A 57,671-nucleotide genomic window follows, 5' to 3' on the forward strand; every position below is an offset into this window, starting at 1 on the left:
AACGTTCATTTTCATCATCCCAAGCACAGGTTTTCATCATACAGCGTGGCTGTTTCTCATAATTGCCCAGATAATACGGGCAGAACGTACAGCCTCTTTCTTTAACAATTGCCCCCGGAATCACTGGCATCTGACTTTTGATTTCCTTTGTTACATGCTTACTTTCAATTCGCTCTCTCATCTTAAAAATCCTCCAAGAATATATATATTTGCAAAAGGGAATTCCCCTGAATTGCCTGTTTTTAAGCACAAAAAAAGAGGCAGACTTACGATTTTTATTTTCGCAAGCCTGCCTCTTATCAATCTAATATTCTATTTTCCAATGACATACCGTATAAACACGTATATCGCTCTGATCACATACACTGGAATCATGATGCTTCCAATCAATGCTCCAATAATGACACTTAATGCAGCCATCCCAAGTGTTGCTGTGGTATCCATTCCTCTCGGAATTAGAATCAACCGCATTTTATGTATTCCAAATGGAAGTCCGGCAATAAATACCCACCAGAACCAATCCGTCTGCCCACTGACCTTCATAATTGTTTTTGTCATCCAAAACCAGAATACCATAAATGCCAGTGGCAGAATTGATTTTTTAATTACATCTCCAATCGTCATTTCTTTCGTCCTCTTATCTAATCTGTTTATCTTCTGTACTTTAGAAAGATATGCCTGATATCTTTGCATCTGTCTATCATTATATCTTATTTGCTTTTCATATTCCACTTTATCATCCCCTTTGCTCTGTTTGTGCTTTCCACGAATCTAATAACTGGAAAATTATTTTTTCGATTTGCTCTTTCTTGTAATCTGGTGGAAAATATTTTTGCAGTTGCTTTTCTGAAAAACTGATTTTCTGATAATTCACTTTTGCTTCTCCTCTAAGAATTTTCTCTATATCTTCTCCAGTCAATTCTTTTTGCTGGCTAAGTTCTTTCAGTTTTTTTGCCTGAGATCCATTTGGCATTTTCTTTGTTGTTCCTATAAACGCCAGTAACAATGACTGCTCATTACTTTTCAAATAAGATAAATCAACTGCAACAGTAAATGGCAATTCATTTTTATCTACAAACTCCAGCAAGTAATTCGACAAGTAGGTCAAGCGTATATATCGTTTGATCGTACTCATTGTCTCTCCGACTTCTGTGCCAACCATCTCAGCTGCCCATCTTTTTTTCAACTTTGGTTCAACTTGGACCAAAGTTAAATCAGTCCGTCTACCCTGACGTTTCAATGCTTCATACTTCATGCGGTATGCAAATGCCTTCTCACTATATAGCAGATTTTCTCTTTGAATGTTGGAATCGACCATAACCACAGTTGCTTCATCATCAGACATATCTCTGATAATGACCGGCATTGTTTTCAGTCCTAATTCCCTGCAAGCATATTTTCTTCTGTGTCCCACAACTAATTCATAATCCTTTTCCCCTGAATTTGAAGGTCTTGCAATTCCTGGCACAAGAACTCCATATTCTGAAATACTTTCAATCATTTCCTCCATTTTATCATCCCTAAACACTTTAAACGGATGATTCTTGAATGTATCCAACTCGTCCAGCGGAATTTCTCGCACACACTCCTGCTCCTCTGACAATCCGAATAATGCATCTACCCCTTTGAATTTTATCTTTGAAGCACTACTTTCTTTCACTGCCATCACCAATCACCTCCTCTACCAGTTTTTTATAAGCTTCGGCAACACGACCTTTCGGATCGTGTTTATAAATACTTACTCCCTCAGCACTCGTCTCTGCTGCCCTTATCGAAAACGGGATTGCAGTCTTGAAAATATTGATATATTCGCCATAATTATCATGAAGCAACTCTATAATCTCTTTTGAAAAATTCGTTCTTCGATCTACCATGGTAAGTAAGATTCCGTCAATCTGAAGCTTTCGATTTATCTGCTTTCTAACTTTATATATGGTCTGCATCAACTGTTCCAATCCTTTAACAGGAAGATAATGTGCCATAACCGGAATGATAACCGAATCAGCTGCTGCAAGAGCATTTACAGTAAGCATTCCTAGCGATGGCATATTATCAATCAGGATATAATCATATTCTGGCGAAATTGTCTTGATAAACTGTTTTAACACATATTCTCTGCTCATAACATTTACCAGACTAACTTCTACCCCAGACAGTTCAATATTTGCCGGAAGAATGTCCATTCCCTCTTCATGGTGAAGAATTCCATATCCTTCTGATAATTCAAGACCATTCATTTCACAATGAAGAATTGTCGCTACTGTTATTTCTAATTCATCTGGATTCTGATATCCAAGACTTTCTGTTAAACTTCCCTGTGGATCAAAATCTATTGCCAGAACTTTATATCCTTTTTTTACCAATCCGATTCCTAAATTCACACAGGAAGTTGACTTTGCGACACCACCTTTTTGATTGACTATTGCTATAACTTTTGCCATCTCTATTTCCTCCCGATTCGTAATGTATGTTTTGAAACTGCTTTTTCTGCCTTTTTCTGATTTTCAGCCTGCAATGTTAAATCATGCGTCTTTATCAGCAATGCCTCAAATCTTTCTTTTTCTTCCTGCTGTTCGTGTGCTGTCAAATCCGTTTCCAAATTCGTTTTTTGTGAAACGCTCAACTTATTTCTAATATTATATGTGTCATATCTTCTTCTAATGCAATTCGCTTCTACACCGGACAGTGTAACCAGCTCTGACCAGGAAGACACTTTACATCTTCTTGCAATCGTTCCCCATGATGGTGTTTCTGGATTTCTACAAGCATCATATATTTTTGACGTTGCCGGTTGTATCCGTTCAAATTCATTTTTAAATATTTCCAGAAAATCATATTGATCATCCACACACCTTGTTCCATGACGTCCAATCCTTACGTATTCCATCTCACCATAATAATCATTTAGAAATTCTCTGGCTGTTTTTCCAAAAAGCTTTTCAAAGACCATATGGCTTGGTAGCTCTTTATGGCTGTCACACTCTTTTATTCTCGGTGGTATACCATTATGAGATTCTGTCCATTCATCTAATGCTTCATATACACTGGCTGCATCCCATCTATCCAATGGCGTGGAAGAATATTTTTTTAGTGCCTGTATCACTTCCACAACTTCCTCCGTCTGTGGCAGACATTGCAGTAATTCGATTGCCTTGGGTATGGCTTTTCTTCTTGTCATAATTCTTGCCATAAAAAAACCTCCTTTGAATGGTCATCATCTCATTCAAGAAGGTTCCTATCAGAAACAATTCCGAATTGTTTTCAATATCTTATCTATACTGTTATTTCAACATAAGATATCGAAATGTACATCTGACAGCACTGTTTTTTTATCCAATGCCTTTATCAGAAATCCCTTATTTTAAGGCTTTTCCGGTCGTTTCCTTTATCTTACTCTATTGGTACTGCGTAAGTGGAAAACCGCACATCAAAAGAAAGATCAAATTTGTCCACTGCCTTTATAAGCCCGATACTGCCAATCTGGATCAGATCCTCCATGTCCACGCCCCGCCCCACAAAACGCTTTGCCACACTATAAACAAGTCCTGCATTTTCCTCAACTAATGTATCTCTTGCCACTTTATCACCCTGGTGTGCACGCCCGATCAGGGCAAGAGTATGGTCCATGTTACCTCCCTATGATTTTTTTCATGTGCACGATCGTGCCTTTTCCAACCTCTGATTCCACAGTTACCTGATCCATAAAGGCTTCCATGAATGTAAATCCCATACCGGATCTGTCCTTGTCCGGCCGTGTAGTGTACAAAGGCTCCATGGCCTTTTCAATATTTTCGATCCCTGCTCCTTCATCGGCAATATCAATCTGGATCTCCTGTCCCTGCCTTCTACAGGTCATATGGATCTTATGTATTTCCCCTTCATAACCATGTATGATACAGTTGGTAACAGCTTCTGAAACTGCAGTTTTCAGATCTGACACCTCTTCCAGCGTAGGATTCAACTGTGTGCAAAATGCTGCTGCAGCTATCCTTGCCAACCCTTCATTTACAGGACGGCTTTCAAAGATCATTGTCATTTCATTGGTATCCTCCATAATATGCTCCCTTCCCTTAACAGATAAATTTATGGACTCCAGACAGATGAAGCAGTTTTTCCACATAACTGCTTACATTCACTGCCTTTATACACCCTTTTCCCATTCCAAGCGCCCGATATCGTCCCATGATCAGTCCGATTCCGGAACTATCCATAAATGTGGTCTCTTCAAAATCAAAGATAATGGTCTTAATATATGTCTGTCCCATAATCCGGTCTGTTTCTTTCCGGATCAGATCCGATGCAGGATGATCCAGTTCTTCTGGCAGTCTCACTGTCAGACTGGTACCCTGAATATAAATTGCAGCTCCCATCACCACTCCCCCTTATATTCAATATTCCCCCTCAATGTTACAAAAAAAGAGGGGCTGCTGTCATAGACAACAACTCCCCCTGCTTCGAGGTTTCTCTGTTAAAAAGTCCCATCTTCACTACTGCCGGATCCGTTTTCGTCACTGCTTGCAGATCCGTTTTCGTCACTGCTTGCAAATCCGCTTTCGCTATTGCCATCCTCTTGACTTTCGGAAGTACCTCCGGTCACACCAAGGCTTCCACACATAGCACTGTAAACATTCTTCATGTCATCTGTCAGATACTCCTCATACACATTCTGAAGATTCTCTGCGGCTACATCATAGCTCTCCTGCACATATGCAGTATATGCTTTGAAAAGAGCTTCATAGGTCTGGCTCTTTTTCTTTTCTTCCTCCATCTGCTGAGTGATCTGCAGAGCTGTATCGTCAGATTCCTTTGCTTCACCCTGGGCTTTAGAAAGCTCGGCCCCTTGACTGGATAAAGATTCGCTGTAATTGATCAGCTGCTGGTTGGCTTCCCGATATATTCCCTGTTTGATAGCAGGTACGGCCAAAAGCCAGAATGCCAGTGCACCGGCCCCAATGCCAAGCATCAAAGTAAAAAACAGGGAAATCCTTGAATTTTCACGATATGCAGGCGGCTGTACCACCATGCCTTCTATACCGTTATCTTCACCCTGTTCAGATTTAGTTCTGCCAAACAGTCCCTTTTTCTGCTTTTCCAGCCTGGTAGTAACGCCAGTCTGCTCATCCACTTCCCTCAGAAAACGAAGTGTGGTAGTATTGGTTTTATCGATCCTGGCCGCCTTTCGTAAGATCCGTCTTGCCTTTCCCCATTCATGATTCTTCATCTGGATCAGTGCAAGCAAATGATACCCCTTGATCAGCTTGGAATTCTGTGCAAGGATCTTTCGAAGCTGTATTGCAGCCATATCTTCATGCCCTTCCCTGCAAAGTGCTAGGGCATTGTTGTATTTACGGATCGTTTCATTAATGGCATCCAGCTTGTTGGAATTGGCCTGAAGACGGTTAATGTACTCATTAGCCAGATTCTTGGTAGGCTTCAGATTCTTGCTGATCACCCATTCACTTAATGCAGCAACAACCTCGCCGGTTTCAAAATAAACAAGTCCAAGAAGATTTCTTGCCTGAATATTTCTTTTGTCATAAGTAAGACTTTGTTTCAAACAATTAATGGCTCCTGACAGATCCCGGATACTGGCTTTTTCAAGTCCCTGATTATAGTAGAATTTTGACAGATAGTCCACCTTCTTCTGTATCAGAACATTGCACCCACAATTAGGACAGTAATCCAGATCCTTGTCTGCCAGAAATGCGCCGCAATTCATGCAGTTCATCAGTATCTCCTTACGGTTATTTCATGCGGCGGCCGCTTTTTGCTTCCCGCAGCATCTCCTGTAAAATGTCCAGGATATCAGTGAGTTCTCTGTCATATATGGCACTTTCTGCATCTGTTACATCCAGACACGGTTCAAACTTCTTCAGTTCTTCTTCGTAATCGATCATGCTTTTCTCCTTGCGATTGCTGCTTTAATCTCTCCTACAAGATATAAAGATCCTACACAGAACAGCATTCCGTCTTCTCCCTTTGCCTTTAAGGCAAGTTCCAGAGCCTTTGCCACTTCTGGATCAGCCTCTACAGAGGCACAGCCCTCCCGTGTGAAGATCTCTTTTAATTCCTCTTCCGGAACTTCCCGATAACCACCTACCTGGGTAACAACCACATGTCTGAAACGGATCTGACTGCAGATGGTATGGATCATATCTTTGTAATCTTTATCATTTACTGCTGAAAACAGAAGTGTAAGCGGATATTCCTGCTGAAAATGCGCTGCAGTCTCCACAAACTTGGCTACTCCGTCTTCGTTATGTGCTCCATCAACGATCACTCCTGGCAAGATCGTCTCCATCCTGCCCTGCCATCTGGTGGCGCTCATTCCTTTTCGCACATGCTCAATAGCTACCGGAATCTGATCCTGTAAAACCTCCATAGTTTTTAATGCCAGCATGGCATTCATAACCTGATACTTTGCAATAAAAGGAATATGAAATTCCTGATGATCCTTACCATAATACTGATTTTTCAAAGAAAAATCAATCCCTGAAGCTGTATTGGAAAGAATCTGCGCATCCTCCTTTTTTACTTCGTAAAAGGGACTGTGAAGCTCTCTGGCATGTGCACGAATCACCTCTGCTGCTGATGGATCATTGCCATCAAAGATCACCGGCACTCCCGGGACAATGATCCCAGCCTTTTCCCCTGCGATCTTAGCTACTGTATCCCCAAGGTACTGCATATGATCCAGACTGATGGATGTGATCACACATGCTGCCGGATCTTCAATGGCTGTGGTAGCATCCAGCCTGCCTCCAAGGCCAGTCTCCAAAGTCACATAATCTACTCCAGCCTGCGCAAAGATCACCATGCCCATAAGGAATAGCATCTCAAAGTAAGTAGGATGATAGCTGCCCTCTGCCACCAGTTCATCTGCCAGTGCTTTCACCTTCTGGAAAGCAGCCAGAAACGTGTCGTTATCAATATTTACTTCATTAATCTGAAACCGTTCATTAATCTCTACCAAATGAGGAGAAGTAAATAATCCACAGGAATATCCGGCTTCCCGGAGAATGGATGTAAGAAATGCACAGGTACTGCCTTTTCCATTGGTACCTGCTACATGAATCACTTTAAAATGATTCTGTGGATTTCCCAGCCTTGCAAGGCATTCCTTGGTATGATCCAGACTGTTCTTTTTTGTAAACTTAGGTGTTTCTTCAATATAGGCCACTGCTTGTTCGTAATTCATAAAAAAATTCACCACTTTTATCTAATGTATTCGCAACCCTTTTGGTTACTCTACCATTATATAATAGTGGTGAAAGATGTCCATACCCAATCGTAACAATTTATCCGACAAGATGTTACGATTGGATAAAACACTATTCGTAGCTGTTCAGTACCCTGGCGAGATATTGCCTTCTGAACAGTTAACATTATTCCTCTTTTTCAAGTTTCCACGGATTCTTGTCATACAGTGCATAAACCGCACGGTCATAACTCTTGCTTAATGCCTTTCTTGTGGAGCTGTTGCTTCGCTGTACAACAGAAAGCCGGTCAAAGTCCTTCATCTCCGTACCTGTGATCACCAGAGTAGTAGGACTTACATAAACCGTATCATACCATTCTCCATTTAGTTTTACCTGGCTGGAAGGTGTGAAATTGGTTCCCTGGATATAATAGGTATAATCCGAATCTGATACAAAACGGATGGAATCCAGTGTTGCATCATAGAGTCCCATACGCATCTTTGTTCTCTGGAAAGGATTCTCTCCCTGGTATGCGTAACGATCTCCATAAAGCAGATCATATTGCAGGGTTTCCAAATCTACCTGATAATTCTTTGTATTTCTTCTTGCCTGATGATAACGGAAAATCGTTCCATCATGGATACCTACCCGATCCATCACCTCTGCTGCGATCTGATAAGATGCCAGGTTTTCATTCTTTTTCTGAAGCCCCATATTATCCCAGATCACATATTCTGTCTGAAACAGATATTTGTTTTTCAAATCTTCCACTGTCAGTCCCATGGTAGGAAGATGATCCCCATACATTACAAGTACCACGTCTTCCGGATAGTCAGCCAGTGTATCCACCAGATCTTTTACAAAATTATCCATCTCATGGATCTCATTTACATAGTATTCCCATTTACAATTCAATTCTTCTGTAGGTGCACCGGAAACTGTAATCTGTGGATCCTCCAATATCGGTTCATCCGGATAGTCTCCATGTCCCTGCACCGAAATGGTATATACATAATCCGGTTCTTCTGTAGAATCCAGACATTTCACGATTTCATCGGTCAGAACACTGTCCTTTACCCATCCCAGAGGATTTTTCAAATTCTCACCAGCCATATATTCTTCTGAGGTAAACGTATCGAACCCAAGGTTGGGGAAAATAGTCCTTCTTCCATAAAAATTGGCTTCATTGTTATGGACAGCATGGGTGGAATATCCAAGATTTTTCAGCACATAGGGCGCACTCTCGCAAGTGGTTTCCTTCAGGATACTCTTATATGGATACTCCCCTGGGCCGAAATAATGAAGGCTCATCCCTGTAATTGTCTCAAACTCTGTATTGGCAGTACCTGCACCAACAGACGGCACCTTGTAATACCCGGAAGAATAGTTTTTCATCAGCTTTCGGAACGTAGGAATAGGATCCTCAGAAATATCCAGATAATTTACAAGTGTAGGATCAAAAAATGATTCCAGTTGCAAAAAAAGGATATTCGGTTTTTTATCTTCCTTTGTTGCCGGAAGGTTCTCCTCTGTCTTTTCGATCCTTTTGATCTCAGACTCAGAGTAATCTCGCGGACTTTTAATACCTGTATTAAAGATTGTAGTCGCAAGACAATATGGATATCCATAATCCTCATATGCAAATGCTATATTTCCAAAATAATTGGAAAGTATCCTTTTCTCAAGGGCAAGCTGTGTAATACCTCCAAAAGCAACAATTCCTGCCAGGATCAGCGGGATCACATATCTGTATCGAATCTTCTTTTTGTATTTCGGGCCCTTGATAAACAGGATCAACAACCCGATCAGCACAAGTCCGATCAGGATGCAGCCCAGGATCACTCCATAAGCAGGCAGATACTTCTGCATAATGGATAATCCATCGGTAAGCATATGCAGATCCGGCCCTGTAAATGGCGTAACCCTGTTCATCAGCAGGATCCCATTTACAAGTCCAAGGAACAGCCAGAATGCCGATACCAATACACGCCAGAAAAATCTTCTGTGAAACAGATACACGATCAGCATTGTTGTGAAAATAAAAGCTGTATTGTATGCAAAAACCAGTGGCTTGCCTGTCATATACTGCCATGCTTCTGCAATAGAATGGCGGCTGATGGCTTCAATAATAAAATAAAGCACCGCACACCACAGTGCCTGCAAAACAGGCGATATCTTATTACACACATCACTTATTTTCATCTTTGTGCAAAATTTGCCCGTTTTCATGAAAACGCTCCTTTTTATTTCTTTAACTGTTCAAGCTGTGTGATTACTTTTTCTTTCATTTCTTTATATTTTGCCAGTTTTGCTTTTTCAGCATCAACCTTGTCAGCTGGTGCTTTATTTACAAAATTAGGATTGCTGAGCATTCCATCACAGCGGGCGATCTCTTTGGTAAGACGATCCTGCTCTTTTGTAAGGCGTTCAATTTCTTTTTCCCTGTCGATCAGATCTTCCAGTGGCAGATATACAACTGCATTGGATACGACTACCGAAACTGCATCCTCACCAATACCATCTTTGTTGTCCTGTACATGGATCTGACTTGCATAGGCAAGATTAATAAAGGATCTGCTGCTCTTTTCATACATCTGGCAGATCTTCTCATCCTTACCCACGATGTACAGATGCGTCTTACGGTTCTGAGGAACATTCATGCTGTTTCTGGTATTACGGATACCTTTCACTACTTCTTTGAAGCTTTCCACAGCAAGCTCTGCTTCCGGGAAATTCCATTCGTCTTTATATACCGGCCAGTCTGAGATCATGATGGATTCTTCTTCCGGAAGAAGTGTACAGTAAATCTCTTCTGTAATAAATGGCATAAACGGATGAAGCAGCTTCAAGCCCTGGGTCAATGCGGTACGCAGGGTCCACAATGCTTCACCTGCTGCCTTGGGATCTTCCTGGGCTTTCCAGAGGCGTACCTTTGCAATTTCAATATACCAGTCACAAAGTTCATCCCACAGAAAATCATAAACTTTCTGTACTGCAATTCCCAGTTCATACTTATCCATATTCTCTGTTACATCTTTGATCACTGTATTCAGCTTGGAGAGGATCCACTTGTCTTCTGCACAAAGACCATTCAAATCTTCTGGCTCAGTAACAGTCTTGCCTTCCAGGTTCATCATAATGAAACGGGAAGCATTCCAAATCTTATTGGCAAAATTACGGCTGGATTCTACACGTTCCCAGTAGAAACGCATATCATTTCCAGGTGCATTTCCTGTGATCAGAGTAAGACGCAGGGCGTCTGCACCGTATTTGTCGATCACTTCCAGAGGATCGATACCATTGCCAAGAGATTTACTCATCTTACGTCCCTGGGAATCCCTTACCAGCCCATGGATCAGCACATGATGGAAAGGTGCCTTTCCTGTCTGCTCAAGAGCAGAAAATACCATACGGATCACCCAGAAGAAAATAATATCATAACCTGTTACAAGTACATCTGTAGGATAGAAATATTCCAGTTCCGGTGTTTTTTCCGGCCATCCAAGTGTGGAGAAAGGCCACAGTGCAGAACTGAACCATGTATCCAGTGTATCCTCATCCTGATGGAAATGAGTACCGCCACATTTAGGGCAGATTTTTGGCATTTCCCTTGCTACAACCGTTTCCTTACAGTCATCACAGTAATAAGCAGGAATCCTGTGTCCCCACCAGAGCTGTCTGGAAATACACCAGTCTCTGATATTCTCCAGCCAATGGAGGTAAGTTTTGTCAAAACGTGCAGGTACAAATTCCAGATCTCCGTCATCCAGGGCTTTGATCGCAGCCTTTGCCATCTCATCCATCTTAACAAACCACTGGGGTTTGATCATAGGCTCTACAGTAGTGCCGCACCGGTCATGGGTACCAACACTGTGATTATGAGGAACCACCTTCACCAGAAGACCCAGCTTATCCAGATCTTCAACCATAGCCTTTCTCGCCTCATAACGATCCATGCCGGCATATTTGCCTCCAAGCTCATTGATGGTAGCGTCATCATTCAGGATATTGATCTCCTGAAGATTGTGACGGCGCCCCACCTCAAAATCGTTAGGGTCATGAGCCGGTGTGATCTTCACACATCCTGTACCAAATTCTTTATCTACGTATTCATCTGCGATCACCGGGATCTGTCTGCCTGTAAGGGGAAGCTCCAGCATTTTCCCAACCAGGTCCTTATATCTCTCGTCTTCCGGATTCACTGCCACTGCTGTATCTCCCAGAAGTGTTTCCGGACGGGTAGTAGCGATCTCTACAAATCTTCCTTCTTCTCCAACGATAGGATAATTGATATGCCAGAAAAATCCATCCTGATCCTCATGCTCTACCTCTGCGTCTGAAATAGAAGTCTGGCAGACAGGACACCAGTTGATGATCCTGGAGCCTTTGTAAATATACCCTTTCTCATACAGCTTGATAAAGACTTCCTGTACTGCTCTGGAGCAGCCTTCATCCATGGTAAAGCGCTCACGCTCCCAATCAGCTGAAGCGCCAAGCTTCTTTAACTGATTAATGATCTTTCCGCCGTACTCTTCTTTCCATTCCCATGCATATTTCAGGAATTCTTCACGGCCGATAGCATTTTTGTCAATGCCTTCTTTTTTCAGCTTTTCTGTTACCTTAACCTCTGTAGCAATAGCCGCATGATCAGTACCTGGCTGCCATAATGCTTCGTAACCTTCCATCCTCTTGAAGCGGATCAGGATATCTTGCATGGTTTCATCCAGGGCATGTCCCATGTGCAGCTGTCCGGTTACATTTGGCGGCGGCATCACAATAGTAAACGGCTTCTTGTCCGGATTTACTTTTGCGTGGAAATATCCGTTATCCATCCATTTCTTATACAGACGATCCTCAATACCTTTTGGATCATATGTTTTTGCAAGCTCTTTGCTCATTTCATTTTCCTCCAAAATTTACGCCCCCCACACAGATGTGTGAAGGGCGATGTCATGCAGTACCACCTTTTATCGGTTGATACGGCCCTTTTCTTTGCCTTTACTATGAAAACTACTATAATTGTAAATCCATTTCTTGTCAAGATTTTTATAGGATATTACCTGTTACGATTCACAGGTAATATTCCGCGAGGTGTTTTGCCATGTATATGGCAAAATCCCGAGACATACAGGGCAAAATCCCATCACCGAAGGTGATATGGAATGGATTTTGACCAAGTTGCTGTGAACGGAGTGAACAGTAACTATTACCTGTTACGATTCACAGTCAGCTGCAAGCAGGATAAACAGTGATCTGCGTCCTTTTAAGCAGCAGCCCACCTTTATATTCCTTTATATTCCTTTTTATTCCACACTTTTCAAAGATTCCACCATATTGATCTTCTTCAGCTTGAAATGCATGGTAAAATTTACAAACAGGGAAAATCCACAGGTGATAAGCCCGCTGTAAAGGAAGCTTATCGGATTGATATTCCTGCCAAACATGACTGCATCTACCTCCACAGTGGTAATCACATACCTGTGCAGGAAAATCCCGAAAAGTACTCCCACCAGCACTCCTGCCACTGTCAGCAGGATATTCTCTCTGAATACATATTGAGACACCTCCTGATCATAGAATCCCAGCACCTTTAAGGTAGCAAGTTCCCTTTGCCTCTCTGTAATGTTAATATTATTCAGATTGTAAAGAACAACAAATGCAAGCATACCGGCTGAAATGATCAACACAAGGATCACTGAATCCAAGGACGTAAGCATTCTTTCCAGCTGTCCTGCCAGACTGCTTGTATAGCTGATACTTAAAACACCAGGCAGTGTAAGCAGCTGCTGGCCTATAGCTTCCAGATCATCCTTATATTCTTCTTTCATAGTAAAAAACAAATTTTTGTAATCTGGTTTCTGTTGAAATACTGACTCATATAAAGAGGGTGAAATATATACATAATGAGCCATATAATTCTCTGTGATGATCTCCACTGGAACCTGATACTCCTGTCCAGCCATTTTCAAAGTGATGGCATCTCCTGCCTTCAGGCCTAGCAGATCCGCTGTTTTCTCACAGATTGCTGCACCTTTATCAGAAAACAAATACTTCTCCTTTGTGATCCGGTTCTGCAAGGTCACATCCTTCTTAAAGCTCTCCATATCCTCAGGTACGATAACGTAAACACTCAGATTGGAAGAGCCTCTTGGTACATTCATTTTGGTAAACTGAACAGACGTACAATGATCTACCTTCTGATTATCCTTAAGGAATTGTACCACTTCTTTTCTCTGTTCCTCGTCTGCATCCTCATCCTCAATCACATTGCCCTCATAATGCTGCAGGTCCCGGTACTGGATCACCGCAATATTCATAATGGAATCCCGTAATCCAAATCCTACCAGCATCAGACCCATACTTCCTGCAATTCCAAAAACCGTCATAAAAAGGCGTTTCTTATATCGGAATAGATTCCGAAGTGTGGATTTCCAAGTAAAGCTTAAATGCTTCCATAGAAATGTGATCCGCTCTGCCAAAATACGTTTGCCTTCCTTGGGAGCAGGAGGACGCATCAATGAGGCCGGTGTTTCCCGCAGTTCCCGTACACAGGCAAACATTGTGGCTCCTACTGTACATATAATAGAAGCCCCTGATGCGATCAGTGTATATTTCATTTCATAATTAATACACAGAGTATCAGAAACATTGTGATACATAATCCCATAAGAAGTGATCACAACATATGGAATGATTTTTTCTCCTACCAGAAAGCCCAGGATACTTCCTCCGATCGTAGCCAAGAGTGCATAACAGATATATTTGGCTGCAACGGCTGCTTTTCCGTATCCTAAAGCCTTCATGGTCCCGATCTGGGTCCTTTGCTCCTCTACCATCCTGGTCATAGTAGTAAGGCTGATCAAAGCTGCTACCAGGAAAAAGATCACAGGGAACACCTTGCCGATATTCCGGATACGCTCTGCATTATCTCCGTAATCCGAATACTCTGGCAGGTCATTTCTGTCTGTAACCGTCCATGTAGGAACCTTCAGATCTGCCAACTTTTTTTTGGCATCTTCCAGCTTCTGCTGGTTGTCGGCCAGCTCCTTTTTTACCTTTTCCTCTGACTCCTGATACTCCTTTTCACCGTCTGACAGATCTTTTTCTCCATCCTCCAGCTCCTGTTTGGAATCTTTCAGCTTCTGTTCATTTTCCTGGAGTTCTTTTTGTCCATCTATCAGCTTCTGACGGTTTTCTTCCAGTTCCTGTTCTCCACTTTGCAGCTTTTCTGTATTTTGGGAAATCTGGATCCTGGCCTGGGCAAGTTTTCCTGCATTTGCATCTATCTCTTGCTGTCCCTTTTGTGTCTGCTCCTGTCCTTTTTGAATCTGTTCTTTTCCTTTATCCAGTTCTTTCTGAGCTTTATCCAGCTGTTTTTTTGCATCTGCCAACTTTTTTTCTTGCTGCTTTAGTTCTTTCCTGCCCTGATTGATCTGCTCCTGTCCTTTTTGAATCTGTTCCTGGGCATCATTTAACTGGCCTTCTTTTTCGTCCAGCTGCGCAAGACCTCCGTTTATCTGTCCCACAGAGCTTTCCAGCTGTGTCCTGGTTGCAGCCAGCTGCTGTCCTTGTCCTGTCAATTCTGTTTCTGACTGTTGGATCTGTGCAGTAAGGCCCTGGATCTGTGCAGTAAAACCTGCGATCTGTGCCTGCAGCCCAGCCAGTTCCTCCTGGGATACCTCTCCTGAAGCAATGCCTGCATCATAGCTTGCCTGAAGGGAATCTCTTTCCGTGATCAGTGCTGTCAGCTGCCCCTTTGCCAGATCCAGTGCAGCCTTTCCCTGGGCAAGCTGCTGCTCTCCTGTTTCTACTTGAGAAAGCCCTTCCTGGCACTGCAAAAGTTGTTCCTGCAGTTGCTGTCTTTGCTGTTGGATCTGTTCTTTTCCCTGGCTTACCTGCCCTGCCCTTGTATCCAGATCACTTTGGCTTTGTTCCAATTTCTGTCTGGCTTCTGTAAGTTTTAACACACCGGCCTCATATTCCTGTCTGGAAGCCTGTAGTTTTTCCAGTCCATCCTCCAGCTTCTGCTGGTTCTTTTCAATCTCTTTATTGCCATTATCCAGCTGCTGCTGTGCCTGGGAAAGCTGCTGCTCGCCCTGTTGTACCTGCTGGGTTGCCTGGGAAAGCTGTTGTCTGGCATCTTCCAGCTTTTCTGTTCCTTCTTCCAGCTGCTTCTGTCCATCCTTTAACTGTCCCTTTGCATCTTCAATAGCTTTTACACCATCTTCATATTCTTTCTGTCCATCTGTTAGCTTTTTCCTGCCATCGATCAGCTGCTGCCTGGCATCTGCCAGTTTTTCTTCTGCTTCTCGCCTGCCATCTGCCAGTTCCTGCTCACCGTCAGTGATTTCTTTTTGTGCATCTGCAGTTACCTGCTGATAACGTGCTTCACATCTTACATCCTGTATCCCTTCCACCTTGCTTTTGATCTTACGGATCAGGATATCATAAGCATCTGTATAGCTGACCACATCTTTGGCACCGTGTACCAGAAGATAGATCTGCGTATATACTTCCTGGTCAAAATCCTCAGGCAATATAAATGCAAATCCGTTCACCTCTCCTGTACCAAGAGTTGTATTACCACGGTTAAAAGAAATATAAAGGGGACTTTTCCCTATAGCTGTCACAGTATAGCTGTGCCTTCCAAGAAACGAACTGTCTTCCTGCTCCCGAAGAACGATCTGATCTCCTGGCTTATACCCATGAGCATTGGCATAAGTATCATCAAGAAACAGTTCTCCAGATTTCTGCGGCAATCTTCCCTCTGTAACTGTCAGCTGGTTCACCCGTTTGGTCAATGACTCAATATGTAATACCGTCTGTTTTTCATTCTCGCCACAGGTAACATCTGTAAAATAAGCACCTTCCGCATCCTCAATGCCATCGATCTCCCTTAATGCATCTTCATCCTCACTGGTAAGCCCAAGTGTGCTTACTACCTTCAGGTCCATCAGGCTGTTTTCATCATAATATGCATCTCCTGAATATCGCATGTCCGGTGAAGAAGCCTGTATCCCGGAAAAGAAAGCTACCCCAAGGGCTACAATGAAAAAGATGGAAAGAAACCTGGCTTTGCTTCTGCGGATCTCCATCCAGAACTCTTTATGTATTGCTTTCATCTTTTTCACCTACCACTCAATTTCTTCCACTGGCGTGGGGTGTGCATTCTGTGTCATGTTGGATACTTTTCCATTCTTAATCCTGATCACCCGGTCTGCCATGGGAGTAAGTGCAGAGTTATGCGTGATCACGATCACCGTCATATTTTTTTCCCTGCACATGTCCTGAAGCAGTTTCAGTATCGCCTTACCGGTCTGATAATCCAAAGCACCGGTGGGCTCATCACACAGCATCATCTTTGGATTCTTTGCCATGGCCCTTGCAATGGAAACTCGCTGCTGCTCTCCTCCTGAAAGCTGGGCCGGAAAATTGCCAAGCCTGTCCCCAAGGCCAACTTCTTCCAATACCTGAGCCGCATCCAACGGATTCTTACATATCTGCGCTGCCAGCTCCACATTTTCCAGTGCTGTAAGATTTGGCACCAGATTGTAAAACTGAAATACAAAACCAATATCATCCCTTCTGTATGCGGTCAGCTGGCGGCTGTTATATCCTGCAATATTCCTGCCATCCACCCATACTTCCCCATCTGTTGCATGATCCATGCCCCCAAGTATGTTCAGCACTGTGGTTTTCCCCGCACCACTAGGGCCAACAATCACTACAAATTCTCCTTTTTCGATCTGGAAACTGATCTCATCTACAGCCTTTATTGGTACCTCATTTGTTCCGTAAATCCTGGATACTTTATCCAGCTTAATATAATTTTCTGTATTCTTCTGCAATCCATCACTCCCAAGCTGTCTTATTTTACATTTCCATTTTCACAACAATTCAGTATACCTGCAGAATACTGCCTGTGGAAGTGTTACCTCTTCTCTATATCTGCTGATGTAAAACCAAGGGGCAAAAGCTGTCCCAACGTATAGCTTTTGTAATCCTCCTCAGACCTTGGCAGAATCACAAGAAATGCATCAGAGTCACAAAACTCACTCATAACCTGCCTGCAGATCCCACAAGGTGCACAGTACTCCAAGCTTTGTGCCTCCTTTCTCCCACCTGCAATGGCAATGGCTGTAAATTCCCTGTATCCTTCAGAAACTGCTTTGAAAAAAGCAGTCCGTTCAGCACAATTGGTCGCTCCATAAGAAGCATTTTCAATGTTGCATCCAGTAAATATTCTGCCGTCTTTGCATAAAAGTGCTGCTCCCACCATAAAATCCGAATAAGGTGCATAAGCTTTCTGTCTTACTTCCAATGCCTTACGAATCAGTTCCTGGAACTCCATAGGCTCCTCCTGTATCCCATCAATCTACATAATATATCCAGTTTTCTTTTCTTGGATGGGTTCCCTGTACTTCTTCCTTTGGATAACCCAGGATACAATGGCCAATGCCTTCATAATCCCCCTGGATCCCAAGAGATTTCAGAAGTTCCTTTCCTTCCTGGCTTTCAAATTCCTCTTTTGCCCTGTGGATCCAGCAACTGCCAATCCCCAGTGCATGAGCTGCGTTCATAAGATTTCCCATAACAAGACTTCCGTCATATACATATGTACCTACAGATTTGTCTGCAAGGATCACCAGCACTACAGGCGCTCCATAAAAGGGATCTCCCTTTGCACCCATGATCTGTGCATTCATCCTTGACAGCTGATCTCTTACTTTCTTATCCGTTATGACAAGAATAATGGGAGACTGTCTGTTCATACCAGTTGGCACCCATGTACCAGCCTCAACGATCTCCTGGAGAACTTCTTTAGGAAGCATATCAGGCTTATAACTTTTCACACTTCTTCTTGACTTTAAACATTCAATCGTACTGTTTGTTCCACTCATGGTTAATTGCCTCCTTTTATTTATCTTTCATTTATATTCCTTTATATTTATTTTTATTTTCAGATATGTTTATGATACCATCCTGTTTTTACAAAAACAAGTGGCTGTCCCCTCATAATAAAAGCGAAAATACAGAAAAATAATCATTGGCAAATTTGTAATAATTTTCGTTGCGTTGTAGAAAAGATTTTGGTTATATATCATGCGAGGCTTTCGTAGATTTCGACTGCGCTAGCTTCTCTGTTATTTGCCGTGTCTGAACGCCGTAGGCGTGAGTTTGGCAAATGACAGAGATAATAAGCGCGCGGGAGAAATCCGAAAACGAAGCCCTGATATATAAACATATCTTTTCTACAACGCAACATGAACAAAATAATTTTCAGGTCGAGCAGCCAAATGATATTTTACTGTATCTAAAAACAAAACAGCCAATATCTATTTTCATTTCTTTTTTCTGGCCATCAGCCCTCCGATTCTTCCGGTTTCTTTTGCTGTCAGTGTTTTCCAGCCGCCCCCCAGAACCTTGTCAAGCAATCCTAATTCCTGGGCGATCTCATACTTTGCTTTTTCCTCTTCTGGCAGTTTTCCTTTTAAATAGGCTTCTATTTCTTTTTCTCTATTCAATATCCTATACTCCTTTTTCGTAAAAGTATGAACCCAAAATTCGGAATTTATACACCTGCCATCAAACCTTCTGACTGTTTCTTTCTCCATCCTATTCCCAAAATCAAACAGATTGGTTATAATAATGCACATAATTGTATTTTTGATATCTGGAGGATATGTGTTTTATGAATGATGATCTAAAATATCTGCCCGAAGAGTTTTTAAACCGCATGAACAACATGCTTGGAGATGATTTCCAGGCTTTTCTTAATAGCTATCAGCAGCCTCGCACATTTGGCCTTCGAGTCAATACTGCCAAGATTTCCTGTGAAGAATTTGAAAAAATCGTCCCCTTTCCCATAAGTCCCATCCCCTGGATCCCAGGCGGATATTTTTATCCTGAAAATGTCCGTCCATCCAAATGTGCATTCTATCAGGCCGGACTTTATTATCTTCAGGAGCCAAGTGCCATGACTCCTGTTTCCAGACTTCTGCCAAAGCCTGGCGAATACATACTGGATATGTGTGCTGCCCCTGGTGGAAAGGCTACAGCACTTGGTGCTGCCCTTAAAGGACATGGGCTTCTTGTAGCCAATGACATCAGTACTTCCAGGGCACGGGCACTGCTCCGTAATATTGAACTTTTCGGCATCCCAAACAGCTTTGTTACCAGCACAGCGCCTAAAGATCTGGTTCCCTGCTTTCCTGAATTTTTCCATAAGATCATTCTGGATGCCCCATGCTCCGGGGAAGGTATGTTCCGAAAGGATGAAGCTCTTGCCAAAGACTGGAGTCCTGCCAAATCCCAAGAGCTTTCCCTAATCCAGCGTGAACTGATCCTTCAGGCGGCAGATATGCTTCGTCCAGGAGGATATCTGCTTTACTCCACCTGCACCTTTGCACCTCAAGAGGATGAGGGCACAGTTTCTTATCTTCTTGAAAACCGCCCGGATATGGAACTGGTGGAAATGCCCGGATATGAAGGCTTTTCAGATGGTGTTCCTGCCTGGGGAAAGGGACAGCCCCAGCTTACACGCTGTGTCCGTATTTTTCCTCATAAAATGAACGGGGAAGGCCATTTTATGGCTCTGCTTCATAAGCCTGGCCAGACCATTTCAGAGATCTCCCCTGTATTTACAAAGCCAAACCGTACTGCCTTTGAATATATCGACGCTTTTTTCCGTGAAATCGGACTGAAATCCTTAGGTGGACAGCCCTTTGACTGGAACAGAGTAGAGATAAAAGGAGATAAGGTTTATTATCTTCCTCCTGTTTCCTGCAGTATCCGTAGGATCAATTTTTTAAGGAATGGCCTTTACATGGGTGATCTGAAAAAGAACCGTTTTGAGCCTTCACAACCACTGGCTCTTGCCCTTCACAAAGGCGAGGTTTCTTCAGTGATCACCTTGCCTGTTCAGGATCAGAGGCTGGAACGCTACCTAAAAGGAGAAACTCTTCTCATAAACCCAGAAGAAGCCGCCTCGCCCAAAGGCTGGCAGCTTCTCTGTGTAGAAGGTTATCCTCTTGGTTTTGGAAAACTGGTGGGACAGACCCTGAAAAACAAATATCCTTCTGGCTGGCGGCTTTGACCGCCGGCCTTTTTACATGTCTTCTATCTGTTCATTAACATCTTTCAGACCAGGATTTCTTTATGGACAGCAAAAGAATAAATGATCTTTTCTTTTACTTTTTTCCCTGTCATCCGTTCCAGGGCATCTGCATAATCTTCCAGCTGTACCTTATACAGATCTACAAGACGTGATTCTTCTCCAAAACGTATATGGTCTGTTTTATAATCTACAAGCACCAGGTCCTTTTCCTCTTCAAAATATGCATCAATGATTCCCTGGATCAAAACAGGTTCCCTTTTCCCTGCCCATGTCTTATCCAGTTCTTCTGCAGACCTTGCGATCACAAATGGCTGTTCTCTGTAAAGCCTTTTCTCCAACCAGGCTGCCTTCATCCTCACACCTAATGGTGAGTTTAAGAAAGCAAGCACCTCCTGTATTTTGATACAATCAGCCTCTTCCTGGCTCATTTTCTCCTGCTGCACCAGCATCTGAAGCTGTTTTAGCAACTCTTCTTTACTGTCCGTTTTATCATACATTATGCATTCCATAAACCGATGATAAGCAGTACCTCTGGCTGCTCCTGTGTATTCTTCCTCTGTCACCATACAAAACTTTGGAATCAAGGGAACAATATCCGGTTCAAAAAAGACTGCCTCTTCTTTTTCATATTCATCAGGATAATTTCTTTTTTTCAGTTCTGACACGCTGACTTTCACCGGCAGTTCCTTCAGATATTCAAAAGGATACCGATAATCAAATCTTTCCTTCAGTTCTTCCCGGAGTTTCTCATCAAAAACCCGATTCTTATCCCAGCTGCGAAGAATCTCTTCCTCCATCTGTCCCTGTGCCTGATGGATCACTTCCTCTCCGGTAAGATCCTTTACCGTTATCTTTTTTATAAGGAAGGGTATCTTAGTACGGTAAAGTAAAGTATTACACCCAGCAGGCATTCCATATTCTTCAAATAAAGGATCCATTGCAGGATGTTGGGCCAATGCAGGCAGTATATAAGACCAACAGGTTTTCCCTTTCATTCTTACATCCACTGGAAGAAAGGGAGTCCCACTGTCCCGAAACCTGTACAGTACATGCATCAGCTTTTCCATTTTCCCTACACAGCCTGTAATAAACAGCTTTTCCTTAGCTCTTGTAAGAGCAACATACAGAATACGTAATTCTTCTCCCAGGCTTTCCTTCTGAAGCTCTCTGCGGATAATCTGCTTATGCAGTGTGGAAGCAATGATCCTTTTTTCCGGAATAATTGCATCTGCCCCAAGTCCAAGCTCCGGATGGATCAAAAGTCTTGCATTCAGATCCTGAAAGTTAAATGCTTTTCCCATACCTGATGCAAATACTATCGGAAACTCCAGGCCCTTGCTTTTATGGATGGTCATGATTTGTACAGCACCCTCTCCTGCATCTGCCAGGTTCACCTCTCCATAGTCTACCTCATATTTCTGAAGATGCTCAATATAACGAATAAAATTAAACAAACCTCTGTAGCTTGTCTTTTCGTAATCCATAGCCTTTTCAACCAACATTGCAAGATTGGCATTTCTCTGTGCCCCATCCGGCAGCGCCCTGGCATAATCCCCATACCCGGTTTTCTTTAGTGCAGCACTGATCAGTTTATGAACCGGTGTATAAACTGCCATATCACGAAGATCTTCCAACAGCTTATAGAAATCCTGAAGTTTTTCCTGAAACTGTTTGTCTATTTTCTTTTCTTCCAAACTTTTTTCACTATCCATTATACAGGACAGTACGCTTTCAAAAAGTTTTCCTTTTGGATAACCACATCGAAGAGATGCCAGTTCCTGTGAGGAGCATCCTATGATAGGTGAATGAAGAACCCCACATAAGGGTATATCCTGATAAGGATTATCGCACACCTTCAGTAAATTCAATACAGTAACAACTTCTGTAGCTGAAAAATAACCGGTTTTGGATGCAGCATACGAAGGGATCCCCTGTGCAGAAAACACCTGGGAAAAGGATTCTGCCCAGCCGGATGCAGATCTTAAAAGCACTACAATGTCATTATATCCAGCAGGCCTGTACTCTTCCTTTTTCCGGTCATATATCTGTTCTTTTCCCACGATCTGCCGGATCCTATGTGCCACTGCCAGTGCTTCCAGTTCTCTTACCTTCTGGGAGCTGCCTTCCATCAAGTCCTCTACTTCTTCTCCGTCCTTTTCAACAAGCAATACCTCTGTGGTATAAAACTCTTTGTTCCCGCCTTTCGGAAACTCTGCTCCTGGATAAAGGGCGGCACGATCATCATACCCTACGCCTCCCAGATCCGGCTTCATGATCTGATGGAACAGATAATTCACACTGTCCAGTACCTGATGCCTGCTTCGGAAATTCTTATGAAGATCGATCCTTTGCTCTTTACTCTCTTCCAGCGTATAGGTTTCCATCTTATCCATAAAAAGATCCGGTCTTGCAAGACGGAACCTGTAAATACTCTGTTTTACATCCCCTACCATAAAGATATTTTTCCGTCCTGACACTTCGCCTGAAACACAATAGGTGATCATCTCCTGTACAAGGTTGCTGTCCTGATACTCATCTACCAGCACCTCCTCATACTTCTCACTTAATTCTCTTGCCACGTCAGAAGGCTTCCCGTCCTTTACAAGGATAGCCAGCGCCAGATGCTCCATATCTGTAAAATCCAGAATATTTTTTTCTCTTTTTTTCACAGTAAACTGCTTCTTAAATTCCAGGGTCAACTTTACAAGTGTTTCCATAGGTTCTTTTCCGTATTGAAGGGCTTCCAGGATTTCAGCTGTGCTGTTCTGAAAATATCTGCTTCCCAGATCCTTCAGACTTGTCTTCATATCATCCCGCAGACTTTTTACCTGTTCTTTTTTTTCTTCATCAACAGGTACTTCCGGCTTTTTCCCAGACAGACGCTGATATGAAAAATCCATAAGAAGACTGCGAACCTGCTCATAATCCTGCTTACCCAGGGCTTTTCGCACAGCTTCTATACCAGCCTGGTCTGAGATCAGCGCCTCCTCATAAAGATAAGGTCCTCCCGGAATCCTGCTGATCTGTCTTGCCTGACGGATCAGTTCTTCTGCCCCTGTCAATTCCTCATCTACTGTCTGCCACAATTTCTGCAGCCATCTGGAGTCATACAGTTCTTCTTCTGTTGTAATATGGTAGATCTTAAGACAATGCTCCAGCCATTCTTCCGGATCCGGATGGCTCATAGCAGCCTGATAAAGTCCGATGATCAAATCTTTCAGATTGTCATCTGTTTTCCCGGGAGCATAACATTCCACAAATTTTACAAAGGCAGGGTCCTTTTCCCTGTAGCACTCCTCTGTAAGCTCTTTCAACACATCTTCCCTGAGAAGCTTTAACTCACCTTCATCAGCTACCCTGTATCCTGGATCCAGATTGATCGTATGGAAATAATTTCGGATCACATAGGCGCAAAAGCCATCAATGGTGGTGATCTGCGCAGTATGGATCCGTGTCATCTGTTTCTGCAGATGCTCATTTTCCGGATTCTCACACAGTGCATTCTCCAAAGCTCTGGAAATCCTTTCCTTCATTTCTCCGGCTGCTGCCCTTGTAAATGTCATGATCAGGAGTCTGTCAATATCAATCGGATGATCCGGATCCATGATCTTATTCAAGATCCTCTCCACAAGTACTGCTGTTTTTCCGGATCCTGCAGCTGCACTGACCAGAAGATTTCTATTACGCAGACGAATCACTTCCTGCTGTTCCTTTGTCCAGCTCATTCCCATTTTACCGTTCCTCCTCTCCTGTCAGGATCTGGTCATCCATACTCTCTCCCAGGCTTTTCCACAATTCTTCATCCGAAAAGCTTTTCAGTCTGCGGAAACCATATCCCGGAATTTTCCGGTCAAAGCCACACACAGAAATATAAGGACAATAAGTGCAGGCATTTTTTGCTCCCAGCTCATATGGAGAAATCTGCGCATCCCCTTTCAGGATATCTTCCCGGATCTGTTTGATTTTCTTTTTCACATACTGATCAAGAATCCAAAACTGCTGGTTGTCAGCCACTGAAGAACCTTTTTTAATTCCGCCATCCTTTTTGTAGGACACAGGAATAGACACCAGACTTTTATCGATCTTCTGGGCGATCTCAGGGTCTTTCTGAACCAATCCGTTCATTTTCAGGCTTTTCAGTATTTCCTCATTAACTGATTCCATATCTGTTTCTATTTTCTCCTGGATCATAGGATCTTTCACATTGTAATAAAAGATTCCTGCTGGAACGATCTCCTTGTCCGGATACTTCCGTCTTTCTACTGATAAGGCTGCATCCATATATACAAGCAGCTGAAGCTGCAGACCATGGTACAAAGCCACCAGGTCAAAGGTAGTATTTCCTGTCTTATAGTCAATCACCTTCACATATACCTTGTCCTGCTCTTCCAAAATATCTACTCTATCAATCCTGCCGCCCTGGAAAACAACCTCAAACCCCTCCGGAACAAATTCTCCGTTCTTCAGCTGGTTCTGCAGTGCCCATAATGTTCTGTGTAAAAGCCTTCTGGTACGCTGGATCATATACTCATTTCTTGCACTGCTTTTTAAAATAGTATTTCCATAATCTGCTGTTACTTTTTCCAGGCATTGATCTGCAATCTGCCTTTGCTGTTCCTGGCTAAGATCAGCCCACAAAAGCCCCTGCCTTCTTAACTCTTTTGAAAATTCCTCCAAGGCTTTATGTATCACATTCCCCATATCCATAGCCTTAAATTCGTACTCTGCCCGCTCTGAAAGACGCAGCCCATACTGAAGAAAATGTGCAAAAGCACAGGCGGCAAACCGTTCCAACCGTGTTGCACTGTAAGGAGACACCTCTCCATACAGCACTTTCGCCACACTTGCGCCGATCATATCCTTAGGACAGATACTTAAAAAAGCTTCCACAAGCTTCCGTGTCATCGCCTTATATCCGGGGCTTCTTAAAAGCCAGCCAAACACTTCACCAAAAAGGGGATCTTCTGCCGTATATGCACCTTCCGAAAGACCTTTCAAAAAAGCATCCACACCATCTCCCGGGATCTCCAGATCCTCAAGAGTATAATTACCGTCCTCTATACGGCTGATCTTTAACGCCGGAAACAATCCTGTCACTGTATGGATCAGGTAAGCAGGGCTAATAGCCTCACCTTTGCTGTTAGAACTGCTAAAGGAAAGACACAGCAGCTTTTCTGGCTTTGTAAGATTCAGGTACAAATAGAATCTTTGCATGTTCATAAGCTCTTTTGGACCTGGTGCCAGTTCCACTCCTTCCTCTGCAAAAAAATCCCGGTCCATTTCATTCAGGATTCCTCCGGTATCTGCTGCTTTAGGAATATTTCCCTCATTCACTCCCACGAAAAACAATGCCTTGATCTTTTTCAATCTGGTTCTTTCCATATCTCCTACAAGAACCTGATCCATACTTGGCGGAATCAAGGCCACCTTTGCCTTAGACAGACCGGTTTCCAGAAGCTGACGAAATTCCTGGACTGTAACCAGTTCATCCCCAAGGATCTCAACCATACGATCCAAAAGATCCATAACAATACCGTAAATCTGTCCGTATTCTTTTTCCATGGCAGCATCTCCCACAGACTTAAAATACAATTCCTGCTTTTTAAGTTTTTCCTGGATCTGACCTTTTACAATAAAATCATACAAACCGCGGCAATACTGCTCTATCTTTTTTCTGCCCTTTCCAAAGATTTCTGCAAAGTCATATACTTCCTCCACAAATCTGGCACGGCTTTCATTAATCTTCAGAATATCTTCAGCATCCATTCCCCTGTAAATCCTGGTCCAGTGCTCCTGCCATCTGTTTAATCCACGTATCCCCAGGGCGATCACATAATTCTCCAAATAATCTGTCTCTTCTCTTGTAAGTCTGGACATACCGCATCTTAAATATCGAAAAACTCCTTCGTAAGAAAATCCAGTAAACACCATCTCCACTGCTGCCCGGATATATTCAACAAAAGGATTCATCAGCACTGTATGTTTTTCATCTACAAAATATGGGATTCCAGCCCGCTCAAACACCTGAGATGCAATATTACCGTATTCTTCCAGATTTCCTGTAATTACTGCAATCTCTCCATATTTCATCCCCTGTGTACGCACAAGTCTGCGGATCCTTCTGGCTGCCTCTTCCAGTTCTTTTTCCGGAGTACCTGCCGTATAGATCTGTATTTCTTCCTGTGGATCCTCATATTTCTTTCTGCTGTAACGGAATATATGTTTTTCCAGGAATTTGAGGGCCGGTGCCTGTGAAAAACGGGATTTTTCATCAGTAGTAAGACATACCGGCTCCTCCAGATCCCTGGTAAGTGCTGACAAGATATGGATCATCTGACGGCTCATATAAAAAAGCTGGTGAGGTTTTCCCTTGGCAAATACATCCCCGCTTCCATCCATAGTCACTGTAACCATCACTTTTTGACACACTGCAAGCAGTTCCCGGATCACCTTGACCTGAATCGGAGTAAAACCTGTAAATCCATCCAGGACTATCACACTGTCTTTCAGCTTTTCAGACAGTGGAACTGCAGGCAGTAATGCATCCAGGATCTCTTCCCCTGTAATATAATGTCCTTCCAGATATTCCTTAAACCCTTTATAAAGTACCTGTATATCCTGAAGTTTCATATGAAGAAGGGGCTGTTGCTCCGCTCTATTCACCATATCCTCCAGATCACTGTCCCCAATATCGTACAGTAAAAATTCAGAGATCAAGGACTTCACCTCATCAAGACATCCTGGTCTTTTCATCTGACCGCCCAAATAAGGAAGCTGTCCTTTATGCATTTGTACTACCTTTTGCAGAACCATGCTTTTCCCGGTATCCTCCAAAAGCTTTCCCATATTTCCACCGGTTTCCTGAATGATCCTGTATGCAAGTCTCTGAAAGCTAAGTACATCTATATTTAAGATTCCCCGTCCCGGATGCATTTCCACCAGTGTTTTCTGGGTCTGCATGGTAAACTGCTCCGGCACGATCACATAGTATTGCCGTTTTGGATATTTCATAGATTCCTGAATCACATGACCATATGCATAACAGGATTTTCCGGCTCCTGAACTGCCGATTACAAATTGAAGGGACATATGGACTCCTTTCCTATAAACAATCTTAAGATCGTACCCCGCACTGGGACAGGCACGGTAAAGAACTGATTTTTAAACACCGTATCATTATTGAGGACTTTTTCCCCAACATCATTTCATAATCATATCATAAATCCAAAGGTTTGATAATAGGATATAGAAAAACAGACCGGGAGGCGCATGCCATGAGTTCCAAAACAAAGATCATTGTTTTACATATGAAAGAAGTGGTTTATACCATTCTTTTTCTGATCCTTGCCATTCTTTTCGGTGTTCTGCTCTTCTTTATGTTTGGCTCCGGAAAAAACCAGGCTCAATCCGGAAAAGCTTCCAAATATACTCCTGGAATCTATCGCTCTTCCATTTCACTGAACGGAAATACCTTTGACATGGAAGTAAGCCTGGACGCTGACAGGATTGCTTCCATTGATCTGGTAAACTTAAGCGAAAGCACAAAAGCCGCATTTCCTCTGATGAAACCTGCCCTGGAATCCCTGGCCGCGCAGATCTATCAGTCTCAATCCCTGGAGAATATTACCTATCCGGATGATCAGAAATATACCAGTCAGTTGCTCCTATCATCCATAAAAAGTGCCATAGAAAAAGGGACTGTGTACTAAGCAGTCCCTGATCCAGTATTCTATTCTTCCAGCTCTGCCATCCATATGGCAGCACTTGCATCACTTGGCATACGCAGATCCCCTCTTGGAGACAAGGCAACGCTTCCCACCTTTGGTCCATCCGGCAGGCAGGAACGTTTAAACTGCTGTGCAAAAAATCTCCGATAAAAAATCTTCAGCCACTTCATAATGGTTTCCTTGTCATAAATGCCATCAAAGGTTCTGCATGCGATCCGGTAGATCTTATCCGGCTGATATCCGGCACGCAGCATATAATATAAGAAAAAGTCATGAAGCTCATAAGGTCCTACCAGGTCTTCTGTCTTTTGTGCGATCTTCCCGTCTTTTGGAGGCAAAAGCTCCGGGCTTACCGGTGTATCCAATATATCCAGAAGTACTTTGGAAAGCTCTTCATCCTCACATGTATCTGCATAATATCTTACCAGATGACGTACAAGGGTCTTTGGTACAGAGGTATTCACCCCATACATGGACATATGATCTCCATTATAGGTGGCCCACCCTAGGGCCAGCTCTGAAAGGTCACCTGTACCAACCAGAATCGCGCCCTCCTGATTGGCCATATCCATCAGAATCTGTGTACGCTCCCTTGCCTGAGAGTTCTCATAAGTTACATCATGTACCTCAGGATCGTGTCCAATATCCCTGAAATGAATATTTACCGCATCCCGTATATTAATCTCCGTCAGCGAAGCACCTATACGCTTGCTGAGTGTACATGCATTCTGGTATGTCCTGTCTGTAGTCCCAAAACATGGCATAGTCACACAATGTATCTGCTCTCTTGGTGCCTTCATCCTGTCAAATGCCCTGGCCATTACCAAAAGGGCAAGTGTGGAATCCAGTCCTCCGGACAGCCCAACCATTGCACGCTGGCTGTGTACATGATCCAATCTTTTTTTCAATCCCATAGCCTGTATATTCAGAATTTCTTCACACCGCAAATCCCTTTCTTCTTTTTTTCCAGGAACAAAGGGAGTTGCCGGGAATACACGGGTCAGCTTTGTCTTTTCTTTCTTAACATGGAAAGGAATCCTCTCATAACCACTGCCATCTGTTCCCGGGAAGGTGGACATCCTTCTTCTCTCGTCTGCCAGACGGTACACATCGATCTCTCCGAAAACCACAGAATTATGGAATCTTCTGCCCTCTGCCAGCAGTACTCCGTTCTCAGCGATCATATTCTGTCCACCGAAAACCAGATCCTGAGAGGATTCCCCCTCACCTGCAGTAGCATAAACGTATCCGCAGATCAGCCTTGCAGACTGTCCGGTTACAAGGGATCTTCTGTAAGCATCCTTCCCTACCATCTCATCACTGGCAGAAAGGTTCACGATCACATGAGCACCTGCCTGTGCATGAGATACACTTGGTGGCTGTGGAACCCAAAGGTCCTCACAAATCTCTGCTGCTACTGTCAGTTCTTCACACTCATCACACACAAACAGCAGATCTGTACCAAATGGAATCTCAACGCCGTCTACCTCATGAGTGTCCATACAGTCACTGCCTGAAGTGAAATGGCGCTGCTCGTAGAATTCATTATAATTAGGTATACAGGTTTTTGGGATAAAGCCCAGGATCTCACCATGATTCAGCACAGCTGCCACATTATACAGCTTGCCTGCATGACGCATAGGCAGCCCGAGAAAAATAAGCGCATCCACTTGCTGAGTAGCCACTGCCAGCTTTTTCAAAGTATGCCATGCACTGTCCAAAAGCTGACGCTGTAAAAACAGATCCTGACAGGTGTAGCCTGTAATACAAAGTTCCGGAAGCACCATGATCTTTGCATGTTCTTTCTCCATCTTGTGGATCACTTTCAGGATGGCATTTCTGTTGGCTTCGCAGTCAGCCACTGTGATCTCTGGTGTACCGGCTGCTGCTTTTATAAATCCATGCTTCACTTCTTACACCTCCGAAGGATCTCCTTTAATTCTTCCACATGAAACACATAGTTGGTATTACAGAAATGGCAGTTCAGTTCTACATCCTTTCCTTCCTGGATCATTTCATTTAATTCTTTTCTGCCAATACTGATCAACGCCTTCTCCACCCTGCTTTTACTGCAGTTACAATAAAATCTGGTTGGAAGGGTATCGTTGATCTCAATATCAAATCCATCAAGAACCACATTCAACAAACTTTCCGGTGTATGCCCTTCCTCCAGAAGGCTTGTGACAGATGAGATCTTGCTGATGTTCTCTTCCAGCTTTGCAATAACGCTTTCCTCTGCAAAAGGCATTAGCTGTACAATAAATCCGCCTGCCTGGCGGACAGTATTGTTCTTATTCATCAGAACACCCAGTCCTACTGCTGATGGCACCTGTTCGCTGGTTGCAAAATAATAGGTCAGGTCTTCTGCAATCTCACCTGTCTGTAGAGTAACCTGTCCCACATACGGCTCTTTCAGGCCCATATCCTTGATCACGCTGATATATCCTGCTCCTACGGCACCAGATACATCCAGCTTGCCTTTACTGTTAGCCGGAAGGATCACATCCGGATTGCCCACATAGCCTTTTACATTGCCCTGGGAATCTGCAGTGACTGTAATTCCCTGGATCGGACCGTCTCCCTTCACCTGAAGAGTCAGGATATCCTTTTCCCCTTTCATCATGGCTCCCATCATAGCTCCGCCTGTAAGAAGCCTTCCCAGTGCAGCGGTTGCCACCGGACTGGTATTATGGTCTTTTCTTGCTGTTTCCACAGTATCTGTTGTAACTGCTGCAAAGGCACGGATCTGTCTGTTCGCTGCAACAGCTCTGATAATATAATCGCTCATTCTTCTCTCCTGTTTATCCGTTTAATCATAAAATAAGTGTTTTCACCACATTATTTTATTTCCCATATTCTTTTGCAATAAAGGTAAGACGTCCGCTGTCAGCCCTGGGTGCTTCTCTGGTATAAGCATCATAAACTGCCAGCAGTTTAAGACCAGAGCTTTGCAGAAGAGTCTTGATCTGTTCCAGCGGATAGGCTCTCTGATAATGAACCTCCTCCACTTTCTCATACCTGCCATCTGTATCCGGCAGGAAAAGTGTGAGTGCATACTCATTGATCCCGCTTTCCTCATCGTAAGTATTCTCCCATATGAAACTGCCTTCCTCACGATTCTCCGCAATGGTGGAATCCCCGATCATCTCCTGATACTTATACACTGTATTCATATCAAAAATAAAAAGTCCGCCCGGATCCAGATAATTATTTACCAGTTCAAAAACATGCTCCAGATCCTGCTCCTCAGTAAGATAATTCAGACTGTCACATACGCTGATCACAGCCCGCACTGTACCATAAAGTTCAAACTCCTGCATGTCCTGCAAAAGATACAGGATATCATGGCCTGAAGTCTCTCTTTTCTGCATGGCCTCTGCCAGCATCTCCTCTGAATTATCCACACCGATCATATCATAACCGGAGGCAGCTAACAGTTCTGTCATAGTACCTGTACCACAGCCCAGTTCCAGTATCAGGCCGTCACTGATCCCATATTCTCTAAGTGTGTCATTAAGATAACCGGCCCAGCTATCATAATCCACATTATCCTGAAAAATATCATATACCCTGGCAAACTCGCCATATGCTTCCATTGTATCCATTCTTTTCCCCACGTATAACAAACAGCAGACAACCGGTTGTAAATCGGCTGTCTGCCTTTGGTTTCTTCCTGAAGTATTACCGGAAATCCTTTATTCTACCGGCATATAATATACATCTGCACCTTCGCCGTGCCAGTAATAATCCACATCATTCTGATCATAAACATCCTCATTATTGGCAAAACGGTAAGTATTGCCCTGGGAATCTACCCAGTTACCGCTGCCGTCCGGGGTGATCACAAGCGGATGTCCATCAGAGTTACGGTAGATGGTTCTTGTCTGATTGGTATCGGTGAGCTGCTCCTGTGTAAATCCTCCGGAATTACCGGTAGTGGAGCTGGCCTGTCCGTCTGTACCTGTAGCAGAATCACCGGATGCTGTGCCATCTGTTGTCTGTGTACCGTCTGCAGTGCCGTCAGCAGTAGTATCTGCAACAGCAAGTGTACTGGATGCGCCAATGATCTGGAAAGAATCAACAGCCGTCTGGATCCCTGTCAGGGACGCATCATTCACTACCGAGCCTGTAATGCTGTAGTACTCGCTCTCATTGGCATATACCTTCTTCACAGCATAAGCATATCCGCCGCTCTTCTCTGTATTCAGATACTTCACAGTGTAAGAATAAACGCCTACTCCATTCACATTTGTGCTGTTGTAATTCTGGATCTCAAAATCTGTACCCTGCTCCAGGTCAGAAGCCTGCTCAAGTGCAGCTGCCAGATCCTGGGTATTGGGGATCATAGCTGAAGACATATCCTCTTCCCCTGCTCCATGAAGAACAAGGATCTTACCCTGCTCAGGTGACTCAAAGCTGATCATATCCTCTGCATCTGACTTATTCGCCCAGGTAGCGTCCGGAAGCTTAATCGTCACTGCTCCATCACTGGAAGTATAAGTAGTATCCTGTACATCCGGTGCAATCGTAGGCTCTGGTGTAGGCTCCTGGGTGGGCTCCGGTGTAGGAGTCTCATCCACGATCACCTGCTCTGCCGGATCATCTCCGCCAAAGCATCCTGTGGCCAGTCCTGAAAGTGCTGCTGTTATAGTTAAGAGAACTAAAAATCTTTTATTCTTCATAATTACCTCCTTATTTATCTTACAAAAATCCCTCATTCGATATTTTACAATTGTATTACAAATATGTCAATATTTTTCACAGTGCAGATTCTTAAATTCCTGTAAACTTTTGAAAAACACAGTGTAACTATTCAGTGCCCTCACAGTCAGAAATCAAAATGCTTTCCAGAAACAGTTAAAACACTATACATATATAACTCATGAAGAGCCCTTGTAGCTGCAATATATCTCCCCTGTTTTGCAAGCGCACTTTGGTCTTTTTCAGGAAATATTACAAATACCTGGTCGAATTCCAGTCCCTTTGCCAGATAAAAGGTAGTAACTGTAATTCCCTTTTTAAATCTGGAACTGTTCCTGTGCAGATAATTGAACCGATTCTTTGTATCAAAACCTGTTTCTTCCAACATCTCTTTAAGCAAAGCTGCTCCCAGGTCTGCTTCCTTCTCTGTGCGGAAGATCACCGCTGCTGTTTCAAACTCATCCTCTCCCAGCTTGATATAGTCCAGTATTTCTTTCACTGCTGCCTGTATATCCTCAAACTGCTGTTCCTGTACAGGCTTTCCATGACGCTGAAGTAGTTCCATATCCGAAATCCCTGCCAGCTTATTAGCATAAGCCGCAATCTCCACTGTATTTCGATAGCTTTTATTCATCTGGATCCTGCGGATATCCCTTCCAAAGATCCCAGGCAGGAAAGTAAACACATCCTGTTGTTTTTCCTCCATTGTTTGTGCCTTGTCTCCAAGAATGGTCATCCTGCAGGAAAACATATTTTTTAGGATCAGATACTGCATTCTTGAATAGTCCTGCATCTCATCTACCACCAAATGCTTGATCGTACTATTTTCCTGCTGCCCCCATAAACGGTATTTCAGATAAAGCACAGGATATACATCTTCATATAGAAGCTTTCTCTTTTCAAGAGGAACCCTGGTAAGAGCCGGATATCCGCTGCTTTCCAGGAAACGACTGTACAATACATACAGATCCCTTGTTTCATACAGGGAATAAAAATCCTCCCTGATCAGCTCCCTCTCTTCATCTGGCAGATCCCTGTCCCTTAATGTTTCCACTTCATCAATAAAATAATCACACACTGCATCCATTCTGGCAAGCAATGGAATATCCATAAATTTGAAGTAAAACAGATCAATGATCTCTGCTTCTGTCTTTGTATAGCCTTTATAACGGATATCCCTGAAATCCATCAGCTCATCTTCCAGTTCTGTAATAAACCGTTCCAGCTGGTTCAGAAATCCTTCGGACTGCTTCTCCTGATAAAATGTAACAGCCTTTGGATGGTTCAGGCTTCTCTCGATCTGGTCATAACGGTCTTCACAGTCAGCTGCTGTATCCTGAAGCTGCCGATAAGCAAACAGGTCAAAGCTCATTTCTTTTATATTTTCTTCCCCTAGTTCCGGCAGAATATGGGAAATATAATCTGAGAAAACCCCATTGGGAGACAATACCAGGATATTGGATGATTTCAGATTCTGCCTGTCATGATAAAGAAGATAAGCAATCCTGTGAAGCGCAATGGATGTTTTACCTGATCCTGCTGCCCCCTGGATCACCATGATCCGGTCTTTCGTGTTACGGATAATCGCATTCTGCTCCTTCTGAATCGTGCTTACAATATTCTTCAGTGCTACAGAGCCATTACTTCCTAGCTCTGCCATCAGAATCTCATCATCCACCTTGATGTCACTTTCAAACTGATAGACCATCTTCCCCCTGCGGATCTTGTACTGCCATTTGGAAAGGATCTCACCCTGGATCCTGCCAAGCGGTGCTTCATAAAAAGCCGGTCCTTTATCATAATCATAAAAAAGTCCGCATACAGGTGCACGCCAGTCATAGACCAGGGGCACACCTCCAGCCTTTTCTGCAAAATTGCCAATACCAACATAAAAGCTTTCCGGCTCATCTTCTCCCTCAAAAATGAAATCTACTCTTCCAAAAAAGGGAGAATCCAGCATTTTCCGAAACCGGCTTTTTAGATGGAGTTGTTGCTCATTGGCACTGATTTGATGAAACAACGCCTGCTGATTGTCAAAATTTTCATATCCATACTGGTCCATTTCTGTGTAATTTTCCCAGTAATATTCATGCATACCGTCTATTTCTTTCTGGCCTTCTGCAATGCTTTGGGATATCTCTGCAATCCTCTGATGCAGCTTATCCAATACATAGGCCAGATATTGGATCCCATCTTTATTGTCTGTCATTCTAAAAGCTCCCTTTTTGTCATCCCCTTCCAGAGAGGTTCTTATTATTATACCCTATAGCCTTTAAAAAGTACACAAAAAGAAGCAGTCCACCCCAAACAAACTGAGATGAAAACTGCTTCTAAAAAATGCTTATCTGTAACTGTACCCTGATTATTTATGCTGTCTGCGTTTTTTCAAACTGGCTGTTATAAAGCTGTGCGTAAAATCCTCCCTTTGCCAACAGTTCCTCATGAGATCCCTGTTCAATAATATCTCCATCCTTCATAACCAGAATCATATCTGCATCCTTGATCGTAGAAAGACGATGGGCGATCACAAAACTTGTTCTTCCCTTCATCAGATTGTCCATTGCCTTCTGGATCTGCATCTCAGTTCTGGTATCAACAGACGAGGTAGCCTCGTCCAGGATCAGGATCTTGTTGTCTGCCAAAATAGCTCTGGCAATAGTCAAAAGCTGCTTCTGACCCTGGGAAATATTACTTGTCTCCTCGTCCAGCACCATATTATAGCCGCCAGGCTGCTGCATAATGAAGTGATGGATATGAGCTGCCTTTGCTGCTGCGATCACCTCTTCGTCTGTAGCATCCAGTCGTCCGTACCGGATATTCTCCATGATCGTTCCGGAGAACAGCCAGGTATCCTGCAGAACCATACCAAACATTTCTCTTAACTGACTTCTGTTAAAATCCCGGATATCATGTCCATCTACACAGATGGAGCCTTTATTTACATCATAGAACCGCATCAGCAGCTTCACCATAGTGGTCTTACCTGCACCTGTAGGTCCTACAATTGCGATCTTCTGCCCATTTTTCACATCTGCTGAAAAATCATGGACAATGATCTTATCCGGATTGTAGCCAAACTCAACATGCTGGAACTGCACATTGCCGGAAAGTCCTGTAATATCCACAGCATTCTCTTTGCCCTGCTCTTCCTCAGGCTCATCCAGAAATTCAAAAACTCTTTCAGACGCAGCAGCAGAAGACTGAAGCAGATTTGTTACCTGTGCGATCTGCTGGATAGGCTGTGTAAAATTACGGATATACTGGAAGAAGGACTGGATATCTCCAACCTCAATACTTCCTTTGATCACAAACACACCGCCTAACAAAGCAACCATTACATATCCCAAATTTCCGATAAACTGCATAATAGGCATCATCATGCCTGAGAAAAACTGGGATTTCCATGCAGACTCGTAAAGCTTCTGGTTATCTTTTTCAAAAACATTCAGTACATCCTGTTCCTTATTAAACACCTTCACCACATTGTGTCCACCGTAGTTTTCCTCAATCTGGCCATTTACTTCACCCAGATATTTCTGCTGATCACGGAAATATTTCTGCGACCGCTTCATTACCCCATTAATGATCAGCATGGACACTGGCAGGATTAAAAGGGCTGTCAGCGTCATCGGCACATTAATAGAAAGCATCATTATAAATACTCCGATCAATGTGGTAATAGAGGTGATCAGCTGGGTAATACTTTGGTTCAGACTCATCTGCAGGGTATCCACATCATTTGTTACCCTGGAAAGAATCTCTCCGTTTGTCCGGCTTTCAAAATAATTTAAAGGCAGACGATTGATCTTTTTGGAAATGTCCTTACGCAGACTATACGTAACATCATTGGAAATCCCTGTCATTACAAACCCCTGAATAAGGGAAAAACATGCACTTGCCACATATAAGGCCAGCGTAAATAAAAGAATCTGACCAATTTTTGAAAAATCAATGCCACCAGATCCGTTTACCTTTCTTACCAGTCCATTGAAAAGCTCTGTGGTCGCTTTTCCAAGGATCTTTGGCCCAACAATATTAAATATAGTTCCTGCAATAGCAAACAGAAACATCAGTCCAAAACGGAATTTATATTTACCCATGTACTGGAACAGACGACTCATGGCTCCTTTAAAGTCCTTAGCCTTCTCAACAGAACGCATACCATGCCCGCCTCCCATAGGTCTTCTGCTTCTCTCACTCATGCTAATTCCTCCTCTGACAACTGAGACATTGCGATCTGACGGTAAACCTCACAGTTCTTCATCAGTTCCTTATGTGTTCCGATACCGGCCATATGTCCTTCATCCAGTACAATGATCTGATCCGCGTTCAAGATAGTACTAATTCGCTGTGCAACAATAATAGTTGTTGCATCTTTGGTACTCTCCTTTAATGCTTTTCTCAGATTACTGTCCGTTTTAAAGTCCAGTGCAGAAAAGCTGTCATCAAAAATAAAAATCTCCGGCTTCTTGGCAATCGCTCTTGCAATGGACAAACGCTGTTTCTGGCCTCCAGATACGTTGGTACCGCCCTGTGCGATCGGTGAGTTGTACTTTTCGGGTTTTGTATCAATAAACTCTGTGGCCTGGGCGATCTGTGCTGCCTGCTGTACTTCTTCAGAAGAAATGTCTTCTTTTCCGTAGCGGATATTGGAATCAATAGTTCCTGAGAACAGGACTCCTTTCTGAGGTACGTATCCAAGGCATTCCCTTAACTGGTGCTGTGTCATTTTACGCACATCCACACCATCCACCTTTACAGTTCCCTGCGTTGCATCATAAAATCTTGGAATCAGATTGACCAGTGTACTCTTGCCACTTCCTGTACTTCCGATCACAGCCACTGTCTGGCCTTTCTTAGCAGTAAAGCTGATATCATTCAACACATTTTCTCCTGCTTCCGGATACGCAAAGCTTACATGGTCAAATTCAACTGTTCCACGTAAACTATCCTGTGGGGCTTCCGGAGATACCGGATCTTCAATACTTCCTTCTGTTTCCAGAACCTGATTGATCCTGACAGCAGCCACATTGGCACGGGGAATCATAATGGACATGGCAGTGATCAACAGGAAGGACATAATGATCTGCATAGCATACTGGATAAATGCCATTACATTTCCTACCTGCATACTTCCGTTATCTACAGCATGTGCTCCGAAATAAATGATCATAACGGATACACCGTTCATGATCAGCATCATTACAGGCATCATAAAAGTCATACACCTGTTGACAAACAGGTTTGTTTTCGTCAGTTCTTCATTGGCAGTTTCAAAACGGTCTTCCTCGAATTTTTCCCTGCTGAATGCCCGGATCACAGGAATACCGGTAAGAATCTCCCTTGTAACCAGATTCAAACGGTCGATCAGAATCTGCAGCTTTGTAAATTTTGGCATTGCGATCTTAAACAGCACCAGGATCACAAGAAGGATCAGTGCAACAGCAACACCCAGGATCCAGGTCATGGATGCATCAGTATTCAGTACCTTGATCACACCTCCGATCCCCAGTATAGGGGCATACAGAAGAATACGGAAGGTCATAGTCATAACCTGCTGTACCTGCTGCACATCATTGGTACTTCTGGTGATCAAGGATGCAGTTGAAAACTTATGATATTCGTTGCTGGAAAATCCTATAACCTTACTGTAAATATCTCCCCGCAGATCATGGCCCATCCTTGCTGCTACTTTTGAAGAAAGAAATGTCACTGTCACTGCTGCCAGCATGATCACCAGAGCCATTAACACCATCTGTGCTCCTGAACGGATGATATAATCCATCTGAAACTTATCCAGATCTTCTCCTAACTCTGTGTATTCTTTCTTAACTGCAAGTACAGCACTTTGGCTTACAATAGACTCCGGCATATCCTCCAGTTTTTCATTCATCTCCTGAAGAATCTGAGTTTTCATCTCCTCTGGCATAGCTCTCAGCGCCTGCACCGGATCTGTCCCTTCCTGAAGACCCATGTTCTCTGTCATCGCTTTGCTTTCATCACTGCCAGAACACATTCCATAATACAGCATCATTGGCTTTTCCAGAAGATGATCCAGGTTTTCTCTTTCATCTTTGGAAATGCCATCCTTCAACACATAAATGTCTTTGTCTTCTTCATAATACTTTTCCACCTGTTTCATATCATCATCATCCATAAACACAGATAGTGCTTTCATGGTAGATGTGCGCATCTTCTGTGGAACATTGTCTTCAATGCCTCCCTGCTGGATCCCTACATTAATGATCCTGGATGTGTAATCCGGAAGTGATAAATCACAGTATGCCTGCAGAAACAAAAGTCCCATGATCAGGACTATATACCCTGCTGACTTTTTCAGATATCTCATCAGTTTAACCATTGCGTGTCTCCTTTATATCTCTATTTGTAACTGTTCTGTAACCTCACAAGACTACCTGTTGAATAGTTACCTTTACTTTACAACTACATGCTTCTCCGACAAAGGACATCCTTCTTCAACTATTCCCGGCATTGTATTAATATTTTCCAGCAGCTGATTAAAAAAACGCCTCATCAGGCACAACTCAGTCTCGGAAAAATTTCTGAACAGATATTTCTCTGTCTCATGCATGGTGGCAAGCCCTTTCTGGATTACTTCATTGCCCTTGTCTGTCAGACGGATCCTGGTAATACGCTTGTCATGTTCATCCTGCTTCCTGCATACCATTCCCATCTTTTCCAGCCTTTGAATGCTGACCGTCACTGTAGGCGGCTTCACGCCCAAAATCTGAGCAATCTCTTTCTGGCTATATTCTTCATTTTTCCCCAGAATGGCAAGAATGGGGATCTGACTTGGATGAATCTCCAGTTCCTTCATCTTGCTGAAACACTTTCCCATATATCTCCTGTTTATTTCCAAAAACAAAGCCTGCATACTTTTTTGCCGGTCCTGTTTTTCTTCTCCCTCCAACACCTATTCACCTCCTGTTTCGTTTCATAAAATCAACCTCTCAAAAGTACCTCCTGCTGTTTTGCTTTTATTTTCCAGCCATCACCATTATTATTCATTTAGTCGGCTAAGTATATAAAATATACTTATGTTTGCGAGAATGCAAGTATTTTTTTCAGTTTTATAAAAATTTAATATTTGTTCGACTAACTATTTTCTCATGAATTATAGAAATACTACAACGTAATTTTCTGTTGCATATACAAAAAAAGAGGATGCCTGATCAGAGCGTATCAAATAATACCTCTGAAGCATCCTCTTTCTTATGCCTGATAATGATCAGATAAACTGATTGGTGTCTGAATCATAATGATAATCAATCTGATCCAGCTGGCTGATCAGATCCTTTTTCTTGATCCCCCTGCAGGTGCACAATGCCTCCAGGGACTCATAATAATCCCGCAACTGGGTATTCACATAACTTAGCAATATTACCGGATCCTTTGGTATCATGCATGGAATCTCCTTTTCTGCCTGTTACAGCATCATTTTCTGTCATCAGGAGCGCCCTGCACTCTGACAACAAACTCTCCATTCTCCACATCCAGCACAAGGGTATCACCTGTATGCACATCTCCGGAAAGGATCTTCTTTGCAGCCAGCGTTTCCACATAATTCTGCAGATAACGCTTCAGCGGTCTTGCACCGTATACAGGATCATAACCATTTTCGATCACATTTTCCTTTGCTGCCTCAGTCAGAGTCAGGGAAAGTTCCTGGTCAGAAAGACGTTTATCAAGGTCTTTTACCATCAGGTCTACTATGTTACCAATGTTTGCTTTTGTCAAGGGCTTAAACATAATTATTTCATCCAGACGGTTCAGAAACTCCGGACGGAAATGTGCCCGCAGGTCATCCATAACCTGTGTCTGAGCCTCTGGTCTGATCTGACCATTCTCATCAATACCATCCAGCAGATAAGGAGAACCGATATTCGATGTCATGATCAGGATCGTATTCTTGAAGTCCACTGTTCTTCCTTGAGAATCTGTGATACGCCCATCATCCAGCACCTGGAGCAGTACATTAAATACATCCGGATGTGCTTTTTCTATCTCATCAAACAGTACAACACTATATGGTTTTCTTCTCACAGCCTCTGTAAGCTGGCCCCCCTCTTCATAACCAACATATCCCGGAGGCGCTCCGATCAGTCTGGATACAGAATACTTCTCCATATATTCACTCATATCAATACGAACCATATTCTGCTCATCATCAAACAGCGTCTGAGCAAGTGTTTTGGCAAGTTCTGTCTTACCTACACCGGTAGGTCCGAGGAAAAGGAAGGAACCAATAGGCTTTGTAGGATCCTTGATCCCTGCCTTAGACCTGAGAATGGCATCGGTTACTCGGCGCACTCCTTCGTCCTGGCCCACCACACGTTTGTGCAGTTCATCTTCCAGGGTAAGAAGCTTAGCACGCTCTCCTTCTGTCAATCTTGCAACCGGTATCCCTGTCCATCTGGAAATAATCCTTGCAATCTCATCATCTGTAACAGCTTCATGAACAAGACGTCTGTCTCCTTCTTTAACGTCACGTTCCTCGATTTCCAGCTGCTGCTGAAGTCTTGGAAGCTCTCCATACTGAAGCTGTGCAGCCTTTTCCAAGTCATAACTCTGTTTTGCTTTCTGGATCTGTTTATTCACATCTTCAATCTGCTCACGCAGCTTCTGAAGCTTTTCCACAGACTTTTTCTCATTATCCCACTGAGCTTTCTGGGTATTAAATACATCCCTCAGATCTGCAAGCTCTTTCTGCAGGTCAGCAAGACGCTCCTGGCTTAAGTTATCCGTCTCTTTTTTCAGGGCTGACTCCTCAATCTCCAATTGCATAATCTTTCTGCGCTGCTCATCCAGCTCAGTAGGCATAGAATCCAATTCCGTCTTAATAAGTGCACAGGCTTCATCTACCAAGTCGATAGCCTTATCTGGAAGAAAACGATCCGTAATATATCTATGTGAAAGAGTTGCCGCTGCTACCAGGGCGCTATCTGTAATCTTAACTCCATGGAAAACCTCATACCGTTCCTTCAGTCCACGAAGAATAGAAATGGTATCTTCTACTGTAGGTTCATCTACCATAACTGGCTGGAAACGACGTTCCAGTGCAGCATCCTTCTCAATATACTGGCGATATTCATCCAAAGTGGTAGCGCCGATGCAATGAAGTTCTCCTCTTGCCAGCATAGGCTTTAACATATTACTGGCATCCATGGCTCCATCTGTCTTACCTGCTCCAACGATCAGGTGCAATTCATCAATAAACAGGATGATCCTGCCTTCGCTTTTCCTTACTTCTTCAAGAACAGCTTTCAGTCTTTCCTCAAATTCGCCTCTGTACTTGGCTCCTGCTACCAAAGCACCCATATCCAGGGAAAAAATCTTCTTTTCCTTCAGACCTTCCGGTACATCCCCTGCAACGATCCTCTGTGCAAGTCCCTCTACAACTGCAGTTTTACCTACACCAGGCTCACCAATAAGAACCGGGTTGTTCTTAGTCTTACGGGACAGGATCCGTACCACATTACGGATCTCTCCATCACGGCCGATCACCGGATCCAGTTTTTGATTTCTGGCCTTTTCCACCAGATCCTCGCCATATTTGGCAAGTGTATCATAAGTAGCCTCCGGATTGTCGCTGACCACTCTTTGATTTCCTCTTACAGTAGACAAAGCCTGCAAAAACCTTTCTCGTGTAATTCCAAATTCCTTCCAGATCTTTGTCATGCTTGGACTTGGATACTTTAACAGGGATAAAAACAGATGTTCCACGGATACATATTCATCCCCCATGGACTTGGCTTCATCCTCTGCATTTACCAGTGCTTTGTTCAGATACTGTCCAAAACGCAGTTCGCCGCCGGATACTTTTACTTTCTCGTCCAGTGCTTTTTCAACTGTATTAATAAAATAATCTTTATTGATATCCATCTTCTCGATCAGCTTCAGAATCAGGCTGTCTTCCTGCTTCAGAAGGGAATACAGCAGATGCTCCTGTTCAATCTCCTGATTGCCGTAAGAATAGGCAACCTTTTCCAGATTCTGCACTGCCTCAATGGACTTCTGTGTGAATTTACTGATGTTCATATACGTTCCTCCTCTCCGAATCCTTTTATATGGAAAAACTGCCGACAGACAGCCTCCTTCTAGAAGCTGTCCATCGGCATTTCATAATACGATCATCCTTCAATGGAAATATAACGTTTCTCTTCCACTTCCGGCTTAGCCTGTTTCTTTGGAAGTGTAAGCTTTAAGATCCCATGCTTGAATTCAGCTTTGATCTGCTCATTCTCAATATCCTCACCAATATAGAAGCTTCTCTGGCAAGCACCAGTATAACGTTCTCTGTGGATATAACGCCCGCTTTCTTTCTCCTTGGAATCCTGCTCCAGAGCCTTTGAAGCACTGATTGTCAGATATCCGTTTTTCTCTTCTACTTTGATCTCATCCTTTGTAAATCCCGGAAGATCGATCTCTAATTCAAAACTGTCATTTTTCTCTTTAATATCTGTCTTCATCAGATTAGCTGCGTGATGTCCATACAGCTTTCTCTCTGCCCTGTGGTCTGCCTTATCATCATAAAATGGAAATCCAAAAACATCATCCAGTAAACTGTCTGTAAAAATACTTGGTCTTAACATAAGTCATATCTCCTTTCAATGGACTTCTTACTTTATTTATTAAAATTCTTGTTATCTTTATAATCCATTTCCTTTGTTCTGTACGTAATATAACACGCGTTGTTAGCACTGTCAATAGATGAGTGCTAATTTTTTGTGAAGATTGTGTGAACGCTACGAGCCATGCACATTTACGTGAAAATCCCTCTTTCAAGCTTGCTTGATAAAGAGGGATTTTTCATGGAAATGTATAGGGCGACAGCCCCACAGCGAGGGAATTTATTCCCGAGCTGTGCATGGCGTATGACCCTTGTGAACCCGTGCTAATTTCCAGCTCACCGCCTGCTGCCTTGCATCCACAAATCTCTTATAAATACCATCCTGCTTCATTAGCTGCTCATGTGTTCCCTGCTGCACAATTCTCCCTTTGTCAACAACCACAATCTGGTCTGCATGTCTGACTGTTTTTAATCTGTGGGCAATCATAATAATCGTTTTTTCCTTTGTAAGAGCATCTACTGCATCCATCAGCTCCTTTTCATTCTCCGGATCAACATTAGCTGTTGCCTCATCTAATATAACGATTGGTGCGTCCTTCATGATTGCTCTGGCTATCGAAATACGCTGCTTCTCACCACCGGAAAGTGTAGCTCCTCCCTCTCCGATCACTGTATCGTATCCATCAGGAAGTTTGCTTATAAAATCATGACAGCACGCTTTTTTTGCCACTTCCACCACTTCCTCATGGCTTGCGTCCTGACGTCCGAATTTAATATTATTTTCAATGGTATCTGCAAACAAATACACAGACTGAAATACAAATGAAAAATTACGCATCAGACTGTTCATGCTGTAGTCTTTTACATTCACGCCTCCAAGTGTCACTTCCCCGGAATCCACATCCCAAAATCTGGCAATCAAATTGCAAAGGGTTGATTTTCCTCCACCAGATGGTCCAACGATCGCTGTCGTCATTTTCTGTGGGATAGAAAGCGATATATCATCAATAATCTTCCGTTTATCATAAGAAAATGAAATGTTAGAAAGTCTGATATCGTAATTTTCCGGCTGGATTTCTTTACCATCGATATCCATGGTGTCCAGCTCCAGTATTGCATTTGCTTTATCTACGCATACACTTACCACATGTAAAAGGGATGAATAATTTCCTGCGCATTCCAGGCTGGAATAAAGCATAAATGCTGAAATTGTCATACCAATCGCATAGACTGCACTCATAGTTTCATTGATATAAAAATATGCACTGCATGTCACGACCACAGCACCCGTGATTTTTGTTATCACGCTTTGCAGAAAATGATAGGGAACAAACAACATCTCCATCTTTGTATTAATTTTTTCGCATGCTTCATTTGCATCATTTAATCTTTTCGCTTGTTTTCCAAGCAGATTGTATGATTTTACTTCTGATATTCCCTGCAGATACTCCATAATCTGATTTACAAGCTCTGTATCACATACTACTTTTTGCTCTGAATCTTTTTTCCCTGCATTTTGCATTGCAGAATTGACACCAAAGAAAATAAGCACTCCTGCTGCAGCGATCAGTCCGATCCTCCAGTCAAAAACAAACAGCATAAAAATGATCATCGATGTTTCCAGGATTCCCTGCATGGTCAGCATGACCACTCTCGCAGCCACATCGCCAAGTATTTCCATTGTATTGGTTGTAATGGAAGAAATTTCCCCGATACTATTGGAATTATAATATCCCATCGGCAGATAGCGCAGGTGCTCTGCAATCTTGATTCTCATAAAAGCACTTGCATTATATCCACCTTCTGTCTGAAGTACTGTAGAATATCTCTTACAGATTACATCGACTACGATTGCAATGACCATAATCGCAACGGAGCCTCCAATATATTTCCCTGTCGGTTTTCCACTCAGCAAACCCATCAGTATGTACATAATAGCCGGAATCTTCATGGCTGAGGCAAGAGCCTCTATAAGTCCGATCACCATCGACAGTTTGAATTTATTGCTATTTTCCCTGCCTGAAAAACGAAAGAATTTTTTCAGAATTCCAAACATATCATTCTCCCTCCTTCACAGTATCTTTTACAGAAATATGGGCATTCCACATTTCCTTATAAAGTGGGCATGACACCAGAAGTTCCTCATGTGTGCCATGTGCTGTTACATTTCCATCATTTACAACAAAGATCTGGTCGCTGTCCTTAATGGTAGAAAGCCTGTGCGCTATTACGATCAATGTCTTCCCTGCTACCAGTTTTGCAATAGAATTCTGCAGGATCGCCTCATTTTCCGGATCTGTGTAAGCAGTTGCCTCATCAAGGATCACAATCGGAGCATCTTTTAACATCGCTCTTGCGATCGAGATGCGCTGTCTCTCGCCTCCTGACAGATGCCCTCCTGCACCTCCAACAACCGTATCAAATCCATTCTCCAGCTGCATGATAAATTCATAACATCCGCTTTTCTTTGTCACCTCAACGACCTGTTCATCAGTAGCATCTGGATTTCCCTGCCGGATATTTTCACGGACCGTTTCATTAAACAGATAATTATCCTGTGCAACATATGCAATTTTCCGGTTAAAATCTGAAAGTGCCATTTCTTTTACATCAACTCCGCCGATTTTAATGCTTCCAGAATCCACATCCCACAAGGATGCAATCAGCTTTGCAATGGTTGACTTTCCGCTTCCGGATGGTCCTACGATCGCATTTACCGTTCCTGCCTTTAATTCCATATTTATTCCGTGCAGGATTTCTTTGTCGTGATAACCAAAACTGACATCTTCTAGCGTAACGGAATTATCTTTTGGAACTCTTTCACTTTTCTCCGGACGTTCCAGTTCCGGCTGTTCCAGAATTCCTGCCACTTCACCAACGATCACCCCGATCTTGCCAAGATCATCTGTATAGGAACCCACTGTGATCAACGGTCCAACGATTCCAAGTGATAAAATAATACAGATGACAAAATCAGAAACCGCAAGTGTTCCATTCACTACATAATGTGCTCCAAACGGCAATACCGTAAGAAGCGTATAGGGTGTGACCACCATCATCAGTGCATGAAAGATTGAGCACCGCTTCATCCAGGAAATAAAAGAATCCGCATATGCCATAGCTGCCTTTGTAAATTTGGCATAAGAACTTTCTGTCTTTCCAAATGCCTTTATTACTTCGATTCCGTCAATATATTCCACTGCCGCATCATTCAGATCTTTTGTTGTCTGAACCGTTCTCTCGAAACTTGGCTTATAATCCAGCATCATTCCAAAATAAGAGAACAGTCCAACAATAACCGGCACCAATGACCAGAGTGCCAGCCTCCAGTCTGTCAGAAAGAAATAGATCAAAATCACAACCGGTGCCAGCAGATTGGATGTGAATTCCGGGACAATATGCGCCAGTGTCGTCTCGATACTGTCGATTCTCTCCACCATGATATTCTTAAATGTACCGGATGGTGTATCCTTCACATAACCCAGCGGCACCCGTGTCAATTTATCACAGCAGATTTTTCTTATATTTGCCAGTACCACAAACGTTGCTTTATGTGACAATGCTGTCGAGAGCGAATGAAACAGTTCTGCAATGATAAACGACAGTACAATGAAAACTGCTTTTGCAAAATATGGTTCAAACTCCTTTTCACCACTTAAAAACAGCTTTACTATATCTGCAATGATAAAATACGGGAAAATCTTAAAAATCACATTTCCTATTGCAAGTAACACACTCCATACATAGGCAATTCTTTTTTGTCCGGCCCATGTCAAGATCCAGCTGACTGCCGACTTCTTTTTTTCTTTCATATCTGTTTCTCCTTACTTTTGTTTTATTATTATTACTTTTATTTTATTATTATTTCTTTCGTTAGCATTTCCTAACTCATATATAATAAAATAGGTGGCTTACTGGCATTAGCCACCTGCATCAGTTATACCGGAAATTCAATATTCCACAATCGTTCCCAGCCGCCTGTATTAAATTCTTTCAGCTGATGCACATTTTTCTTTGCAGTCTCCCTGTCTATATCATGCTCAATGATCTGAAATATTGACGAAAAGAATCCCGTATAGATCATATGCATAAGGCTTTCCTCTACAACCGGTATTTTTACACCGGCCTCTTTCATTTTTTCCATATATTTCAGACTGGACTTCTTTTCCCGCTCCACCATATTATGTATGAATAATTCAAATTTTCCACTGTCTCCGCATTTCAACAATAATCTGAAATTATCATAATGATCATAGATATAATCAATCATCTGCTCCATCCCATCACTGGATGTATCCGACATATTCCTTGTCTGATCACTGGCTGAAAGCTTTTCAAACGCCTCAACGATCTGGTCATAAATCTGATAAATATGTTCCATATATGGATCCGTCAGTGCATCAAAAAGTGCTTCTTTCGTCGGATAATATTTGTAAAATGCGCCAGTAGTAAGCCCTGCATCTTTTACAATGTTTCTTAAAGACGCTCCCGTCAAACCATCTTTCAGGAAATGTTTTCTGGCTGTATCTAATATGTTTTTTTGTGTATCTTCTGCTTTCGTCGACATTCTTTTCGTATCCTCTAAACTTCTCCCCAAAATATAACAGTGCTATATAGCACTGTTATATTTTAACTCGTTACAGGATTTTGTCAAGTCTACTGTTTAGATTTTTTTATTTTTCCTGTGTATTCAGTTTCCACCCCGCAGATGCATTCTGCAGTTTTACAAGTCTGTTCTATTCAAACAGATTTTCTTTATCTATCTACTTTCTTCCATTTTGTAACAGCGTTTCTTACCCGCTGGTCAATATCCAGACGTGCTCTGCGGCATTCTTTCGGATATTTTCTTGCTGCCTGAAATGCCAGTTTCACAAAGAGTCCGGATCCAACTGGGAGCATTGTCTTTAGCATGTCCTCCGGAAAAACGAAATGAGTTCCATGCTCATAGATTACAAACTCTAATCTACAAGTATGCGGACGTTCTTTTATACGCTGCTTCATTCGGCGGATGTATTTTGCAGTATCCCACAACACATCATCTTCCGCACCAATCAGCAATAATGTTCCATTGATCTTTTCAATCTTGATCATCTCGTCTTCTTGGATTGGATGAGCCTTTTCCGAATCATCAAACAGTTTTCTTGAATTGATCATATCACCGGTTCGCTTTGTTTCTTTCTCAATCACATGCCAGTAATCCGGATGTTTATAACAAAACGGCATATACGGAAGTGATTCTCCTTTATATGAAAAAAGAGATTCTCCCTCAATCGGCCATTCCTTACAACCATCTTTTTTTCCCTGCATAAATCCCTGCCAGATAAAATCACTGGGTGTCAGACCAATCGTTAATGTGATATCTTCAAAATAAGAAGCGGCAGTTAAGGCAAGTGTTCCTGTAGTAGATGCCCCGACAATTCCTATCTTCTGATTACCATGCACTTTTAACCAATCGATTGCTTTCTCTATACGTTCCAGCGGATAATTATGATGTCCATAATCCTTTTTTCCAGGTGACATTGTCATCACATTCACACCCAGTTTATGTAACCATTTCACAGATGTACGCGCCAGATAATCCTCCGAGTCATCTCCGATCATGGCAATCATTGCACAGTCTGATCCTGTTTTGCATTTCCAATATGCACCATAAAATCCATCTGATTCCACATCAAAATGCCTTTTCTTCATCTTTATCATCTCCTCGTAAAATAATATCAGCTCCTTTCCATTCTTAACTCCCCATGTGAATTTTGCATTGCTTCCCTCTATGGATTTCTCTTTCATTGTCTATTGCCTTCTCCCATAGGTTTTCTTACAACACAATGCATCCTCATACCTTTACGGATTTCAAATTTTTCTACTTTTAGTCCTGCTTTTCTTTTTGTAAACTCGTTGATTGATAATTTTATGTATTCTTCGTTTTTCATGTCTTTACCTCCAATCATACCAGGCTCCATAAATCAATACTCTCATAGAAATCCGTCTTCTTTTTCATTTTCAAGTAAACTGACGGTGCCGACGTTAGTATTGCCTAACCTGTATTTTTCAAAAAACCGTGTGAAAACAAAACTGTAATTCCACACGGTTTCTTTTCTTATGCATTCAGTATATCACTTTTACCTGATTTATCAACCAGATTTCGTCTTCAAAAGATAAATTCTAAGCAGCTTGGTTTTCCGTCAAGAATATAGGTCTGTGCTGATTGGCAGCCCCTACCCATGCGATTCTGCGGAAGTATCACCTGATATACTGAATTTCCATGGTTTTTCAAATAATCTTTGCGAAGAAAACCATACTTGCTGCTCATTAACTGTAATTAATTCTTCTGTTTTTTATTTTGTTACAGTTACCGTTACCGTAAATTTCTTTTTACCGGATTTCACTGTGATCTTAGCTTTTCCAGCCTTCTTTGCTGTGATCACGCCTTTGCCGCTTACTGCTACGATCTTCTTGTTGGAAGTGCTGTAAGTAAACTTCTGTTTGGATGTGATCGGTGTGCGTACCGGCTTTAATGTAAGCTTTTTGCCCTTCTTAAGAGTTACCTTGGACTTTAAGCCGCTGATCTTGCTGGTGGTTACTGTGCTCTTCTGCACCTTAACGGTGATATTCTTTTTCAGGCCGCTGGCAAGTGTAATAGTCAATGTTGCCTTTCCAGTCTTCTTTCCTGCTGTAATAACACCCTTACTGGATACAGTGAAGATCTTTGTGTTACCTGACTTCCAGGATTTTACAGAATCTCCCTTTGCCAGTCCGCTGACCTTCAGGGCACTTGTCTTCTGTTTTACCTTCAGTGGAAGTGTAGTTGCATTTACTTTGATGGTTGCCTTCAGCTTCGCGCCGTTGTCTCTCGTTTCTTCCTGCTTGCAAACGCTGCAGGTACGTGCTTCTTTCTCCGGGGCAAATACAGTTGCATCAGATACTTTCTCCCAATTTCCAAACTGATGACCTGTTGCAGGAATGGTTTCTGTTTTTGTCTCTCCGCATTCACATGTAAATATGCGGACACCAGCAATTGTACAGGTTGCATCTTTTATCACTGTGCCACTTCCCCAGCTGTGCTGATGATCTGCTGACGTGTTTTCCTTTGTATAATTATCAGTATAATGGAAAATAATTTCATCCCCATCTGATAATTTGTAATCACATGCTCCTACATCTGCATCTTTTCCATTTACACTGTATAGCCAGCCAGACTTTTTACCATTGGTAAATTCGCCAAGCTTTACACCATTACTGTTTGTTACGGATGAAATATAAGTGCCTTCATATCTCTTTTCGCAGGTCATTCCTGCTGCTGCCAGCGCTGCGTCAATGGCTTCCATAGCTGTAGAAGCTTTTGCCACACGGTATTCAGCCTGTGCAGCCCAGACAGTCAGATTATTTCTGGACAATACATGGATCTGTCCATCTTCATCACTGTTATGTACTTCATCACCCAGAACAGATACCATAACGCTTACATATTCACCTTTTACTGCCCAATAAGTTGTCTTTCCACTGCGATATGCATCAAGAGCCTGTAATACCTGCACAGTAGACATTTCCTGTGATTTTCCAACATTCATATTATGAGAAAATCCACCATCTGCCTGCTGATATTTCATCAGGTTAGTGATCAGGTTAAAATCAGGTGTACCAAATCCGCCTTCTACAGAAGTTGGATCAATGCCAAGACAGGTAAGGGCAAGCAGTACCTGTGCTGTAGATTCTGCAGTGCCATATCCAAAGTCATCTCTCTGCTGATCCTGGAGATATACCAGAGCCTTATCAACCGCTTCTTTTACACCTACACGGTTCTGATATGGTGCCAGGGCCTGTAATACCATAGCCGTCATATCTACGCTGGCTGATTCATTTTCTGTTAATCCAAATCCGCCATTTGCATTCTGGAATTTCAGCAACTCTGCGATCATGGCTGACCTTGACCATTTTGCAGCAGATGGAATGGTGATATTTGCAGCATCCAGTGCAAGCAGCGCATATGCAAGCTCGTTGGATCCGTCTGTCAGATTCCCAGAATTGTAAATCATGGCAGCCAGATTAACGCCATCTACATCTGTAATGTCTTTTCCAAGTCTGGCAAGTGCCAGGGCAGTACGCTCAATATCCGTTGGTTTCTTTGTTTCGTCCCAGTTCGTTACTTCTGTAGCAACAGACGTATAATATGCATTTTTTACTTCTTCGCTCAGTTCCTTATTGCCCTGAAGCATAGCATAGATCAGCCATTCATTACCATACGCGTAGCCCTTGTCATTATGGCTGCTCTCAATGTAATCCAGTGCATTGTCTGCACCTTCATTTGCTTTTGCAATTACATCAACTCCGGTTCCGCTTCCTTTTGTTACTGTAATGGTGATGGTAACTGGCTCCACATTGTTTTTGTTGTCAATCGGTGTTCCGGTTGCCGTTACAGTACCTTCTGACAGGCCCATTACCTGATATTCTGCAACAGGAAAGTAAGAACCGTAATCCGGATCACTTACATTGTAATTTCCATTCTTCTTCCAGTATCCGCTTCCGGTTCTGACTACCTGAGCAATACCTTTCTTGCTGTAAGTCCATTTCAGTGCAGGCTCTGTAACATCATATCCCTGCTCATCCAGTTCTCCTGTCACTACCGGTTTGAATGTGTCACTGTTCTTTCCTGCTTCTACAGTGATCTCTTTGTCTGCCTCTGCAAGCTCCACAGATTTTACATTATTCTTATATACAAATGTTACAGTACTGTCACCGGAAACCGTCTTTGTTTCTCCGGTCAGGGGATTTGTATCCTCAATCGTTGCGGTAAAGGTTACGGTTCCTGCCTGCTTTGGCACATATCCCTTTTCCCCGCTGGTGTAGTACGCAATAGTTCCTTCCGGATCGTCACTGGTAATGGTTACTTTATCTGCATTTGTAGCATTCGCAGGTGTGACGATCGCTGATCCAAGGATCGGGTTAAATGCCACTCTTCCGTCCGTCTCCTGTCCGTCACTGTTGGCATTTCTGGTATGGATTTCTTTTGTTCCTGAAATTGCAGGTGTAACTGACTCTACCGGAACATAGGCAGATGTTACAATTATAGTCTTCTTCATTTCAGGCTGATTTTTGGCTGTTACTGTAAAGGTTGCTGTTCCAGGATTTTTAAAAGCAAATCCGCTGGAGCTGTTCACACGGTTACTGAGTAATTTTGCGCCCTCTTCATCAGCTGTATAGGTAAAAGATGCATAAGATACATCCTGATAAGCATCATTTTCCTGATACTGTGCTTTTACAACAATTCTCTTATACTCTGACCCCTGTACGGTAAATGATCCGTCTGTTACATCTTCGCCGTCAATATACAGCTTGATATCTGTCAGCTTCTGTCTGGAAGAACGGACTGCTACAGAAGCCAGAAGCTCACTGCTTCCGTCACTGTTATTCTGAGTGGCGGTCACAACTGCTACTCCTGTTCCGCTGACACAGAATAATCCCTCATCATAAACAGCAAAAGCACTTTCCGGTTTTCTCTGGGAGAATCCCCATGACACACTGCTTCCCTTGGGTGCTGTATAGTCCTGTAAAGAAAAGGTTCCTGCCACATTCGCCATACCCACTGCATCTGGTGATACTTCCAGGCGTCCATCCTCTAATGTAACGGCCTCTGTTCCGTTATAAGCCTGAAATGCGATAGGATACTTGTTTTCTCCTGTTTCCGGCCATTTAAAGCTTCCTGGTGTGTAAGACTGGTTCTCTCCAAAATATGGATATCCATCACTTCCCTGACCCCAGGAAGTTCCGTTGTCACCTTTATTGGCATTTAATTTTTCAACCAGATCCAGAGTTTTCATGTCCTCCTCAGACATGGCACCTGAACCGCTGCCTAAAGTATCTACCCAGTAGCAGTTCTTAATCACTGCCGCCCCGGTCTGGTTGCTGCTGCTGTTGCAAAGTGCACCCTTTCCGTTATCACCGATTGCAATACAGTTTGCGATCACGCCTGCACAGTCCTGTGAAGCAGTGGCTCCCATATAAGCTCCGGTTTTTCCAATAAAGCCAGCCACATTGCTTCCACTGATGTCACTTCGGCAGTTCAGGATTGAAGCCCCGTAAGCAGTCTTACCAAAGGGTCCTGTAACCTCAGTGCCGGTCATTGTTCCTGTTACGTTCACATTCTGCACGATTGCACCTGCCGTCAGGGAAGCAAAGACAGCTCCGGCCTGTTCAAATGTAATGGTATGGCCCTTACCATCCAGTACACCTGCAAAAGCCTCATAATTCATGTAATCAGAAACAGCCATATAACCGCTGTCAATGGTAATGTCCTGTGTTAAAACAAAATATTTTCCTTTTGCATTGGCCATCTTTGCAAAATCTGCCTGAGATGCAATCGGTGTTGCATTTTCCGGAATGGATACCGGCTTTACAATTGTCTCTTTTTTCAGCCCTGCGATAGCCTTTGTAATCTTATCTGCAGCACTGTTGATCTCTTCCTGAGAGGCTTCTGTCTGTTCTTTTAATGCATTCCCTTCTGCCACCGCATCTTCCAGTGCCTTCCAGGTATCTGCTTTATACTCTTCTTTATTTAAGACTCCTGCCTGTTCCAGTGCACTGTCAAGGGCTGCCCAGCTTACCTCTGCCACTCCCTCTTTCAGAACCGGATAGCTGCCCTCTGCATATGCAAACACATAACCGGTTCCTGCAATTGCTGTATTAAGAAGAGCAACAATCCCTTCACTCTTCATTTCTGCATCCGTCTTGCTGGCACAATTTGTCTGCTGTAATTCTGGTTTATTTATTCCAAACGCATCCAAAGAATTTATAAAATAACAGTTGCTGACCTTGGATTCTGCTGAATTGTTATAGGATGCAATACCATGCACCATCATATAAGAATCTCCACTGCCTGCAAAGTAACAGTTCTGTATGGTTCCTCCGGTCATTTTTCCTACCAGTCCGCCTACCTCAGACATGAAACCATCATCCTTAATACCTACAACAGAATAGCTGTTACGTAATGTTCCGGTAAGAGTATCTGCGATTACTCCTTTATGATCCTCAGATACAGTAACACTTCCCTTTACTCCCAGGTTCTGGATCGTTCCGGATACATTCACTGCCAGTGCACTGCCTGACAGTGTGATGGTATGCCCCTGTCCATCCAGGGTTCCTGCCAGGTTCTTGATCTGCTGGCCATTTGATAAAGTAATATCCTTCTCCAGTTTATATGTATCGCCTGCCAGGATCTCTGTTGGGAATTCAGAAGCATCTGCATCCTGTACCATGGTTTCCCCATCATACAGATCTGTCTGGGCATCCTCTGTTCCGTCCTGGAACAGTTCCTCATCCTCTGATCCTGCTACTTCCTGTGGCTCATCCACAAACTCATCTGCAGTAACTTCTTCATAGTCTGTTGCTTCCCCTGCAGTATCATCCGCATCTATCACATCCACTACCTGTGCCGGCAGTTCCGATGTGAGAAGCGCTTCTGACTCTGCCAGGGCGATCATCGGCTCGTTAAGGGATAACAAACCGATCATCACAATACTGAGTAACTGCTTTACATACTTTTTGTTCCTCATTCCATTCCTCTCCTTGTTTTTATTCGTTTTTTATTCAGACAAAATCAGATTTCGGTTCCTTATCCACATGGCCTTTGGCTCATTATCCGCAAAAATAAAAACAGGTAACAAGCCTCCCCTTATTTATAGAGGAAACTTCGTTACCTGATAGTCATTCGTCATGCAGAATTGATTTACCTTATTTTACAGATATCCGACCGCCGACTTTACGGCAATGCACCTTCCTGTATCAGAATTTCACTGATTCTCAAAACATCTGTACTTCTCTATTCTATTTTGTCCCACTGGTTTGTGATTATATGGTACATTTTCCAGTCTGTCAAGCCTTTAACATTTTTTTTAATAACCTTTCACAAATTTTTCTATTTTCCTTGCCTTTTCTTCATTTATCCCTTATATTAGAAATAACTGAATAACTTAAACTAATTACCGGTTTTAAGTTCTGTATGCCATGGTATGTCTGATACCAGGTATACAGCCAAGAGGGAATCAGGTGAGAATCCTGGACAGTCGTGCTGCTGTATACGTGCAGTTACTGCTCATATCCATTGCAGATTTTCTGTGAGAAGGCGGACAGTGACGTTACTGCGTAAGTCAGAATACCTGCTTAAAGCTCCTGCCATTACCTACACGCAATGGGGATATGGAGAGGTGGTTTTATTTGTGTACCATTCTCTCTGACCTTTCTTCTGCGGCGGTAATCCAGGCATGCCCTATATATCCGGTAAATGTCTATTGATCTATTATGACTTCGTTGCGGAAGAAGCCTTTTTTCATCTTGCAAAGGAGTTTTTTTATGTATTACAGTACAACATCTGCCAATCATCGTATTATTACCAGAAACAATGTCTGTCGTTATCTTTCTCAAAACACACGCATTCCGGATCATATTTACGGGATTGCGACAGAAGCTTTTCAAAAAAAAGCCATCATCCGTACTATTCAATTTCCAAAATCACTCCACAGGATCGGTGCCAGAGCCTTTCTTGGATGTAATTCCCTTCAGGAAATCACCTTGCCTGACCAGGTCACACAGATCGGACCAGGCGCATTTTCCAAATGTGATTCTCTTTTGCAGGCCAATATACCAGGATCCCTGGATGATCTTCCACAAGGGCTTTTCCTGGAAAGCCGTAAACTGCACACTGTATATTTTCATCCTGACAGCCAGATCCGGACAATCCGCAAAAACACCTTTTGGGAATGCAAATCATTGTCATCCCTGGTATTACCGGACAGTGTAACCAATATTGATGACCGTGCTTTCTACCGGTGCCGCTCCCTGCAGACCATATCTTTTCCCCAAAATCTGAAACGGATCGGTGAACAGGCTTTTTATTTCTGCAATTTTGCTTCCTTGGAGCTTCCGGATTCCCTGGAAATCCTGGATAACAGTGCTTTTTTCAAATGCAATAACCTGGAACATGTACGTCTTCCCCAGAATGTACGCCACATTGGAAAATGGGTATTCCATGGCTGCAACCGGCTGAAATACCTGGAAATCCGGCATGATCCTGAATTTATAGGAGACTGGATCATAAACCGTTCTTCCACTATCCGGTGTTATCGCAATTCCAAGGCAGACCAGTATTGCCGGGAATCCGGCTTCAAAGTAGAATATCTGGATTGATTTTTCTCATATTTATCCACTGATGCAACCCTGAGTGCTTGTGCAAAATCTTCTTGATGAAGTCTGCACGGAACCGGCAAGCCATTAATTACTTTATTACTTGATATTTCCTACAATTTCTCCAACAAATTCATTTTCGCCTTTGATTTCAATTTCAAGTCGAGCTGTTACTCACCACCTGAAAGAGGTGGGAGTCTTCTCGACTGAGATAAACTGCTAATGTTCTCATCATTTTATCCTCGTTGCTCTACTAATAAGTCTAATCCTAAAATATTAATTAGCCGGATTGTTTTTTCAATTTCAGCTGTAGGTTTTCCGCGTTCCAAATCAGAAATAAAAGTAACAGAAAGACCTGTGAAATCAGATAAATATGATTGTGTATAATTTAATTCTTTTCTTCTTTCACGAATCGCTTGACCTAATGATTTTGAGTCTGTAATTTTCATAGTCCATCTCCTTACTATGCCGTACGGCAAAAATACTTGTTTTAAGTATATTATTAGCCGTACGGCTGTGTCAATAAGATTTCTTTAACTTTCTGAAATCAGGATATTTTGAAGCTGTACATAAAGTTTCAATATACGACTATTTTTTCCCAATACAAAATCAGGTTTCTTCCTGGTTTCCTCTGCTATTACTTCCGTTTTCTGGCTGCCTTACATACTTCCAGAAGGTGTTCTCCAATGGTGTCCTGTATGATTACCTCCGCATATTGATGCACATTTAATTCAACCCATAAAAAAGTACTTCCGATTCCACCGGAAGTACTTTTTTATATCATATTTAGCTCATGGTCTTCATTCATAAGTGCAAACCTGGTTCCCAAAAGTTCAGCCAGCTGCCGGTTATGTGTAATTGTGATCAATGTCTTTCCAGCCTTATGAAAGTTCTGTAGAAACTCTATCAACATGTCCTGGGTCTTTTCATCCAATCCTGCCAAAGGTTCATCCAGAATCAGCACCTCAGGATTCAAAGAAATAATACATGCAAGAGAGACTTTACGTTTTTCTCCCCCACTCAGATGATAAGGCGGTCTTTCTCTTAATTTCTCTATTCCAAATAACTTCAGACAATCTTCTGTGCGCTCATGAACTTCTGCTTCTGACAGTCCCATCTGGACTGGTCCAAATGCAATCTCTTCTTCTACACTTCCACAAAAT

At 42.8% G+C, this 57,671-nt stretch carries 40 protein-coding genes, 2 pseudogenes and 1 riboswitch (1 of these 43 cut by a window edge); of the genes and pseudogenes, 3 read left to right on the forward strand and 39 right to left on the reverse strand.

The annotated features are described in order from the left end of the window. From OCV61_RS03660 to OCV61_RS03745, 18 genes and pseudogenes are all read right to left on the reverse strand, one after another. A pseudogene (locus OCV61_RS03660) lies at window positions 1–181 on the reverse strand (hypothetical protein); the annotation flags it as partial. Between the two features lie 131 nt (window positions 182–312). Beyond that, entirely contained in the window at window positions 313–732 is a 420-nt protein-coding gene (locus OCV61_RS03665) for a DUF6050 family protein (protein WP_017144664.1), read from the reverse strand. 4 nt (window positions 733–736) lie between these two features. Beyond that, window positions 737–1,666 (reverse strand): ParB/RepB/Spo0J family partition protein, encoded by a 930-nt coding sequence (locus OCV61_RS03670; protein WP_008688042.1) that lies wholly within the window; start codon window positions 1,664–1,666, stop codon window positions 737–739. Beyond that, window positions 1,647–2,441, reverse strand: a complete 795-nt coding sequence (locus OCV61_RS03675) for a ParA family protein (RefSeq protein WP_055057300.1) — start codon at window positions 2,439–2,441, stop codon at window positions 1,647–1,649. The genes OCV61_RS03670 and OCV61_RS03675 overlap by 20 nt, the downstream gene beginning before the upstream one ends. A gap of 2 nt (window positions 2,442–2,443) precedes the next feature. Then, a complete protein-coding gene (locus OCV61_RS03680) occupies window positions 2,444–3,190 on the reverse strand; it encodes a hypothetical protein (protein ID WP_008688040.1) in 747 nt (248 codons plus the stop codon). Window positions 3,191–3,396: 206 nt separating this feature from the next. Continuing rightward, window positions 3,397–3,627, reverse strand: a pseudogene (locus OCV61_RS03685) (sigma-70 family RNA polymerase sigma factor); the annotation flags it as partial. Between the two features lies 1 nt (window position 3,628). Then, the gene (spoIIAB, locus tag OCV61_RS03690; protein WP_158420707.1) at window positions 3,629–4,054 is read right to left on the reverse strand and encodes an anti-sigma F factor; all 426 of its coding nucleotides are present in this window, start codon (window positions 4,052–4,054) and stop codon (window positions 3,629–3,631) included. A gap of 16 nt (window positions 4,055–4,070) precedes the next feature. Continuing rightward, window positions 4,071–4,370 carry an anti-sigma factor antagonist gene (locus OCV61_RS03695; RefSeq protein ID WP_158420708.1) on the reverse strand — a complete coding sequence of 100 codons (300 nt, stop codon included), beginning with the start codon at window positions 4,368–4,370 and terminating at the stop codon, window positions 4,071–4,073. A gap of 98 nt (window positions 4,371–4,468) precedes the next feature. Continuing rightward, window positions 4,469–5,728, reverse strand: coding sequence for a tetratricopeptide repeat protein (locus OCV61_RS03700; RefSeq protein WP_158420709.1), 1,260 nt, complete (start codon window positions 5,726–5,728; stop codon window positions 4,469–4,471). A gap of 16 nt (window positions 5,729–5,744) precedes the next feature. Beyond that, window positions 5,745–5,897 (reverse strand): hypothetical protein, encoded by a 153-nt coding sequence (locus OCV61_RS03705; RefSeq protein ID WP_173726977.1) that lies wholly within the window; start codon window positions 5,895–5,897, stop codon window positions 5,745–5,747. Continuing rightward, a complete protein-coding gene (locus OCV61_RS03710) occupies window positions 5,894–7,198 on the reverse strand; it encodes a bifunctional folylpolyglutamate synthase/dihydrofolate synthase (protein WP_158420710.1) in 1,305 nt (434 codons plus the stop codon). The genes OCV61_RS03705 and OCV61_RS03710 overlap by 4 nt, the downstream gene beginning before the upstream one ends. A 187-nt stretch (window positions 7,199–7,385) precedes the next feature. Next, entirely contained in the window at window positions 7,386–9,401 is a 2,016-nt protein-coding gene (locus OCV61_RS03715; RefSeq protein ID WP_158420773.1) for an LTA synthase family protein, read from the reverse strand. A 41-nt stretch (window positions 9,402–9,442) separates the two neighbouring features. Then, entirely contained in the window at window positions 9,443–12,097 is a 2,655-nt protein-coding gene (locus tag OCV61_RS03720) for a valine--tRNA ligase (RefSeq protein WP_158420711.1), read from the reverse strand. Between the two features lie 405 nt (window positions 12,098–12,502). Then, complete coding sequence (locus OCV61_RS03725) at window positions 12,503–16,321, reverse strand: FtsX-like permease family protein (protein ID WP_158420712.1); 3,819 nt, start codon at window positions 16,319–16,321, stop codon at window positions 12,503–12,505. Between the two features lie 9 nt (window positions 16,322–16,330). After that, entirely contained in the window at window positions 16,331–17,047 is a 717-nt protein-coding gene (locus OCV61_RS03730) for an ABC transporter ATP-binding protein (RefSeq protein ID WP_158420713.1), read from the reverse strand. A gap of 83 nt (window positions 17,048–17,130) precedes the next feature. Next, window positions 17,131–17,550, reverse strand: a complete 420-nt coding sequence (locus OCV61_RS03735) for a cytidine deaminase (RefSeq protein WP_158420714.1) — start codon at window positions 17,548–17,550, stop codon at window positions 17,131–17,133. A gap of 19 nt (window positions 17,551–17,569) precedes the next feature. Continuing rightward, on the reverse strand, window positions 17,570–18,100 hold the full coding sequence (locus tag OCV61_RS03740) for a nitroreductase (protein ID WP_158420715.1): 531 nt from the start codon (window positions 18,098–18,100) through the stop codon (window positions 17,570–17,572). Window positions 18,101–18,541: 441 nt separating this feature from the next. Then, window positions 18,542–18,724 carry an alpha/beta-type small acid-soluble spore protein gene (locus OCV61_RS03745; RefSeq protein ID WP_158420716.1) on the reverse strand — a complete coding sequence of 61 codons (183 nt, stop codon included), beginning with the start codon at window positions 18,722–18,724 and terminating at the stop codon, window positions 18,542–18,544. Window positions 18,725–18,891: 167 nt separating this feature from the next. Here OCV61_RS03745 and OCV61_RS03750 point away from each other — a divergent pair, with 167 nt between their 5' ends. After that, window positions 18,892–20,295: an RsmF rRNA methyltransferase first C-terminal domain-containing protein gene (locus OCV61_RS03750; protein ID WP_158420717.1), complete on the forward strand. Its 1,404-nt coding sequence runs from the start codon at window positions 18,892–18,894 to the stop codon at window positions 20,293–20,295. 44 nt (window positions 20,296–20,339) lie between these two features. Here OCV61_RS03750 and addA read toward each other — a convergent pair whose 3' ends face one another. Together addA and OCV61_RS03760 are read right to left on the reverse strand one after the other, a co-directional pair. Further along, entirely contained in the window at window positions 20,340–24,047 is a 3,708-nt protein-coding gene (gene addA, locus OCV61_RS03755) for a helicase-exonuclease AddAB subunit AddA (RefSeq protein ID WP_158420718.1), read from the reverse strand. Between the two features lies 1 nt (window position 24,048). After that, a complete protein-coding gene (locus tag OCV61_RS03760; RefSeq protein WP_158420719.1) occupies window positions 24,049–27,405 on the reverse strand; it encodes a PD-(D/E)XK nuclease family protein in 3,357 nt (1,118 codons plus the stop codon). A 185-nt stretch (window positions 27,406–27,590) separates the two neighbouring features. On the opposite strand from OCV61_RS03760, the gene OCV61_RS03765 reads away from it, so the two are divergent. Continuing rightward, a complete protein-coding gene (locus OCV61_RS03765) occupies window positions 27,591–28,025 on the forward strand; it encodes a hypothetical protein (protein WP_158420720.1) in 435 nt (144 codons plus the stop codon). A 20-nt stretch (window positions 28,026–28,045) separates the two neighbouring features. Here OCV61_RS03765 and OCV61_RS03770 read toward each other — a convergent pair whose 3' ends face one another. From OCV61_RS03770 to OCV61_RS03850, 17 genes are all read right to left on the reverse strand, one after another. Further along, window positions 28,046–29,953, reverse strand: coding sequence for an NAD(+) synthase (locus tag OCV61_RS03770; protein WP_158420721.1), 1,908 nt, complete (start codon window positions 29,951–29,953; stop codon window positions 28,046–28,048). Next, entirely contained in the window at window positions 29,950–30,831 is an 882-nt protein-coding gene (hslO, locus tag OCV61_RS03775) for an Hsp33 family molecular chaperone HslO (protein WP_158420722.1), read from the reverse strand. Before hslO ends, OCV61_RS03770 begins: the two co-directional genes overlap by 4 nt. Before the next feature lie 55 nt (window positions 30,832–30,886). After that, complete coding sequence (locus tag OCV61_RS03780; protein WP_158420774.1) at window positions 30,887–31,639, reverse strand: class I SAM-dependent DNA methyltransferase; 753 nt, start codon at window positions 31,637–31,639, stop codon at window positions 30,887–30,889. 99 nt (window positions 31,640–31,738) lie between these two features. Further along, window positions 31,739–32,725 carry a hypothetical protein gene (locus OCV61_RS03785; RefSeq protein ID WP_158420723.1) on the reverse strand — a complete coding sequence of 329 codons (987 nt, stop codon included), beginning with the start codon at window positions 32,723–32,725 and terminating at the stop codon, window positions 31,739–31,741. Between the two features lie 146 nt (window positions 32,726–32,871). After that, the gene (locus tag OCV61_RS03790; protein ID WP_158420724.1) at window positions 32,872–34,953 is read right to left on the reverse strand and encodes a HelD family protein; all 2,082 of its coding nucleotides are present in this window, start codon (window positions 34,951–34,953) and stop codon (window positions 32,872–32,874) included. Between the two features lie 157 nt (window positions 34,954–35,110). Further along, entirely contained in the window at window positions 35,111–36,946 is a 1,836-nt protein-coding gene (locus OCV61_RS03795; RefSeq protein ID WP_158420725.1) for an ABC transporter ATP-binding protein, read from the reverse strand. Next, entirely contained in the window at window positions 36,943–39,105 is a 2,163-nt protein-coding gene (locus OCV61_RS03800; protein WP_158420726.1) for an ABC transporter ATP-binding protein, read from the reverse strand. Before OCV61_RS03800 ends, OCV61_RS03795 begins: the two co-directional genes overlap by 4 nt. A 72-nt stretch (window positions 39,106–39,177) precedes the next feature. Beyond that, window positions 39,178–39,678: a MarR family winged helix-turn-helix transcriptional regulator gene (locus OCV61_RS03805; RefSeq protein WP_158420727.1), complete on the reverse strand. Its 501-nt coding sequence runs from the start codon at window positions 39,676–39,678 to the stop codon at window positions 39,178–39,180. Window positions 39,679–39,993: 315 nt separating this feature from the next. Then, window positions 39,994–40,167, reverse strand: coding sequence for a DUF4250 domain-containing protein (locus OCV61_RS03810; protein ID WP_158420728.1), 174 nt, complete (start codon window positions 40,165–40,167; stop codon window positions 39,994–39,996). A 32-nt stretch (window positions 40,168–40,199) separates the two neighbouring features. Then, on the reverse strand, window positions 40,200–42,803 hold the full coding sequence (clpB, locus tag OCV61_RS03815; RefSeq protein ID WP_158420729.1) for an ATP-dependent chaperone ClpB: 2,604 nt from the start codon (window positions 42,801–42,803) through the stop codon (window positions 40,200–40,202). Between the two features lie 92 nt (window positions 42,804–42,895). Continuing rightward, window positions 42,896–43,357 (reverse strand): Hsp20/alpha crystallin family protein, encoded by a 462-nt coding sequence (locus OCV61_RS03820; RefSeq protein WP_158420730.1) that lies wholly within the window; start codon window positions 43,355–43,357, stop codon window positions 42,896–42,898. 258 nt (window positions 43,358–43,615) lie between these two features. Beyond that, window positions 43,616–45,391: an ABC transporter ATP-binding protein gene (locus tag OCV61_RS03825; RefSeq protein WP_158420731.1), complete on the reverse strand. Its 1,776-nt coding sequence runs from the start codon at window positions 45,389–45,391 to the stop codon at window positions 43,616–43,618. A gap of 1 nt (window position 45,392) precedes the next feature. Next, the gene (locus OCV61_RS03830) at window positions 45,393–47,147 is read right to left on the reverse strand and encodes an ABC transporter ATP-binding protein (RefSeq protein ID WP_158420732.1); all 1,755 of its coding nucleotides are present in this window, start codon (window positions 47,145–47,147) and stop codon (window positions 45,393–45,395) included. A 125-nt stretch (window positions 47,148–47,272) separates the two neighbouring features. Further along, window positions 47,273–47,902: a TetR/AcrR family transcriptional regulator gene (locus OCV61_RS03835; RefSeq protein WP_158420733.1), complete on the reverse strand. Its 630-nt coding sequence runs from the start codon at window positions 47,900–47,902 to the stop codon at window positions 47,273–47,275. A gap of 188 nt (window positions 47,903–48,090) precedes the next feature. After that, complete coding sequence (locus tag OCV61_RS03840) at window positions 48,091–49,122, reverse strand: acyl-CoA thioester hydrolase/BAAT C-terminal domain-containing protein (RefSeq protein ID WP_330382879.1); 1,032 nt, start codon at window positions 49,120–49,122, stop codon at window positions 48,091–48,093. Then, the gene (locus OCV61_RS03845; protein WP_173726951.1) at window positions 49,119–49,265 is read right to left on the reverse strand and encodes a hypothetical protein; all 147 of its coding nucleotides are present in this window, start codon (window positions 49,263–49,265) and stop codon (window positions 49,119–49,121) included. Before OCV61_RS03845 ends, OCV61_RS03840 begins: the two co-directional genes overlap by 4 nt. Before the next feature lie 405 nt (window positions 49,266–49,670). Next, window positions 49,671–54,881, reverse strand: coding sequence for a DUF4430 domain-containing protein (locus OCV61_RS03850; protein WP_158420734.1), 5,211 nt, complete (start codon window positions 54,879–54,881; stop codon window positions 49,671–49,673). A gap of 421 nt (window positions 54,882–55,302) precedes the next feature. Further along, a riboswitch (cobalamin riboswitch) is annotated at window positions 55,303–55,506 on the forward strand. Between the two features lie 171 nt (window positions 55,507–55,677). Between OCV61_RS03850 and OCV61_RS03855 the strand changes: the two genes are divergently transcribed. Next, window positions 55,678–56,511, forward strand: coding sequence for a leucine-rich repeat domain-containing protein (locus tag OCV61_RS03855; protein ID WP_262582666.1), 834 nt, complete (start codon window positions 55,678–55,680; stop codon window positions 56,509–56,511). A 233-nt stretch (window positions 56,512–56,744) separates the two neighbouring features. Here OCV61_RS03855 and OCV61_RS03860 read toward each other — a convergent pair whose 3' ends face one another. Next, window positions 56,745–56,957: a helix-turn-helix domain-containing protein gene (locus OCV61_RS03860; protein ID WP_158420736.1), complete on the reverse strand. Its 213-nt coding sequence runs from the start codon at window positions 56,955–56,957 to the stop codon at window positions 56,745–56,747. A 326-nt stretch (window positions 56,958–57,283) separates the two neighbouring features. After that, window positions 57,284–57,671: the 3' portion of an energy-coupling factor ABC transporter ATP-binding protein gene (locus OCV61_RS03865; protein ID WP_158420737.1), read on the reverse strand. It continues 281 nt past the right edge of the window; only the last 388 of its 669 coding nucleotides appear in the window; its start codon lies beyond the right edge, outside the window; the stop codon is at window positions 57,284–57,286.

It is taken from the genome of Blautia ammoniilytica, assembly GCF_025566965.1.
GTDB lineage: Bacteria > Bacillota > Clostridia > Lachnospirales > Lachnospiraceae > Blautia_A > Blautia_A ammoniilytica.

Coding starts and splice junctions, on each gene's coding strand:
- OCV61_RS03780 (WP_158420774.1), bottom strand. CDS start 31,639: ATGGAAGCATATGGCGAGTTTGCCAGGGTATATGATATTTTTCAGGAT.
- OCV61_RS03820 (WP_158420730.1), bottom strand. CDS start 43,357: ATGTTAAGACCAAGTATTTTTACAGACAGTTTACTGGATGATGTTTTT.
- OCV61_RS03735 (WP_158420714.1), bottom strand. CDS start 17,550: ATGGAGTTCCAGGAACTGATTCGTAAGGCATTGGAAGTAAGACAGAAA.
- OCV61_RS03830 (WP_158420732.1), bottom strand. CDS start 47,147: ATGAAAGAAAAAAAGAAGTCGGCAGTCAGCTGGATCTTGACATGGGCC.
- OCV61_RS03760 (WP_158420719.1), bottom strand. CDS start 27,405: ATGTCCCTTCAATTTGTAATCGGCAGTTCAGGAGCCGGAAAATCCTGT.
- OCV61_RS03790 (WP_158420724.1), bottom strand. CDS start 34,953: ATGACAGACAATAAAGATGGGATCCAATATCTGGCCTATGTATTGGAT.
- OCV61_RS03855 (WP_262582666.1), top strand. CDS start 55,678: ATGTATTACAGTACAACATCTGCCAATCATCGTATTATTACCAGAAAC.
- OCV61_RS03850 (WP_158420734.1), bottom strand. CDS start 54,881: ATGAGGAACAAAAAGTATGTAAAGCAGTTACTCAGTATTGTGATGATC.
- OCV61_RS03725 (WP_158420712.1), bottom strand. CDS start 16,321: ATGAAAGCAATACATAAAGAGTTCTGGATGGAGATCCGCAGAAGCAAA.
- OCV61_RS03705 (WP_173726977.1), bottom strand. CDS start 5,897: ATGATCGATTACGAAGAAGAACTGAAGAAGTTTGAACCGTGTCTGGAT.
- OCV61_RS03740 (WP_158420715.1), bottom strand. CDS start 18,100: ATGAGTGGAACAAACAGTACGATTGAATGTTTAAAGTCAAGAAGAAGT.
- hslO (WP_158420722.1), bottom strand. CDS start 30,831: ATGAGCGATTATATTATCAGAGCTGTTGCAGCGAACAGACAGATCCGT.
- OCV61_RS03675 (WP_055057300.1), bottom strand. CDS start 2,441: ATGGCAAAAGTTATAGCAATAGTCAATCAAAAAGGTGGTGTCGCAAAG.
- OCV61_RS03810 (WP_158420728.1), bottom strand. CDS start 40,167: ATGATACCAAAGGATCCGGTAATATTGCTAAGTTATGTGAATACCCAG.
- OCV61_RS03710 (WP_158420710.1), bottom strand. CDS start 7,198: ATGAATTACGAACAAGCAGTGGCCTATATTGAAGAAACACCTAAGTTT.
- OCV61_RS03840 (WP_330382879.1), bottom strand. CDS start 49,122: ATGAAAGAGAAATCCATAGAGGGAAGCAATGCAAAATTCACATGGGGA.
- addA (WP_158420718.1), bottom strand. CDS start 24,047: ATGGGAATGAGCTGGACAAAGGAACAGCAGGAAGTGATTCGTCTGCGT.
- OCV61_RS03825 (WP_158420731.1), bottom strand. CDS start 45,391: ATGTTTGGAATTCTGAAAAAATTCTTTCGTTTTTCAGGCAGGGAAAAT.
- OCV61_RS03715 (WP_158420773.1), bottom strand. CDS start 9,401: ATGAAAATAAGTGATGTGTGTAATAAGATATCGCCTGTTTTGCAGGCA.
- OCV61_RS03670 (WP_008688042.1), bottom strand. CDS start 1,666: ATGGCAGTGAAAGAAAGTAGTGCTTCAAAGATAAAATTCAAAGGGGTA.
- spoIIAB (WP_158420707.1), bottom strand. CDS start 4,054: ATGGAGGATACCAATGAAATGACAATGATCTTTGAAAGCCGTCCTGTA.
- OCV61_RS03800 (WP_158420726.1), bottom strand. CDS start 39,105: ATGGTTAAACTGATGAGATATCTGAAAAAGTCAGCAGGGTATATAGTC.
- OCV61_RS03750 (WP_158420717.1), top strand. CDS start 18,892: ATGAATGATGATCTAAAATATCTGCCCGAAGAGTTTTTAAACCGCATG.
- OCV61_RS03835 (WP_158420733.1), bottom strand. CDS start 47,902: ATGTCGACGAAAGCAGAAGATACACAAAAAAACATATTAGATACAGCC.
- OCV61_RS03700 (WP_158420709.1), bottom strand. CDS start 5,728: ATGAACTGCATGAATTGCGGCGCATTTCTGGCAGACAAGGATCTGGAT.
- OCV61_RS03785 (WP_158420723.1), bottom strand. CDS start 32,725: ATGAAGAATAAAAGATTTTTAGTTCTCTTAACTATAACAGCAGCACTT.
- clpB (WP_158420729.1), bottom strand. CDS start 42,803: ATGAACATCAGTAAATTCACACAGAAGTCCATTGAGGCAGTGCAGAAT.
- OCV61_RS03695 (WP_158420708.1), bottom strand. CDS start 4,370: ATGGGAGCTGCAATTTATATTCAGGGTACCAGTCTGACAGTGAGACTG.
- OCV61_RS03680 (WP_008688040.1), bottom strand. CDS start 3,190: ATGGCAAGAATTATGACAAGAAGAAAAGCCATACCCAAGGCAATCGAA.
- OCV61_RS03720 (WP_158420711.1), bottom strand. CDS start 12,097: ATGAGCAAAGAGCTTGCAAAAACATATGATCCAAAAGGTATTGAGGAT.
- OCV61_RS03795 (WP_158420725.1), bottom strand. CDS start 36,946: ATGAGTGAGAGAAGCAGAAGACCTATGGGAGGCGGGCATGGTATGCGT.
- OCV61_RS03845 (WP_173726951.1), bottom strand. CDS start 49,265: ATGAAAAACGAAGAATACATAAAATTATCAATCAACGAGTTTACAAAA.
- OCV61_RS03860 (WP_158420736.1), bottom strand. CDS start 56,957: ATGAAAATTACAGACTCAAAATCATTAGGTCAAGCGATTCGTGAAAGA.
- OCV61_RS03765 (WP_158420720.1), top strand. CDS start 27,591: ATGAGTTCCAAAACAAAGATCATTGTTTTACATATGAAAGAAGTGGTT.